Annotated in this window: 56 protein-coding genes (1 of these 56 only partly in view); 18 read left to right on the top strand and 38 right to left on the bottom strand. The window is 65.4% G+C overall.

All coding sequences use genetic code 11. The features are described 5' to 3' along the window. Positions 1-838, bottom strand: the 5' portion of a protein-coding gene (locus MST27_RS15560) for an AAA family ATPase (protein WP_243606851.1). The gene continues 1,136 nt to the left of window position 1, outside the view; only the first 838 of its 1,974 coding nucleotides appear in the window; its start codon is at positions 836-838; the stop codon falls past the left edge of the window. Positions 839-1,302: 464 nt separating this feature from the next. Here MST27_RS15560 and MST27_RS15555 point away from each other — a divergent pair, with 464 nt between their 5' ends. Continuing rightward, positions 1,303-2,061, top strand: coding sequence for a substrate-binding periplasmic protein (locus tag MST27_RS15555; RefSeq protein WP_243606850.1), 759 nt, complete (start codon positions 1,303-1,305; stop codon positions 2,059-2,061). A gap of 35 nt (positions 2,062-2,096) precedes the next feature. Here MST27_RS15555 and MST27_RS15550 read toward each other — a convergent pair whose 3' ends face one another. From MST27_RS15550 to MST27_RS15480, 15 genes are all read right to left on the bottom strand, one after another. After that, on the bottom strand, positions 2,097-3,326 hold the full coding sequence (locus MST27_RS15550) for a c-type cytochrome (RefSeq protein ID WP_243606849.1): 1,230 nt from the start codon (positions 3,324-3,326) through the stop codon (positions 2,097-2,099). A gap of 11 nt (positions 3,327-3,337) precedes the next feature. Next, positions 3,338-5,536 carry a xanthine dehydrogenase family protein molybdopterin-binding subunit gene (locus MST27_RS15545; protein WP_243606848.1) on the bottom strand — a complete coding sequence of 733 codons (2,199 nt, stop codon included), beginning with the start codon at positions 5,534-5,536 and terminating at the stop codon, positions 3,338-3,340. 11 nt (positions 5,537-5,547) lie between these two features. Beyond that, positions 5,548-6,000, bottom strand: coding sequence for a (2Fe-2S)-binding protein (locus MST27_RS15540; protein ID WP_243606847.1), 453 nt, complete (start codon positions 5,998-6,000; stop codon positions 5,548-5,550). Between the two features lie 177 nt (positions 6,001-6,177). After that, complete coding sequence (locus MST27_RS15535) at positions 6,178-6,954, bottom strand: ferredoxin--NADP reductase (RefSeq protein WP_243606846.1); 777 nt, start codon at positions 6,952-6,954, stop codon at positions 6,178-6,180. A gap of 30 nt (positions 6,955-6,984) precedes the next feature. Further along, entirely contained in the window at positions 6,985-7,983 is a 999-nt protein-coding gene (locus MST27_RS15530) for a YeiH family protein (RefSeq protein WP_243606845.1), read from the bottom strand. Then, entirely contained in the window at positions 7,980-8,333 is a 354-nt protein-coding gene (locus MST27_RS15525; protein ID WP_243606844.1) for a DUF971 domain-containing protein, read from the bottom strand. The genes MST27_RS15530 and MST27_RS15525 overlap by 4 nt, the downstream gene beginning before the upstream one ends. Before the next feature lie 23 nt (positions 8,334-8,356). Beyond that, positions 8,357-8,554, bottom strand: a complete 198-nt coding sequence (locus MST27_RS15520) for a hypothetical protein (protein WP_243606843.1) — start codon at positions 8,552-8,554, stop codon at positions 8,357-8,359. A gap of 3 nt (positions 8,555-8,557) precedes the next feature. Then, the gene (fdxA, locus tag MST27_RS15515) at positions 8,558-8,881 is read right to left on the bottom strand and encodes a ferredoxin FdxA (RefSeq protein ID WP_041014673.1); all 324 of its coding nucleotides are present in this window, start codon (positions 8,879-8,881) and stop codon (positions 8,558-8,560) included. Positions 8,882-9,062: 181 nt separating this feature from the next. After that, entirely contained in the window at positions 9,063-10,022 is a 960-nt protein-coding gene (locus MST27_RS15510; protein WP_243606842.1) for a HEAT repeat domain-containing protein, read from the bottom strand. A 10-nt stretch (positions 10,023-10,032) separates the two neighbouring features. Beyond that, positions 10,033-10,266 carry a 4Fe-4S dicluster domain-containing protein gene (locus tag MST27_RS15505; protein WP_014597289.1) on the bottom strand — a complete coding sequence of 78 codons (234 nt, stop codon included), beginning with the start codon at positions 10,264-10,266 and terminating at the stop codon, positions 10,033-10,035. 100 nt (positions 10,267-10,366) lie between these two features. Continuing rightward, complete coding sequence (locus MST27_RS15500) at positions 10,367-12,103, bottom strand: fumarate reductase/succinate dehydrogenase flavoprotein subunit (RefSeq protein ID WP_243606841.1); 1,737 nt, start codon at positions 12,101-12,103, stop codon at positions 10,367-10,369. Positions 12,104-12,114: 11 nt separating this feature from the next. Next, entirely contained in the window at positions 12,115-12,858 is a 744-nt protein-coding gene (locus MST27_RS15495; RefSeq protein ID WP_003301428.1) for a GntR family transcriptional regulator, read from the bottom strand. A 71-nt stretch (positions 12,859-12,929) separates the two neighbouring features. Next, complete coding sequence (locus MST27_RS15490; RefSeq protein WP_243606840.1) at positions 12,930-13,802, bottom strand: ABC transporter ATP-binding protein; 873 nt, start codon at positions 13,800-13,802, stop codon at positions 12,930-12,932. Then, positions 13,799-14,704, bottom strand: coding sequence for an ABC transporter permease (locus tag MST27_RS15485; RefSeq protein WP_243606839.1), 906 nt, complete (start codon positions 14,702-14,704; stop codon positions 13,799-13,801). Before MST27_RS15485 ends, MST27_RS15490 begins: the two co-directional genes overlap by 4 nt. A gap of 51 nt (positions 14,705-14,755) precedes the next feature. Beyond that, positions 14,756-16,126, bottom strand: coding sequence for an ABC transporter substrate-binding protein (locus MST27_RS15480; protein ID WP_243606838.1), 1,371 nt, complete (start codon positions 16,124-16,126; stop codon positions 14,756-14,758). A gap of 419 nt (positions 16,127-16,545) precedes the next feature. On the opposite strand from MST27_RS15480, the gene MST27_RS15475 reads away from it, so the two are divergent. Continuing rightward, positions 16,546-16,743 (top strand): hypothetical protein, encoded by a 198-nt coding sequence (locus MST27_RS15475; protein WP_243606837.1) that lies wholly within the window; start codon positions 16,546-16,548, stop codon positions 16,741-16,743. A gap of 16 nt (positions 16,744-16,759) precedes the next feature. On the opposite strand, the gene MST27_RS15470 is transcribed toward MST27_RS15475, so the two are convergent. Then, positions 16,760-18,853: an HD domain-containing phosphohydrolase gene (locus MST27_RS15470; RefSeq protein ID WP_243606836.1), complete on the bottom strand. Its 2,094-nt coding sequence runs from the start codon at positions 18,851-18,853 to the stop codon at positions 16,760-16,762. A gap of 116 nt (positions 18,854-18,969) precedes the next feature. On the opposite strand from MST27_RS15470, the gene MST27_RS15465 reads away from it, so the two are divergent. Then, positions 18,970-19,446: a FecR family protein gene (locus MST27_RS15465; protein ID WP_338052455.1), complete on the top strand. Its 477-nt coding sequence runs from the start codon at positions 18,970-18,972 to the stop codon at positions 19,444-19,446. A 5-nt stretch (positions 19,447-19,451) separates the two neighbouring features. Beyond that, positions 19,452-20,045, top strand: a complete 594-nt coding sequence (locus tag MST27_RS15460; protein ID WP_243606834.1) for an OmpA family protein — start codon at positions 19,452-19,454, stop codon at positions 20,043-20,045. A 6-nt stretch (positions 20,046-20,051) separates the two neighbouring features. Here the strand turns inward: MST27_RS15460 and MST27_RS15455 are convergent, their stop codons facing one another. The 6 genes from MST27_RS15455 to MST27_RS15430 all read right to left on the bottom strand — a co-directional run bounded on the left by MST27_RS15455 (position 20,052) and on the right by MST27_RS15430 (position 26,821). Further along, a complete protein-coding gene (locus MST27_RS15455; RefSeq protein ID WP_243606833.1) occupies positions 20,052-22,154 on the bottom strand; it encodes a CHASE2 domain-containing protein in 2,103 nt (700 codons plus the stop codon). Between the two features lie 47 nt (positions 22,155-22,201). Beyond that, positions 22,202-22,582, bottom strand: coding sequence for a RidA family protein (locus MST27_RS15450; RefSeq protein ID WP_243606832.1), 381 nt, complete (start codon positions 22,580-22,582; stop codon positions 22,202-22,204). Positions 22,583-22,681: 99 nt separating this feature from the next. Continuing rightward, the gene (spoT, locus tag MST27_RS15445; protein ID WP_243606831.1) at positions 22,682-24,790 is read right to left on the bottom strand and encodes a bifunctional GTP diphosphokinase/guanosine-3',5'-bis pyrophosphate 3'-pyrophosphohydrolase; all 2,109 of its coding nucleotides are present in this window, start codon (positions 24,788-24,790) and stop codon (positions 22,682-22,684) included. Between the two features lie 61 nt (positions 24,791-24,851). Then, the gene (rpoZ, locus tag MST27_RS15440) at positions 24,852-25,115 is read right to left on the bottom strand and encodes a DNA-directed RNA polymerase subunit omega (protein WP_243606830.1); all 264 of its coding nucleotides are present in this window, start codon (positions 25,113-25,115) and stop codon (positions 24,852-24,854) included. Positions 25,116-25,273: 158 nt separating this feature from the next. Then, a complete protein-coding gene (gmk, locus tag MST27_RS15435; RefSeq protein ID WP_243606829.1) occupies positions 25,274-25,894 on the bottom strand; it encodes a guanylate kinase in 621 nt (206 codons plus the stop codon). A gap of 63 nt (positions 25,895-25,957) precedes the next feature. Continuing rightward, entirely contained in the window at positions 25,958-26,821 is an 864-nt protein-coding gene (locus MST27_RS15430; RefSeq protein ID WP_243606828.1) for a YicC/YloC family endoribonuclease, read from the bottom strand. Positions 26,822-26,983: 162 nt separating this feature from the next. Between MST27_RS15430 and rph the strand changes: the two genes are divergently transcribed. Together rph and MST27_RS15420 are read left to right on the top strand one after the other, a co-directional pair. Next, on the top strand, positions 26,984-27,706 hold the full coding sequence (gene rph, locus MST27_RS15425) for a ribonuclease PH (RefSeq protein WP_243606827.1): 723 nt from the start codon (positions 26,984-26,986) through the stop codon (positions 27,704-27,706). A 16-nt stretch (positions 27,707-27,722) separates the two neighbouring features. Continuing rightward, positions 27,723-28,091: a DUF4870 domain-containing protein gene (locus MST27_RS15420; RefSeq protein ID WP_243606826.1), complete on the top strand. Its 369-nt coding sequence runs from the start codon at positions 27,723-27,725 to the stop codon at positions 28,089-28,091. A 45-nt stretch (positions 28,092-28,136) separates the two neighbouring features. On the opposite strand, the gene MST27_RS15415 is transcribed toward MST27_RS15420, so the two are convergent. Beyond that, the gene (locus tag MST27_RS15415; RefSeq protein WP_243606825.1) at positions 28,137-28,916 is read right to left on the bottom strand and encodes an exodeoxyribonuclease III; all 780 of its coding nucleotides are present in this window, start codon (positions 28,914-28,916) and stop codon (positions 28,137-28,139) included. Between the two features lie 84 nt (positions 28,917-29,000). On the opposite strand from MST27_RS15415, the gene pyrE reads away from it, so the two are divergent. Together pyrE and MST27_RS15405 are read left to right on the top strand one after the other, a co-directional pair. Next, on the top strand, positions 29,001-29,642 hold the full coding sequence (pyrE, locus tag MST27_RS15410; protein WP_243606824.1) for an orotate phosphoribosyltransferase: 642 nt from the start codon (positions 29,001-29,003) through the stop codon (positions 29,640-29,642). A gap of 315 nt (positions 29,643-29,957) precedes the next feature. Then, entirely contained in the window at positions 29,958-30,542 is a 585-nt protein-coding gene (locus tag MST27_RS15405) for a DUF4124 domain-containing protein (RefSeq protein WP_243606823.1), read from the top strand. A gap of 62 nt (positions 30,543-30,604) precedes the next feature. Here the strand turns inward: MST27_RS15405 and argB are convergent, their stop codons facing one another. The 4 genes from argB to coaBC form a co-directional block, all read right to left on the bottom strand. Continuing rightward, a complete protein-coding gene (gene argB, locus MST27_RS15400) occupies positions 30,605-31,516 on the bottom strand; it encodes an acetylglutamate kinase (protein ID WP_243606822.1) in 912 nt (303 codons plus the stop codon). Between the two features lie 15 nt (positions 31,517-31,531). Beyond that, positions 31,532-34,114, bottom strand: coding sequence for a phosphomannomutase/phosphoglucomutase (locus tag MST27_RS22655; protein ID WP_420864249.1), 2,583 nt, complete (start codon positions 34,112-34,114; stop codon positions 31,532-31,534). Positions 34,115-34,152: 38 nt separating this feature from the next. Then, complete coding sequence (dut, locus tag MST27_RS15390; RefSeq protein WP_243606821.1) at positions 34,153-34,608, bottom strand: dUTP diphosphatase; 456 nt, start codon at positions 34,606-34,608, stop codon at positions 34,153-34,155. Positions 34,609-34,679: 71 nt separating this feature from the next. Then, on the bottom strand, positions 34,680-35,888 hold the full coding sequence (coaBC, locus tag MST27_RS15385; protein ID WP_243606820.1) for a bifunctional phosphopantothenoylcysteine decarboxylase/phosphopantothenate--cysteine ligase CoaBC: 1,209 nt from the start codon (positions 35,886-35,888) through the stop codon (positions 34,680-34,682). 119 nt (positions 35,889-36,007) lie between these two features. On the opposite strand from coaBC, the gene radC reads away from it, so the two are divergent. Beyond that, a complete protein-coding gene (gene radC / locus MST27_RS15380) occupies positions 36,008-36,682 on the top strand; it encodes a RadC family protein (RefSeq protein ID WP_243606819.1) in 675 nt (224 codons plus the stop codon). A 3-nt stretch (positions 36,683-36,685) separates the two neighbouring features. On the opposite strand, the gene MST27_RS15375 is transcribed toward radC, so the two are convergent. Both MST27_RS15375 and MST27_RS15370 read right to left on the bottom strand, forming a co-directional pair. Continuing rightward, positions 36,686-38,026 carry a hypothetical protein gene (locus tag MST27_RS15375; protein WP_243606818.1) on the bottom strand — a complete coding sequence of 447 codons (1,341 nt, stop codon included), beginning with the start codon at positions 38,024-38,026 and terminating at the stop codon, positions 36,686-36,688. Then, positions 38,027-38,473, bottom strand: a complete 447-nt coding sequence (locus MST27_RS15370; protein ID WP_243606817.1) for a PaaI family thioesterase — start codon at positions 38,471-38,473, stop codon at positions 38,027-38,029. It abuts the gene before it with no gap. A gap of 111 nt (positions 38,474-38,584) precedes the next feature. On the opposite strand from MST27_RS15370, the gene MST27_RS15365 reads away from it, so the two are divergent. From MST27_RS15365 to MST27_RS15355, 3 genes are all read left to right on the top strand, one after another. After that, entirely contained in the window at positions 38,585-40,099 is a 1,515-nt protein-coding gene (locus MST27_RS15365; RefSeq protein WP_243606816.1) for a 3-hydroxyacyl-CoA dehydrogenase, read from the top strand. Between the two features lie 152 nt (positions 40,100-40,251). Further along, complete coding sequence (locus tag MST27_RS15360; RefSeq protein ID WP_243606815.1) at positions 40,252-41,820, top strand: methyl-accepting chemotaxis protein; 1,569 nt, start codon at positions 40,252-40,254, stop codon at positions 41,818-41,820. A gap of 93 nt (positions 41,821-41,913) precedes the next feature. Continuing rightward, positions 41,914-42,444 (top strand): Mpo1 family 2-hydroxy fatty acid dioxygenase, encoded by a 531-nt coding sequence (locus MST27_RS15355; RefSeq protein ID WP_243606814.1) that lies wholly within the window; start codon positions 41,914-41,916, stop codon positions 42,442-42,444. Here MST27_RS15355 and MST27_RS15350 read toward each other — a convergent pair whose 3' ends face one another. From MST27_RS15350 to MST27_RS15335, 4 genes are all read right to left on the bottom strand, one after another. Next, positions 42,445-43,191, bottom strand: a complete 747-nt coding sequence (locus MST27_RS15350; protein ID WP_243606813.1) for a hypothetical protein — start codon at positions 43,189-43,191, stop codon at positions 42,445-42,447. A 176-nt stretch (positions 43,192-43,367) separates the two neighbouring features. Then, positions 43,368-44,918, bottom strand: coding sequence for a phospholipase D family protein (locus MST27_RS15345; protein ID WP_243606812.1), 1,551 nt, complete (start codon positions 44,916-44,918; stop codon positions 43,368-43,370). 56 nt (positions 44,919-44,974) lie between these two features. After that, positions 44,975-46,282, bottom strand: a complete 1,308-nt coding sequence (locus MST27_RS15340; protein ID WP_243606811.1) for an NAD(P)/FAD-dependent oxidoreductase — start codon at positions 46,280-46,282, stop codon at positions 44,975-44,977. A 69-nt stretch (positions 46,283-46,351) separates the two neighbouring features. After that, on the bottom strand, positions 46,352-46,840 hold the full coding sequence (locus tag MST27_RS15335) for an Lrp/AsnC ligand binding domain-containing protein (protein WP_243606810.1): 489 nt from the start codon (positions 46,838-46,840) through the stop codon (positions 46,352-46,354). Positions 46,841-46,988: 148 nt separating this feature from the next. Between MST27_RS15335 and dadA the strand changes: the two genes are divergently transcribed. The 5 genes from dadA to MST27_RS15310 all read left to right on the top strand — a co-directional run bounded on the left by dadA (position 46,989) and on the right by MST27_RS15310 (position 50,495). Further along, complete coding sequence (gene dadA / locus MST27_RS15330; RefSeq protein ID WP_243606809.1) at positions 46,989-48,287, top strand: D-amino acid dehydrogenase; 1,299 nt, start codon at positions 46,989-46,991, stop codon at positions 48,285-48,287. Beyond that, positions 48,262-48,618, top strand: a complete 357-nt coding sequence (locus MST27_RS15325) for a RidA family protein (protein ID WP_243606808.1) — start codon at positions 48,262-48,264, stop codon at positions 48,616-48,618. The genes dadA and MST27_RS15325 overlap by 26 nt, the downstream gene beginning before the upstream one ends. Positions 48,619-48,719: 101 nt before the next feature. Beyond that, entirely contained in the window at positions 48,720-49,268 is a 549-nt protein-coding gene (locus MST27_RS15320; RefSeq protein ID WP_243606807.1) for a cupin domain-containing protein, read from the top strand. Positions 49,269-49,420: 152 nt separating this feature from the next. Continuing rightward, complete coding sequence (locus MST27_RS15315) at positions 49,421-49,846, top strand: c-type cytochrome (protein WP_338052453.1); 426 nt, start codon at positions 49,421-49,423, stop codon at positions 49,844-49,846. A gap of 130 nt (positions 49,847-49,976) precedes the next feature. Further along, entirely contained in the window at positions 49,977-50,495 is a 519-nt protein-coding gene (locus MST27_RS15310; RefSeq protein WP_243606806.1) for a cupin domain-containing protein, read from the top strand. 12 nt (positions 50,496-50,507) lie between these two features. Here the strand turns inward: MST27_RS15310 and MST27_RS15305 are convergent, their stop codons facing one another. The 3 genes from MST27_RS15305 to MST27_RS15295 form a co-directional block, all read right to left on the bottom strand. After that, on the bottom strand, positions 50,508-51,080 hold the full coding sequence (locus MST27_RS15305) for a xanthine phosphoribosyltransferase (RefSeq protein ID WP_243606805.1): 573 nt from the start codon (positions 51,078-51,080) through the stop codon (positions 50,508-50,510). A 192-nt stretch (positions 51,081-51,272) separates the two neighbouring features. After that, the gene (locus MST27_RS15300; RefSeq protein ID WP_243606804.1) at positions 51,273-51,863 is read right to left on the bottom strand and encodes a 3-keto-disaccharide hydrolase; all 591 of its coding nucleotides are present in this window, start codon (positions 51,861-51,863) and stop codon (positions 51,273-51,275) included. 43 nt (positions 51,864-51,906) lie between these two features. After that, positions 51,907-53,442, bottom strand: a complete 1,536-nt coding sequence (locus tag MST27_RS15295; RefSeq protein ID WP_243606803.1) for an alpha-amylase family glycosyl hydrolase — start codon at positions 53,440-53,442, stop codon at positions 51,907-51,909. Positions 53,443-53,611: 169 nt separating this feature from the next. On the opposite strand from MST27_RS15295, the gene gap reads away from it, so the two are divergent. Then, entirely contained in the window at positions 53,612-54,625 is a 1,014-nt protein-coding gene (gene gap / locus MST27_RS15290) for a type I glyceraldehyde-3-phosphate dehydrogenase (protein ID WP_243606802.1), read from the top strand. Positions 54,626-54,645: 20 nt separating this feature from the next. Here gap and MST27_RS15285 read toward each other — a convergent pair whose 3' ends face one another. After that, entirely contained in the window at positions 54,646-55,413 is a 768-nt protein-coding gene (locus MST27_RS15285) for an IclR family transcriptional regulator (protein ID WP_243606801.1), read from the bottom strand. Between the last annotated feature and the right edge of the window lie 6 nt (positions 55,414-55,419).

Below are 55,419 nucleotides of genomic sequence, written 5' to 3'. Positions count from 1 at the left end.
TGCCGTCGATCTCGTCGATGAAGATGATGCACGGCGCCTGCTTGCGCGCCGTGCGGAACAGCGCCTTGACCTTCTGGATACCCACGCCGAAATACATCGAGGAAAAATCGCTGCCGGTGACCTGGATGAAGCTGGCGTTGGATTCGGTGGCCAGCGCCTTGGCCAGCTGCGTCTTGCCGGTACCGGGCTCGCCGGTCAGCAGCACGCCTTTCGGCGGGCGGGCGCCGAGCGCGGTGTATGCAGCCGGATCGCGCAGGTAGGCGGTAACGTCGCTCAGTGCCTGCTTGGCCTCGCTCGCGCCGATCACGTCATTGAAACTGATGCCGCTGCCCTTGCGATGCACCTGGAACGCCTGGCTCTTGATCGCCAGGTAGGTGAGCGCGCCGACCAGCAGGAGGAAGAAGGGCGCGTACGGCAACACCGTCTTGTACCAGGGGGTCTCGCCATCGGTTTCAAAGAGCGTCAGCGGGAACAGCTGGCCTTCGCGGCTGGCGTAGTGGTCGAGCATCAGTTGGGCGACGCGCCCGGACTGGTCCGGCACCCAGTAGCGCAGGCCGTCGTGCAGGCTGATGTAGACCGCATCCTTGCCCAGCGCGGCGCTGGCGATGGTTCCGCCACGCAGGTCGGCCATCAGCACGGACAGGTCGCGGCGATTGGCTTCCCAGGGATCGGTCGAGATTTGCAGGGCCTCGAGCATGCTGGCCGCGGCGCCGGTGGCGGGCGTCGACGGAGCGGTGGGTCGCAGCTGCCAATAGGCGACGCAGGCGGCGATCAACAGCAGCAGGAAAACGGAGAGTACAGGGCCGCGGCGACCTTGTAGCAGGCGTGGTGTTTTCATTTCACATCCAATCGGGAAGCCCGATGTCTCGACAAACAACCGCCGGGGAGGCGGACCACAGTTGTTCACGGGAAAATCCCGCGGCGCCAATCGGATGGCGCAACACAGCTCGGACGTGTTGGATGCGATTTATATGCCGGACTGTGAATCGGGTCGTCGGACTCCGATAGCCGGCGAGGATACGGCAAGCGCCACCATCGGAGCGGTCGTGCGACGAATGGCGGGCCAGTTTGCGACGAATGACCCGTTGGTCGTGGAACGAAACGGCAGCCTCGAAACTGGCTGTCGCTTAAGTGACCCGCAGCAGAGTTTGCAAGGCGCGTGCCTGCTACCGTTCGGCACCGCGGTCGCTCCGTCAGGATCGACCCGCAGGCACAAGCGACAGCGGCGCTGCCGATCAAGCCGCCAGGTCGCGCCATGCCAGGAACGCGTACAACAATAACGTCCGACGACGAGACACGATCATGCCAACCAAGAACAACAACGTTCGCGGCGCCCTTCTGGGCGCGCTGATGACCCTTCTGCCGCTCGCTCCGGCCAACGCCGCCGGCGAGAAAATCAACCTTCTGACCCAGAATTTCCCTCCGTTCAGCATGGCCGTCGATGGCAAGAATTTCGCGAAGGAGGGCGCAATCAACGGCATCGACGCCGAGGTCGTCGCCGAGTTGTTCAAACGGGCCGGCGTGCCTTACGAGATGACCCTGCGCTTCCCCTGGAGCCGCTTGCAGGACCTGGCGGAGAAGACGCACGGCTTTGGCGTGTTTTCCCTCAGCCGCACGCCCCAGCGCGAGCCGAAGTACAAGTGGGTCGGCCCGCTGAGCGAAATCCAGATCGTCTTGCTCAAGAACCCGGACAGTCCGATCCAGCTATCCAGCCTTGAGGACGCCAAGCAGTACCGCATCGGCTCGAAGGACGGCAGCGTCGGCAGCCAGTACATGATTACCCGCGGTATCGAGGTGCAGAGCTCGCTGATCGACACCCCGGCCAAGTTGAAGGCCGGCCAGTTCGATCTCTGGGCGACCACCAACCCTTCCGGTGAATACGAAGCGAAGCAGGCCGGTGTCGGCCCGCTGGCGGTGGCCCTGACGCTGAGCCGGGTCGACCTCTACCTGGCGCTGAACAAGGACACCCCCGACGAGGTTGTCGACAAGCTGCAGCGCACCCTCGACCAGATGAAGCAGGAAGGCCTGTTGCAACAGGCTGCGCGCCGCTACGTGAACTGAAGACAGCCCGCGCCGCGGGAGCGGCGCGGCGGGCTTCAGCGCCGCTCGGAAATCGTCTCTGCGCTCAGCGCTCCGGGCTGCGCACCGAAATGCCCGAGCATGAAGTTGGCCAGCTCCGCCACTTCCCGATCGTTGAAGTGCCGGTTGAAGGCCGGCATCAGGTGATGCCCGCTGGGGCCGTGCAGGGCGTCACCGTCGAGGATGACCCTGACCAGATTCAGGCCCTGCGGGTCGTTCAGCGTGCGCAGGCCGCGCAACGCGGCGTAGTCGCTTTGGCGGCCGCTGCCGTCCCACTGGTGGCAGCTGGCGCAGGCGTCGGCGAAGAGCTTCTGCCCCAGCGGGTGCTCGCTTTCGGCGGGCGGCTGATTGGTCAGTGAGCGGGCTTCGGGGCGTTTCACGTCTGCCGGCTGGGCGGGCACCGATTTGAGATAAACGACCATGGCCTGGATATCCTCGGGTGTGAGGTGGCGCAGGCTGTGGTTGACCACTTCGGCCATCGGCCCGCCCGCCACGCCGTAGCCCGGCGCGACGCCAGTAGCCATGTAAGCCGCCAGGGCGTCGTCCGGCCAGCCGCCGATGCCGCTCTGCTCGTCGCCGGTGATGTTCCAGGCGGCCCAGCCCTGGATGGTCGCGCCACCGAGCGCCTTGGAGCTCTGCTTCGCCTGCATGAAGTTGCGTGGCGTATGGCATTCACCGCAGTGCCCCGGACCTTCCACCAGGTAGGCGCCGCGGTTCCATTGCTCGGACTGCTGCGGGTCCGGCTCGAAGCGTTCGTCGTCGAGAAACAGCAGGTTCCACAGGGCGATGCCCCAGCGCTGGTTGAACGGAAAGCCGATGTCGTTCTCCCGGTTCGGCTGGTTCACCGGTTCCAGGCTGAACAGGTAGGCCTTGATGGCGAGGATGTCTTCGCGCGGCATCAGGGTGTAGGAGGTGTAAGGGAAGGCCGGGTAGTAGTGGCGGCCATCCGGGCCAACGCCCTTCTGCATGGCTTCGACGAACTGATCGTCGGTCCAGTTGCCGATGCCGGTTTCCTTGTCCGGCGTGATGTTGGTCGAGTACAGCGTGCCGAACGGCATTTCCACCGGCAGGCCGCCGGCGTAGGGCTTGCCGCCTTCGGTGACGTGGCAGGCCAGGCAGTCCGCGGCGCGGGTCAGGTATTCGCCGCGTTCGAGCAAGGCGTCGTCCGCCTGCTGCGCCAAGGCCGCCGTGCCGAACAGGGCCAGGGCAGCGCCCAGCAGGCTGCCGGTTGTGAATCGATTGTTCATGCTGGGACTCCTCAGATCACGTAGTAGCCGGCGCGCGCCAGCGGCAGGCGGCGGATGCGCGTGCCGTTGGCGGCCGCCAGCGCGTTGACCAGCGCCGGGGCGATCATCGCCGTGCCGGCCTCGCCGACCCCGCCGGGCGCCTCGCGACTTTCGACGATGTAGGTTTCCACTGGCGGCGCATCACTGATGCGCAACTGCCGGTAGTCGTGGAAGTTGGTCTGCTCGACGCGGCCCTCGCGCACGGTGATTTCGTTGAACAGTGCGGCCGACAGACCGAACAGGGTGCCGCCCTCGATCTGCGACTTGACCGATACCGGGTTCATCACCTGCCCGCAGTCGATGGCCACCACCAGTCGCTTGAGCCTGATGCCCTTGTCCTCGCTGACCTGCAGCTCGACCACGGTGGCGAGAAAGCTGCCGAACACCTCCTGCACGGCCACGCCGCGACCGTGCCCGGCCTCGAGCGGTTCGCCCCAGCCGGCCTTTTCCGCCGCCAGACGCAGAACGCCCTGGGCACGGGGATGGCTGCCGAGCAGGGCCATGCGGTAGTCGACCGGATCCTGCTCGACGCTGCGGGCCACCTCGTCGATGAAGCTTTCCAGCATGTAGGTACTGCGCAGCGGGCCGACGCCGCGCCACCAGGACTGGTGCAGTGCCCGGGGTGGTACCGGCACGTAGTTCACCCGCAGGTTCGGCATCGCGTAGATCGGATGCATGGCGACTTCCACCGCATCGCCGTCCAGGCCGTTCTCCGGCACCGCCTCGGGCGCGAAACGGGCCAGCACCGAGGCGCCGGCGATGGTGTGGCGCCAGCCTTGCAGGCGGCCTTCGGCATCCAGCGCGGCGGCGAAGCGGTCGAGGTAGTGCGGGCGGTACATGTCGTGGGTGGTGTCTTCCTCGCGGGTCCAGGTCAGCTTGATCGGATAATCGACCTGGGCCGCGATCGCCACCGCCTGGCTGATGAAGTCCACCTCGAGCCGCCGGCCGAAGGCGCCGCCGATGAGCTGGTTGTTGACGATCACCTGCTCGGCCGGGCGCCGGGCGGCCTCGGCGGCGGCCGTCTGCGCGCGCACCGGCACCTGGGTGCCGACCCACAGCTCGACGGCGTCGGCGCGCACCTTGGCGACGCAGGTCATGGGCTCCAGCGCGGCGTGGGCGAGGAAGGGCATTTCGTATTCGGCTTCGAAGGTGTTGGCCGCGTCCTTGAGCGCCGCGTCGATGTCGCCCTGCTCGTTGGCGATGGCGCCGGGCTTGTCCAGCGCCGCCTTGATCTCGCGCTCCATCTGCGCCGAGTCGATGCCGGCGTTGTCGCCCAGCGCCCAGTCGATCTCCAGCGCGCGCACGCCGGCGAAGGCGGCCCAGGTGTGCTCGCCGATGACCGCCACGGCATTGTCCAGCCGCACCACCTCGATCACCCCCGGTATCTGCCGGGCCGCGCGTTCGTCGACCTCGCGCAGGGTGCCGCCGAGCACCGGGCAGGCGCGGATCGAGGCGTACTTCATGCCCGGCACCACCAGGTCGATGGTGAAGCGAGCGGTGCCGTCGACCTTGGCCGGTGTGTCCAGGCGCCGGGTCGGCTTGCCGATCAGCCTGAACTGATCGGCCGGCTTGAGCGGAATGTCTTCGGGGACGGGCAGTTTCGCGGCGTCCTCGACCAGCTCGCCATAGCCGAGGCTCTGGCCGTCCGGGCCCAGTACACGGCCATTCTCGGCGCGCAGCTGATCGGCGCCGAGCTGCCAGCGCTGAGCGGCGGCCTGGATCAGCAGCAGGCGCGCCGCCGCGCCGGCCTGGCGCAGCGGCTCCCAGTTGCTGCGGATCGAGGTCGAGCCGCCGGTGGCCTGGAAATTCAGCAGCTTGTCGTTGTAGATCTCCTCGTTCGGCGGGGCTTCCTTGAGGGTGATTTGGTCGAGGCCGATCTCCAGCTCCTCGGCGACCATCACCGCCAGGCCGCTCTGCGCGCCCTGGCCCATTTCGATTTTCGGCACGGTGAAGGTGACCTGGCCGTCGCGGTCGATGCTGATGAAGGCATCCAACGCCGTGGCGTTGGACATTGGCTGGTCTTCCGGGCCTTCGTTCAGGATCTGCTCGGCGAAGCTGCGCCCGGCGAACGGCAGGGTGAAACCGATCACCAGCCCGCCCAGGGCCAGGCTGCCGACTTTGAGCAAGGTGCGGCGCGAAGGGGATTGCAGCGTCGTGTCGGGTTGGCTCATCTCGCGCCTCCTCATGCCTGGGCGACGCGCTTGATGGCGCTGCGGATGCGGGTATAGGTGCAGCAGCGGCAGAGGTTGCCGGCCATGCCCTGGTCGATGGCGCGGTCGTCGGGCTGCGGATTTTGCTCCAGCAGGGCAACGGCGGACATGATCTGCCCGCACTGGCAGTAGCCGCACTGCACCACCTCATCTTCCAGCCAGGCCTGTTGCACCTTGCGGCCGAGTTCCGTGTTGCCAATGCGTTCGATGGTGACCACCTTGCGGCCCTTCACCTCGCCGACCGGCAAGACGCAGGCGCGCGCCGCCTGGCCGTCCAGGTGCACGGTGCAGGCGCCGCACTGGGCGATACCGCAGCCGTACTTGCTGCCGGTGAGCCCGAGCACGTCGCGCAGGACCCAGAGCAGGGGCATGTCTTCGGGCGCGTCGACCTGAAGGTCGGCGCCGTTGATGGAAAGTGTCAGCATGGAACAGGGACCTCACGTCAGGCTCGGAAACGGCGCGCTTATGTCTGGTTGGATGCGCGCCTTAGAACGAGACAACGGAAGAGGCGAAAGTTGCCCGTCCGGCGCGAATCAAGCGCCGGACGGGCCAAGGCTGAGCCAGGAGCGAGGCCTCCCCTGTAGAGCGACTGTTGTACGGCTCTACTTTTCCACGAACGCCCGCTCAATGACGTAATCACCCGGTACGCCCTGGCTGGGCGAGGCCTGGAAGCCCAGGGCATCGAGCTGGCCGGTGAGGGTGTCGAGCATCGTCGGGCTGCCACAGAGCATCACGCGGTCGGTCTCGGGGTTCAGCCGCGGCAGGCCGAGGTCGTCGGTGAGCTTGCCGGTCTCGATCAGTGTATTGATGCGCCCAGTGTGGCGGAACGCCTCGCGCGTCACCGTCGGGTAGTAGAGCAGCTTGGCCCGCACCGCTTCGCCAAGGAATTCGTGCGCCGGAAGTTCCTGGGTGAGGTAGTCGTGGTAGGCCAGCTCGCTGACCTCGCGCACCCCGTGCACGAGCACGATCTTGTCGAAACGCTCGTAGGCTTCCGGATCGCGGACGATGCTCATGAACGGCGCCAGCCCCGTGCCCGTGCCCAGCAGGTAGAGGTGCTTGCCGGGCCTGAGGTCATGCATCACCAGGGTGCCGACCGGCTTGCGGCTGACGATGAGCGAGTCGCCGACCTTCAGGTGCTGCAGGCGCGAGGTCAGCGGGCCGTCTGGCACCTTGATGCTGAGGAATTCCAGGTGCTCGTCGTGGTTGGCGCTGACGATGCTGTAGGCGCGCATCAGTGGTTTGCTGTCGACTTCCAGGCCGATCATCACGAAGTGGCCGTTCTCGAAGCGCAACGCCGGGTCGCGGGTGGTGCGAAAGCTGAACAGGGTGTCGTTCCAGTGATGCACGGATAGAACGCTTTCGGTGCCGAGTGCAGACATGGGGCCTTCCTCTCTCGTGGATTGAGTCGATCAGAACAGGATCAGCAGCAGGCTCGTCGCCAGCAGCAGCGCGGCGCTGAGCAGGGCCAGGTGGGCGAAGGGCTGCCAGCCCTGGGCAAACAGGTCGCCGACACGGGTGCGCATGCCGAGCGCGGCCATGGTCAGCAGCAGGCAGGCCTGCGAGCCGGCGACCAGCGCCTCGCGCAGCGCAGCCGGCAGCCAGCCGAGGCTGTTCAGCGTGAACAGGCCGAGAAAGCCGAGCAGAAACAGCGGAAAGTCCGGGCTGCCCGGTTCCTGCCGACGCAGCAGCAGGCCGATCACCAGCACCAGCGGCGCGAGCAGGGCGACGCGCAACAGCTTGGTCAGGGTCGCGACGTCGCCAGCGGTCTCCGAGACGAGGTACCCGGCACCGGCCGCTTGGGCGACGTCATGAATGCTGGCGCCGAGCAGCAGACCGCTGTCGAGCGCATCCAGCCCGAGCAGGCCGGTCAGCGGCGGGTAGAGCAGCATCGACAGCGTGCCGAGGGCCGTCACGCCGACCACCACGGCGAGCAGCCGGCGCTCTTCCAGGCGCCCCGCCGGGATCACCGCCGCCACCGCAATCGCTGCCGACACGCCGCAGATCGCCACCGCCGCGCCCGCCACCAGACTGTGCAGGGTCGGTAGCCGCAGCAGCCGGCCGAGCAGCAGCGCCAGGCCGAGCACCAGCGGCACCGTGACGAGCACCAGCATCAAAGGCCGCGCACCGACCGCTTCCAGCTGCGCGACGCCAATGCGCGCGCCGAGCAGCGCCACGCCGATGCGCAGCAGTTGCCGGCTGCACAACGCCACGCCCGGCTGCATGCGTGCCTCGCTGCCCTGGCTGGCGAAACCCAGGCCGAGCAGCAACACCATCAGCAGCGCGGGCGCGTCGTAGTGATCGGCGAGAAAGCTGCCGGCCAGCGCCAGCACCGCACACAGGGCCAGGCCCGGGTAGTGCTTGCGACACAGCGCGACGGGCGGGGCGAGCGCTTCGAGCCGGGCGTTCATGCCGGATCGCCCAGATCACGCAGGTAAGCCCAGGGGTACAGGCCGCGGAAATGACCGTCGCTGAAATACAGCTGCAGACCGCTGATGCCGGACATTTCCAGGCGGTTCACGCCGACCTCGGCGTCGATCAGCGTCAGCGCGCCGGTCTGCTGGAGGCGTTGGCAATTGGAGCAGGCGCAGGCCCGCCGCAGCGTCAGGCAGCTGATGCGGCTCTGCGCGCCATCCGGCCAGGTCAGTTCGAGCACGCGCTGCGCCTTGCGCAGGCGGATCTCTCGGGGTGGGTCGATCGGCCGTTGGGGCTGTGCGATGGGGAGCGTGGCGTCGTGATTCGATGCGGTGAAGGCGTTCATGAAACCCTCCGGGCCTGCGGCCTCTAGCGAATGAACGGTGTGACGAGGCCGCGCGGCAGGGGCGCCGGGCCGCTACTGATGAGCAGCGTGGGCGCTTCCGGGCTGCGCACGGAGCGTTCCGGCGTGTCCACCGGCCGGGCGCTGCCGAGCGTGGCGGCACTGACCGTGACCAGGGCCAGTACGCCGTGGCGCAACCCACTCGTCATGACAAGTTGGGGCATGCTTCAGCGCTCCAGAAAGGCCAGCTTGCCGCCCTGGTCCACCCAGGTTTCGGCCTCGGCCAGCGGCGAGGCGCTCTGGGTGATCACCGGCCAGACTTCGGCCAGCTCGGCGTTGAGTTCGAGAAAGTGCTGTTGGCCTTCGGGCAAGGCGTTGTCGGCGAAGATCGCATCGGCCGGGCATTCCGGCGCGCAGAGGCTGCAGTCGATGCAGGTCTCGGGGTTGATGACGAGAAAGTTCGGGCCTTCGTGGAAACAGTCGGCCGGGCAGACTTCCACGCAGTCGGTGTATTTGCAGCGGATGCAGTTCTCTGTAACGACATAGGTCATTTCGTTCTCCTCGAAACCACTGCGCTTGCGGATGCTGCGTTGAAGGCGGCGCGCGGGATGCTTATTTACGGCCTGTAAACTCCGCTCCCGCGCGCGACCTTCGCCTTGGCTGGGCGCCCCCGCCCCGCTGCGCTCGTGACGTTTCGGCTTCAAGTGCTGTGCAACAAAAAGCGCGTAAAAATCAGGCCGCGGCGTCGAGTTTCGACATGGCCCAGCGGGCGAGCTTGCGGACGTCCGGGTCGGGGTCGTCCATGGCCAGTTCGACGAAGGGGCGGCCATCGTTGTGTGCGATGGCGCCCAGTGCGCCAATGGCGGCCTTGCGCAGGTTGCTCATCGGGTCGCGGGCGCAGACGCCGAGCGCCGGGATCGCGCCCACCGCACCGAGCTTGCCGAGCGCATCGACGGCCTTTTCCCGGACCTGCCAGAAACTGTCGTGCGTGGCCTCGACCAGGGGCTGCAGTGCGGCCTGGTAGTCGAGCTTGCCGATGCTCACCGCGGCCTCGACGCGCACCTGCCAGTGTTCGTCGCGCAGGATGCCAATCAGCGCCGGGCCGACCTGTTCGGGCGCGGCATAGACCAGCGCGCCGGTGGCGGCGCGGCGGACGTCGGCGTCGGCGTCGTGCTGCGCCCGCTCGATCAGCGCCGGCAGATTGGCCGGCTGCTTGAGCCAGCCGATCACTGCCACCGCTTCGCGGCGCACGCCCGGGTCGGCGTGCTGCATCCGCGCCAGCGCCGGCGCCTGCGCCTGTGGATGGCGCAGCGGCTTGAGCGCACGGAGGATGCCGGCGACGACAAAGGGATCGTCGCTGCCAGCCAAGGCCTCGAGCAGCGGCAGCGCGGCGGCGGGATCCTTGAGGTCCGCCAGCGCATGGGCGGCAGCGTTGCGCACCACCTCGTCGCTGTCCTGCAGGGCGGCAATCAGGGCGTCGGCGATGTCGGCGGCGTCGAACTCGTCGACCACCTTGGCCGCCTCCTGACGCACCGACGGGTCCGGGTCGTTCAGCGCCAGGATCAGCAGCTCGGCGGCTTCCGGTTCGCCGCTGTCGACCAGCTCGAGCACGGCCACGCGGCGGATGCCGGGATCGCTCGAGGTCAGGTTGGTGGCGATGTCCTGCAGCAGTGGGTCGTCGTAGGTTTTCATCGGTCGGCCCTCAGCGCAGCAGGTAGGGAATGTTCACTGTCACCGCATCGGTCGGGCAGTCCGCCTCGCAGGGCATGCAGTACCAGCATTCGTCGTACTTCATGTGCGCCTTGCCGGTGTCCGGGTTGATCCACAGGACGTCCAGCGGGCAGACGTCGATGCAGACACGGCAACCCTTTTCGGCGATGCATTTTTCTTCGTCCACGATGACCGGGACGGCGGAACGGTGGGTGGCGACGGGCATGGTTGATCTCCTCGGTACGGTCGGCTGGGCTGCCGGCCTGTAGGGGCGAATTCATTCGCCCATGGCATCAGGTGTTGGGCGAACGAGTTCGCCCCCACGGTCAGGCATTGGCGGCCTTCTTCACGCGCAGGCGGTTGTAGGCGTCCTTCTCTTCGCCGAGCGGCACGATGTAGTCGGCGATGGGTCGCTTGCCGTGGGCCATCTGGCCGTTGGCGTCCTTGAACAGGCGGGTGTGGCAGAACCACTCGGCGCTGTTCTGCTCGGGGTGGTCGACGCGGTAGTGGTACAGCCCCCAGCGCGACTCGGTGCGGTACAGCGAGGCGCGGGCGGCCATCTCGGCACAGTCGATGATCGACTGCACTTCCAGCGCGCGGAGCAGTTCGTGCGGGTCTGCAGCGGCCAGCCGCGGGACGTCCTCGCGCACGGCGAGGATGCGTTCCAGGCCGATCTCCATCTTCTTGGTCACCTTCGGTGGCTGCAGGTAGTCGTTCACCAGGCGGCGGACCTTGTATTCCATCTGTTCCGGCGGGATGCCGTCGGTGACGTTCAGCGGCGCCTGGATGCGGGCGAGTTCCGCAGCGATGAAGGCTTCGTCCAGCTGGGGTTCGGCGCGGTCCTTGACGAAGGCCGCTGCGCTCTCGCCGCAGATCTGCCCGTAGACGAAGGCGCCGAGCATGTAGTTGTGCGGCACCGAAGCCATGTCGCCAGCGCAGAACAGCCCGGGCACGGTGGTCGCGCCGGTCTCGTCGGTCCACACGCCGGAGGCCGAGTGGCCCGAGCAGAAACCGATCTCGGAGATGTGCATTTCCACCATGCGCTGGCGGTAGTCGATGTGCCGGCCTTCGTGAAAGCGTCCGCGTGAGGGCCGCTCGTTGGTGTGCAGGACGGTCTCGATCTCTTGAATCGTTTCCTCGGCCAGGTGGTCGAGCTTGAGGAACACCGGGCCGGTGCCGGATTCGAGCTCTTTGAAGAACTCCAGCATCATCTGCCCGGACCAGTAGTCGCACTCGATGAAGCGCTCGCCGTAGGCGTTGGCGGTGAAGCCGCCGAGCGGGCCGGTGACATAGGCACAGGCCGGGCCGTTGTAGTCCTTGAGCAGCGGGTTGACCTGGAAGCACTCGAGGTTGGCCAGGTCCGCACCGGCGTGGTAGGCCATGGCGTGGCCGTCACCGCAGTTGGCCGGGTTCTCGTAGGTGCCGAAGAGATAACCCGAGTTCGGCAGGCCGATGCGCCCGGCGGCACCGGTGGCCATGATCACCGCCTTGGCGCGGATGATGATCGGCTCGGCGGTGCGGGTGTTCACCCCAATCATGCCGGCGATGTTGCCGTCCGGGTCCTTCAGCAGGCGGGTGGCGATGAAGCGGTTCTCGATGTCCACGCGCACCCGGCGCAGGCGGCGGTAGAGAATCTTCTTGACGTTGTGGCCCTCCGGCATCGGCAGCACGTAGGTGCCGAGGTGGTGGACCTTCTTCATGTCGTAGTCGCCGGTCTCGTCCTTCTGGAAATGCACGCCCCAGGCGTCGAGCTGCTCGATCATCGAGAACGAGCGCGTGGCGTAGGCCATCAGCGCCGGCTGGTGAACGATGCCGTCGTTGGCGATGGTGATTTCCTTGACGTACTGCTCGGGCGTGGCGTGGCCGGGCACGACCGCGTTGTTCAGGCCGTCCATGCCCATGGAGATCGCCCCGGAGCGCTTGACGTTGGCCTTCTCCAGCAGCAGCACCTTGAGCGTCGGGTCCTGCTCCTTGACGGTGACGGCGGCCATTGGGCCGGCGGTGCCACCGCCGATCACCAGCACGTCGGTTTCGATGACGGGAATGTCGTGAATCGTGGTCATGGTGGTCTCCTCTATTTCCGGTCGACCCGGAACTGGTACTTGAAGGCGTCGCCGCGGTAGCACAGGTATTCGAAATCGATCGGCCGACCGCTGCGGTCATGGGTCAGCCGCTCGACGCGCAGGATGGGTTCACCGGCCTTGAGGCCGAGGTAGGGCTGGTGTTCGTCGTCGGCCAGGGTGGCGTCGAGGCCGATGGCGGCATGGCCGAGGCCGATGCCGAAGCGGTTCTCCAGCAGCGGGAAGATGTCGCCGGACAGGTCCAGGCCGAACAGGCGCTGGCCGATGTCCAGGGGGAAGTAGCTGTGCTCCAGGCACACCGGGGCGCGGTTGAGAAAGCGCACGCGCTTGACCTCGACCACATCCGCGCCGGGCGCGAGGTTCAGCGCGGCGGCCGCCGGCTTGGGTGGCTTGCGCTCCTGAATCGACAGCAGCCGCGCGGTCGCTTCGTAGCCCTGGGCGGCCATGGCCTCGCCGAAGCCCTGCAGGCGCTGCACGTTCTGCACCGCCTTGGGCTTGCTGACGTAGGTGCCCTTGCCCTGGGCGCTGAACACCAATCCTTCGTTGTGCAGGTCGCGCAGCGCCTGGCGGATGGTGATGCGGCTGACGCCGAAGGCGGTCATCAGCTCGTTTTCCGAGGGCAGCCGTTCATGCACGGCATAGTCGCCTTCGAGGATCTTGCGTCTGAGGGTGTCGCGGATCTGCACGTACAGCGGCAGTGGCGACTGACCCGGGGCGAGTGGTTCGAGGCGGCTCATGGGCGTGGCTCCAGCCTGTCATGACAGGTCATGTCGAGCGTGGGCGCAGGCAAGGGAAGGGTATGCATGGCTCAGCCTCCGTTCTGCTGCTGAAAGGCGCGCAGGGTTTCCTGGCGGATCAGGTCCAGGCACTGGCGCTTGTAGTCGATGAAGGCAGGGTCGGTGAGCAGGCTCTGCTCGCGCGGTCGCGGCAGCTCGACGCGGATGTCGGCGATGATCCGCCCGGGGCTGGCGCTCATCACCACGATGCGGTCGGAGAGGAACACCGCCTCGTCGATGTCGTGGGTGACGAACACCACGGTGTTCCTGAACTCGCGCCAGATCTCTAGCAGGTTCTCCTGCATCATGATCCGGGTCTGCGCGTCCAGTGCGCCGAAGGGCTCGTCCATCAGCAGCACGCTGGGGTAGTTGGCCAGCGCGCGGGCGATGCCGACGCGCTGCTGCATGCCGCCGGACAGGGTCCCGGGGTAGGCATCCTCGAAGGCGGCGAGCCCCACCAGCGAAAGGAAGGTGCGCGCCACGCCGGTGGCCTCGTTACGCGAGGCACCGGCCATCAGCGGACCGAAGGCGACGTTTTCGCGCACCGTCTTCCAGGGGAACAGCGAGTGCTGCTGGAACACCATGCCGCGGTCCGGGCCGGGTCCGGCGATGGGCTGACCGTCGACGGTCAGCTCGCCGCGGGTGGGTTTGACGAAGCCGGCGATGGCGTTCATCAGGGTCGACTTGCCGCAACCCGAGGGGCCGAGCAGGCAGACGAACTCGCCGGGGCGAATCTCCAGGCTGGCCTGTTGCACCGCGGCGCGCTTGCCGCCTGCGTGGTCGAATTCGATGGACAGCGCACGCACGCTGACATGGCCGCGCCCTTCGCCCTTGGCCGCGGCCTTGGCGCGCAGCCGGCTGTGATCGAGCACGGCGAGGCGGTTGTCGGAGACGATCGCATTCATGACCGGCCCCCCTGCTGCTGCCAGCGCAGCAGCGGCACGCAGGCCTTGCGCACGAGCAGCGTGCAGAGCGTGCCGAGGCCGCCGATGGTGAGCATGCCGATGATGATTTCCGGGTACTTGACCAAGGTGTAGCTGGTCCAGGTGAAGTAGCCGATGCCGTACTGGCCGCTGATGATTTCGCCGGCCAGCAGCGAGAACCAGGCTACGCCCATGCCGATCGCCAGGCCGGCGACGATGCTTGGCATCGCACCGGGAATCACCACGTGCCAGAGGATCGCCCGGTCGCTGGCGCCCAGGCTGCGGGCGGCACGCACCAGCACGTCCGGCGTCTGCTCCACACCATGCACGGTGTTCAGCACGATGGGGAAGAAGGCGCCGAGAAAGGTGATGAAGACGATGCTCGACTGCTCGGTCGGTAGCATCAGGATCGCCAACGGAATCCAGGCCACCGCCGGAATCGGCCGGAACAGCTCGATGTAGGGCAGCAGGATGTCCTCGGCCCAGCGCGAACGGCCGATCAGCACGCCGCAAAGGACGCCGAGCACCACGGCGTAGGCATAGGCCAGCGCGATGCGTTCCAGGCTGTGGACGATGTGCAGGTAGAACTCGCTGCTGCCCAGCTGCTGGATCAGCGTCTGGCCCACCAGCAGCGGTGCCGGCACGTTCTCGAAATTGATGAACAGGTTGAAGCCCGTCGCGGTCGCCAGGTGCCAGATCAGCAAGGCTGCCAGCAGCGCCAGCACGCGCACCAGGTAACGCCCGGCCATCGGCGGCAGGCGACGCGGCGCGGAAGGGGTGGCAATCGGCGCTGCCTGGGGAGCCGGCGCAGCGGTCAGCAGTGGCCGGTCGGCTTCTGGCGTTGCCAGATCGCTATCGAACAGGGGGGTCGGTTTGACGCTCATGCGGTCACTCCTCGGCTTGAGGCGGGCCCGTGGCACGGGCCGCGCAGGGGCTCAGTCCAGCATCGCCACGGGTGCATCGGTCAGCAGGGCGCTGCCGCCGTGCTGGGCGATGTGCTGCTCCGAGTCGCTTTTCTTCATGAAGGCCAGCACCTCGCCGCTGGCGTCCTTGACCAGGTAGGCCGCCTTGCCGAACAGCTTCAAGCCGGTGAGGTTGTCGTAGACGTAGGTGGCGTTGATGGCTTTGCCGGCCGCCTTGGCGTCGGCTTCGGCGGCGAGCATGGCGGCGGTGCTGTCGTAGGCGACGATGCCCTGGTCCTGGAACCAGATCTCCGCCGGTTTGCGTCCCGGCGCGCGTGCGACCGGGCTGACCACGCTGGCGACCGCGGCGGCGTAGTCCAGCCCCATGTCGGCGTAGGCCTTCTTCAGGTAGCTGTCGTCGATCCAGCTGGCGAAATCCAGATCGGGGATCTGCATTTCCTGCTGCAGCAAGGCGTGGTCGTATTTCATCGCCTCGACCCACTGCGGCTTGATGCTCGCCTCCATGGTCGAAATGCCGCCCTGGCTGAAATAGAGGTACAGGACTTCCTTCTCCACGCCGGTCCATTCGGCGACCTTTTCCGCGGCGCGCCGTGGGTCTTCGCTGATCCATTGCTGCGCGGCCAGGGTGGCCTTGAGCACGCCCTCGACCACCTCGGGGTACTGCCGGGCGAAGTCGTCGCGCACCACGATGCCGTGGAAGGTGGGGATGCCGGCCTCGCTGCCGTCGTAGATCTTCCGCGCGGTGCCGCGAAATTCCATGATCTCGGACCATGGGCAGAAGTCGGCATGCGCGTCGATCTTGCCGGCGGCAATGTTCGCCGCGCCCACCGGGGGGCTCTGGTTGACCAGCGTCACCTTGTCGGACAGGCCGGCGTCGCGCAGCACCTTCAGCGTCATGCCCCAGGCCGCACTGCCGACCGGCGTGGACAGGCTCTTGCCGGCGAGGTCGGCAAGCGACTGCACAGGTGAGTCCTTGGGCACCACGATGCCGTTGCCGGTGCCCTTGAGGTTGTAGCCGGTCACCGCGATGAAGCGCGTCTGCTGTTTGCCGGTGGCCTGGAACTTGGCGCCATTGACGATCAGCGGGTAGTCGCCCATGACACCGAAGTCGAGCTTGCCGGCGAGCATCTGGTTGGTGATCGGCGGGCCGGAATCGTAGTCGCGAAACTCGATCTGGTAGTCGGCGTCCGCGTACTTGCCCGTGTGCGGCAGGTGCTTGTTCAGCAGGTCGAGTTTCTCCAGCACGATGCCGCCGGAAACGGTGTTGGTGACCATGCTCTGATGGCCGATACCGATGCGGATGGTTTCCGCTGCCAGCGGGCCGCTGAACAGCAGGACGGATCCGAGTAACGAGGTCGCAAGCAGGCTATTCCGGTTGTCCATTTGTCTTCACCTTGGCGGTTGAGCAACTTGTACTAACAGGGCATGACGCCTGCTTTTGAAGGTGCACCGGCTGTGCCAGAACGCCGCGGATCGGAACTATGTCCCTGTTTTGGGAATGGATTTCGGCCTGCGGTTGACTACTTGATCAGGCGGCTGCCCAGGGCTTCGGCGCCCGCCGATGGTGCGCACCGGGTCACGCCGTCCCAACGCGGCGCAGCCGGCAATGCCGCGGTTAGAACAAGTGGAACAAGTCGAGAGAGGTCGCCGCTGGGGGCGGATGAAGGGGTTTGTCGAGGGCGCTGACGAGGCCTGGCGAGGCGTTCCGATGAGCGGCCTGCTAGGCGTCGGCTGCCGCGCGCAATTGCTGCGATTCCATAGTAAATAGGCTGGCTTTTCGTACCCAGAGCAGTACCCGCCCCATGTCCACCCTCACCGAACTCGCGCAGCAGATCGCGGCGCTATATCCGTTGCACGACAAGACCGCCGGCAAGCGCTACCGCATCGTCAGTCAGCTGGCCGGAACCACCGAGCTGGAGGAGATCAGCGGCGTGCCGCGCTACGTCGACACCTGCCAGCTCGCCGACACCACCCTGTGGGAAAACCGCGTCGCCAGCTGAGCGACGCGGCGGGGGCTCACGCCACGGGCGACGCCGGAGGCTGCAGCAGCTCGGCGATGTCCACCTGGTCCATCTGCTCGGGCTTGAGATGGCGGGCGCCGTAGGTCAGGTGCAGCCCGGAGGTGAGGAACAGGGCGAACAGGTCGGCGTCGATGTGGCCGCTGTCGCGCAGGCCCGCCAGGATGCGAAGCGACTCGCTCAGCGGCTTGGCCTGCTTGTAGGGGCGATCACAGGCGGTCAATGCCTCGAAGATGTCGGCGATGGCCATGATCCGCGCCGGGATCGACAGCTGTTCCGGCCCCAGTTGGCGCGGGTAGCCGGTACCGAGCAGCGTCTCGTGATGCGTGCCGGCGTATTCGGGCACGCGTTGCAGGTTGCGGGGAAAGGGCAGGTTCTCCAGCATCACGATGGTCTGCACGATGTGTTCGTTGACCGTGAACCGCTCTTCGGCCGTCAGCGTGCCGCGACGCACGCTCAGGTTGTACAGCTCGCCCAGATTCGCCTGGTATTCGGGCACCGTCATCTTGAATCCGTAGCGAGGGTCCTGGGCTTTGGTCGGCGGGCGTGGGATGCGGTGTTCGGGTTTGTCCGCCAATAGCCGTTCGGTAGTTGGCAAAGGCGGACGCGGGACGTCTGCCAAGCGCGCCGCCTCTTCGTGCGAAATCCCCAGACGATCATCGAAATGGCGGGTCCAGCCCTGTTCGCCGATCCGCTGCAGGCGCTCGATGGTTTCCGGCGCCATCTGCTCGCCTCCGATGTTGCAGGCGGCAACGAAGGCGAATTCGTCATGCAGCCGAGCGACCGTCTCGGCGTGGCGGGCCTCCACGGTTTCGCTCGGTGCGCCGGCGGCCAGTGCCTGGAGGCGCTCGATCATGGCGTCACGCAGAAGCACTTCGAAACGCAGGCGAATCTCGTGGATGCGGTTGTAGAGCGTTTCCAGCTTGGTCGACTTGTCGACGAGGTGCTCGGGCGTGGTGATCTTGCCGCAGTCGTGCAGCCAGGCGCCGATGCGAAACTCCCGCCACTGCTCCTCGGTCTCGAACCGGAACGCCGCCAGCGGGCCCTGCTCGGCGGCGCTGGCCTGCTCGGCCAGCAACATGGCGAGCTCCGGCACGCGGGCGCAGTGCCCGCCAGTGTGTGCGCTCTTGGCGTCGATGGCGCCAGCGAGGATCTCGATCATGGCGTCGATCAGCGCCGTCTGTGAGTCGATGAGGTTCTGGTTTTCGAGGGCGACGGCCGACTGCGACGCCAGCGCTTCGACGAACCTCAGATTCTGGCGGGAGAAGCGGGTCGGTGTGCGAGTCGTGGGGTCCATGGCATTCATGAACTGCAGAACGCCCAGTACCTCGCCGCTGTGGCCAACCAGCGGCACGCAGAGCATCGATACCGTCCGATAGCCGGACTCCAGGTCGAAGTGCCGTGTACCGGAGAGGTCGAAGCGATCCTCGCGGTAGACGTCATCGATGACCACGGTTTCCTTGCGCAGCGCCACATAGGTGGACACGTGCTGCTCGTTGGGCTGTCCGGTGACCGGATCGTGCAGCGGCAACTCGAAGGCAGGCAGCGGGTCGGCCTTCGAGCGCTGGGCAAAGCGCAGGCTGTCGTGATCGGTCATCAGGTAAAGGGTGGCGGCATCGGCGTTACAGATGCGCTTGCCCTGCAGGAGGATGTGCTGGAGCAGCCGGTGCCTGTCACGCTCGGAGGACAGCAGCAAACCATTCTCGACCAGACCGGCGAGCTTTTCCTGAGCCTGTTCGAGGGCGTGGTTCTGTGCCTGCAGGGAGCGGCGCATGGCATCGTGCTGGTGGTGCAGATCGTCCAGTTCGCGGATCGGCGAGCCGGGGCGCTCGCGGCTGCTGAAGTCGAGCTCGCGGATGCGTCTGGCATCTTCGGCGAAGGCATGCAGTGAACGGCGCAGCGTCGCCAGGCCACCGAACAAGAGCGGCAGGCCAAAAAACATGATCAGCAATTCGGTGAGCAGCAGGCGGCGAAGATCGAACCATTCGAAGCCAACCAGCATCAGAGCCGGTACGGTCGGCAGGAGCACGAAGGTGGCAACGAGCACTGCGGCCCAGGTTTCGTAGCTGAGCTTGTATTTGCTGGAGGTCATACTGCATCCTGCGGCGGTTACTTGACGGATGTGCCAGAAATGATGGCGACCACACCACGCGGCGGCAGGTGCGCCATGTCGCAGGCCTTTGGCCGGCTAGGGAGAGTACATTGATCATGGTCTCGAAGATGGATGCAGTGTCGAAATTTGCCCGAACAGTACTCGTCCTTGGCCTGTTGGCCGTGCCGGCTTGGGCGACGGCGGAGGATGTCGTCGGCGAGCCGGTCGGCTACATCATGAAGGTGCAGGGTGAAGCCAGCGTCACCAGCCGAGGTCAGACCATCGAAGCGCGCGTCGGCCAGGCGATCATACCCGGCGCGACCCTGCGAACCGGCCCCGGCGGCGCGATGGGTGTGACGCTGAGCGACAATACGGTGATGTCGTTCGGGCCTAACAGCGAATTCATCCTCGACGACTACGCGTTCGAGCCGGCCCGCGAGGAGCTCAGGCTCAGCGCCCGTATCACCCAGGGCACGCTCAACTTCATCTCCGGGGTGATCGCCAAGCTCAAGCCCGAGGCGGTCGAGCTGAAGACGCCGACCGGCACCATCGGTGTGCGCGGCACGCATTTTCTGGTCAAGGTCGGCGAGTGAGGCGGATGCGACAAAACCTGCTGGGGCTGTGCGGCTTCGTCATGCTGGCTTCGGGTTGTGCCACCGGGGACTACGTTGTCCTCCTGGAGAGCCCCGACGGTACGACGGGTGCGGTGGTCATCGATGATGCACGCGGCCAGACGCGACTCGATCGTAAGCATCAGGGCGCGAAGATTGGCTCGCTGGGCATCGGTGCCGGGCCTTTCGAGGTCGGCGATCTGCGCATCGCCCGCGATTTCTCCGAGGCCCTTGCGGCGCAGCCGGTACTGCCGCAACGCTTCCAGCTGTACTTCGAGATCGGCAGTGCCGAGCTCACCGAGCCGTCCAAGCAGGCCATCGAGCATGTTGTCGAGGCGATCCGCCTGCGCGGTCCTTCGGCGGTGTCGGTGATCGGGCATACGGATACCCTCAGCGGGCCGCTGTGGAACGAGCAGCTTGGTCTGATCCGCGCGACGGCGGTTGCCGAGCTGCTGCGCAGCCGGCACATCGAGGTCATCGATCTCCGGGTCGCGTCCCACGGCGAGCGGAACCTGCTGATCCCGACACCAGACGGCGTGTCCGAGCCGCGTAACCGGCGGGTCGAGATCAGCGTGCGCTGAACGCGCCTACTTCGCCGTCATCACGATGCGTTCGCTGCACACCCCCGCCCGAAGTCGCTCCAGCTGGAATCTCACCAGACCATCGCCTGGCCGCTGTGCCTGCAACTGTTCGAACGCAGACCGTGCGCGGTCGCTGTCGGTCGCGATCAGGGCGAACGCCGCCTCGTAGGCTTCGTCGGGCGCTGACTCGCAGGGTTCGTAGAGGCGAATGGGCGCCGCCTTGCCTTTGAGCTGCACGTCGCCGATCGGCCGCATCGGCTGGGCCGGATTGGCGTCGCGGATCGCCTGCGAGACGCAGAGGTCGGTACCCAGATGCCGATTGAGATTCTCCAGGCGTGCGGCAACGTTGACCGCATCGCCCAGCGCGCGGTAGTCGAACAGCGTGGATCCCCCGAAATTACCGACGACCACCTCCCCGCTGTGGACCCCGATGCGGGTGCAGCCAAGGGCGACACCGGCCGCTTGCCTGGCGGCGGCGTGCTCGCGGGTGAAACGGCGGATCTCCAGGGCGCAGGCGAGGGCGCGGCGCTGATGATCGGGCTGGGCGAGGGGGGCGGAGAAGAGGATCGCCATGCCGTCGCCCATGATGCGCTCCAGCGTCCCCTCGTGACGAAAGGCAATCTGGATGATGCCGTCCAGGTAGTCGTTGAGCAGGCTGACCACGCGCTCAGGCGGCTGGCCATCCATCAGGCGGGTGGAATCCGTCAGGTCGGTGAAGACGAAGCTGCAATGTCGGCGTTCCCCGCCCAGGCGCAGTTGCTCGGGATGGCGCACCAGATACTCGACCAGGTTGGGCGAGATATAGCGGGAAAAGGCACCGCGGACCCAGCGTTGCTGGCGCTCGCTGGCGAGGTGGCGGGCAATGCTCGCACCCAGGTAGGCAAGCAGCAGGCCGATGGAGGGATTGAAGGCGTCGAGCAGCAGGCCGTGCCGTGAATAAGCCCACCAGGCGCCAAGGTTGAGCGTGGCGAGCAGGGTGGTGGCGGTGAGCGCACCGGTCAGCGCGCCAGTACCGAGCGTCAGCGCACAGAGCAGCAGGGCGGCGAGCAACAGGGTCGCGGCTTCCAGCGGCGCGGCCCAATGAGGGCGTTGCAGCGGGGTGCCCGACAAGGCCTGTTCGATCGCCTGGGCATGCACCTCCACACCGGGAATCATGCCCCCGAGGGGGCTGAAGCGCAGATCCTGCAGGCCCTGCGCCGAACTGCCGACGAGCACGACGGCACCCTTCATTTGCGAGGCGGCGTGCCCCTCGAGAACCTGCCAGGCGGGTAGGCGTTGCGCCGACATGTCCTCGCGGTAATGAATCCAGAGCTCGCCACGCCGGTTGGTCGGCAATCGAAGGTTGCCAATTCCCAGCTCGGACAATGCCCCGTGCCGGTTGGCGTCGACGCGATAGAGGGACTGCTGCAGATAGACGCGCAGCGCTTCAGCGGTCAACGACGGCCAGAGATGGTTACCGACTCGGATCATCAGTGGAACGCGGCGTACCACGCCGTCCTGGTCGGACTCGAACGTCATCGCGCCAGTGCCCAAGGCGTTGCGGCCCAGGGCCGACAAGGGGACGACGGCACCGGCATAGCCGGGCACGCTGGGCGCGCCGGCCTCGGCGGTCAGCCGAACCGCGAACCGGCTTTGCGGAAGGTTGGAGGTGGGGGTGCGAGTCGCAGCGAAACCGAGCACGGCGGGTTGCTGTGCCAGCGCGGTGGCGAAGATTTCGTCCGGGTCCGGCAACTGATCGAGCTGCGCCGCAACATCGGCGGGTAGCTGTGCATACAGGTGCGCCGCCGCGCTGCGGTCGGCTTCGGCGAAAAGCACGTCGAAGACCACGACGGCGGCGCCGGCCTGCCTCAGCCGTTCGAGCAGTTGCGCCATTCGGTCACGGGGCCAGGGCCACTGGCCCAGGCGGGCGAGGCTTTCCTCGTCGATATCCAGTACCCGCACTGGCGATTGAGCCGGTGGCGTACGCGGCTGCCAGCGTTGGTACTGATCGAACAGTGCGTTGCGCAGCGTCTGCAGCAGCGCGGGTTCGGCGAGATAGAGCGCGCAGGCTGTCAGCAGGCCGGCGCAAGCGAGCAGCAGGCGCGGCGTCAGACGGCCGGGTGGCGTCATCCGTCGCGCTCCCTGCAATCGGCCGTTCGATCAGGCGAAATGGGCCGTCACTCGAGCACCAGGATGGCGTCCATCTCGACCTGCGCAGCCTTCGGCAGCGCCGCGATGCCGATCGCGGCACGCGCGGGGTAGGGCTGCTGGAAGTAGCGGCTCATCACCTCGTTGACGGTGGCGAAATTGGCGAGGTCGGTCAGGAAGATGTTCAGCTTGACGATGTCTTTCAGCGAGCCTCCCGCAGCTTCGGCGACCGCCTTCAGGTTTTCGAACACCTGGACCGTCTGCGCTTCGAAGCCCTCCACCAGTTCCATGGTCTTCGGGTCCAGTGGGATCTGGCCGGACAGGTAGACGGTGTTGCCGGCCTTGATGGCCTGCGAATAGGTGCCGATGGCAGCGGGGGCTTTGTCGGTGGAGATGACGGTCTTGCTCACGGGTAGCTCCTGCGGGATTTGAACGAAAGGCCAAGGATAAAGGAAAAGCCGGCGCATGCGCTGGAGGCTGAACGAGGCATTCTTGGAGTTGAATGCCTGTCAGGCCTTGACTCGCGTGATACGCGTGACGCCCTTGATGGTACGCAGCTTCTTGATCACGCGTGCCAGATGAACCCGGTCATGCACGCTGACCACCAGCTGGACGATGCTGATGCGGCCGTCGCGCTCGTCCATGCCGATCTTCTCGATGTTGCCGTCGGCTGCGTTCACGCTGCCGGCGAGCAGGGCGATCAGGCCGCGCTGATGCTCCAACTCCACGCGCAACTCGACATTGAATTCGCCGGCGACGTCCTTCGACCAGGACAGCTGGATGCACTTGTCGGGGTTGTGGCGTACGTCGGCGATGTTGCGGCAGGTTTCCAGGTGCACCACCATGCCTTTGCCGGCCGATAGGTGACCGACGATGGGGTCGCCCGGAATCGGCGTGCAGCACTTGGCATAGTTGAGCACCAGGCCTTCGGTGCCGCGGATCGCCAGCGGCCCTTCGGCGCTCGGCGCCTGTTCACCTTCGCTGGCCACGAGGCGACGGGCGATGACGTACGCCATGCGATTGCCGAGGCCGATGTCTTCGAGCAGGTCTTCGACGTATTCCATGTGGTACTCGTTGAGTACCGTGCGGATGCGTTCCTGAGAGATGTTCTCGAGGCTGGTTTCGAAGCCGGTGAGCGCCTTGTTGAGCAGGCGCTCGCCCAGGTTGATCGACTCGGAACGGCGCTGCTGCTTGAGGGCATGACGGATGTGGGTTCTCGCCTTGCCGGTCACGACGAAGTTCAGCCAGGCGGGATTGGGCCGAGCCCCCGGCGCCGTGACGATTTCGACCGTGCTGCCGCTCTCGAGCGCTTGTGAAAGCGGCGCCAGACGACGGTTGACCCGGCAGGCGATGCAGGTGTTGCCGACGTCAGTGTGCACCGCATAGGCGAAATCCACCGCGGTCGAGCCTTTCGGCAGCTCCATGATGCTGCCCTTGGGCGTGAAGACGTAGACCTCGTCGGGAAACAGGTCGATCTTGACGCTCTCGATGAATTCCAGTGAATTGCCGGCGCGCTCCTGCAATTCGAGCACGCCCTTGACCCATTGGCGTGCGCGCGCATGCGTGCCTTTGGGCGCTTCTTCGCCGTTGGATTTGTAGAGCCAGTGGGCAGCAATCCCGTTGTTGGCCATTTCTTCCATCTCGCGGGTGCGAATCTGGATTTCGATGGGCACACCGTGCATGCCGAACAGCGTGGTGTGCAGGGACTGGTAGCCGTTGGCCTTGGGGATCGCGATGTAGTCCTTGAAGCGTCCGGGCAGAGGCTTGTAGAGGCTGTGCACGGCGCCGAGGACGCGATAGCAGGTGTCGACCTTGTCGACCACGATGCGGAAGGCGTAGACGTCCATGATCTCGTTGAACGCCTTGCGCTTGCCGCGCATCTTCTTGTAGATGCTGTAAAGGTGCTTTTCGCGACCCATCACCTCACCTTGCAGCCCTTCGCGCTCAAGGCAGTGGATCAGTGATTGCTCGATCTTTTCGACAATCTCGTTGCGGTTGCCACGTGCCCGCCGAACCGCTGCTCGAATGCGCTCCGAACGCATCGGGTGCATCGCCTTGAAGCCCAGGTCCTCGAACTCGACACGCATCGAATGCATGCCCAGTCGATTGGCAATGGGGGCATAGATCTCGAGGGTTTCCTTGGCGATGCGCCGGCGCTTCTCGCCAGCGAGCACTTCCAGGGTGCGCATGTTGTGCAAGCGATCGGCCAGCTTGACGAGGATGACTCGGATGTCTCGCGCCATGGCCATCGCCATCTTCTGGAAGTTCTCGGCCTGGGCTTCTGCCTTGGTTTCGAACTTCATCTGGGTAAGCTTGCTGACGCCGTCGACCAGCTCGGCGACGGTCTCGCCGAACTGGGCGGTCAAGGCTTCCTTGGCGATGCCGGTGTCCTCAATGACGTCGTGCAGCATGGCGGCCATCAGGCTCTGATGGTCCATGTGCATGTCGGCAAGGATGTTGGCTACCGCGAGGGGGTGGGTGACGTAGGCTTCACCGCTGCGCCGCCGCTGGCCGTCGTGGGCCTGCTCGGCGTAGAAATAGGCACGGCGGACCAGATTGACCTGGTCGGCACCGAGGTAGGTCGACAGGCGATCGGCAAGCGCGTCTATGGCTGGCAAGGCAGTGCTCCTTGCCGGCGCGGCACTTGGCGGACGATTCGACTTCGACCTGGCATTCGTATCAGAGGGCCTCGTTGGGCTCTTCCTCGTACTGGATGAACAGCGGTTCGTCATCGACCACGTCGTCCTGGGCGATCACGTCGTAATCCACCAGGCCCGATGCGATCTCGCGCAGCGCAACGACTGTGGGCTTGTCGTTTTCCCAGCCAACCTTGGGCTCCTTGCCGCCGGTGGCCAGTTGGCGCGCGCGCTTGGTGGCGAGCATGACCAGCTCGAAGCGGTTATCTACGTTGTCCAGGCAGTCTTCGACGGTAACGCGGGCCATGGTGTTCCTCATCAATTGCGGTAAAGCATGCCCGAATGGGCGAGCGGACGGGATAGTCTAAAAAATCACCAGCCAATAGGGAAGCGGTAAAAAGCCGAAACCCTGGCCGGTATCGCTGGGTGAACCAAGCGGGCGGCTGTTTTGAGTGGCCCTGTCGCTCAGGCCAGCAGCTGCTTGAGCAAACCCTCGAATCGCCGCTGTTGTGAAGATTGGCGCAGCTGGTTAGCTCTGAAGATGGCCTGCAGGTCGATCAGCGCGTGGGCAAAGTCGTCATTGATGACGAGGTAGTCGTATTCGACGTAATGCGTCATTTCGCTGACCGCTTCACGCATCCGCTTCTCGATGACCTCGTCGCTGTCCTGGCCGCGATTGGTCAGGCGTTGGCGAAGTGCCTCCTGGGTCGGCGGCAGGATGAAGATGGACTTCGCCTGCGGCATCAGCCGGCGCACCTGCTGCGCGCCCTGCCAGTCGATCTCCAAGATCAGGTCGTAACCTTCATCCAAGGTCTGCTCGACCCAGCGCTGCGAAGTCCCGTAGAGGTTGCCGAACACTTCGGCATGCTCGAGGAATTCGTTCTGCGCGAGGCGTTCGAGAAAGGCGTCGCGGCTGACGAAGTGGTAGTTGACGCCATCCACCTCGCCCGGGCGCATGGCACGCGTGGTGTGCGAGACCGATACCCTGACCTGCGGCTGGGCATCGAGCAGTGCCTTGACCAGGCTGGTCTTGCCCGCCCCGGAGGGCGCGGAAACGATGTAGAGCGTACCGGTGGAGGCTGACATGATTTTCTGACCTTTGACTTTGATATTGGCAGCGGCAGGTGATGCCTTCATCGACTGCGATCGCTACTCGATGTTCTGGACCTGTTCGCGCATCTGCTCGATCAGCACCTTCAGGTTCACCGCCGCCTGGGTGCTGCGTGTATCGATCGCTTTGGACCCCAGGGTATTGGCCTCTCGGTTGAGTTCCTGCATGAGGAAGTCCAGCCGGCGACCCGCCGCGCCGCCGGATTGCAGTACGCGGCGGACCTCGCCGACGTGGGTGGCGAGCCGATCGAGCTCCTCGGCCACGTCGCTCTTCTGTGCCAGCAGCACCAGCTCCTGCTCGAGCCGCTGCGGATCCAGCTCGACGCGCATTTCGGCACAGCGATCGAGCACCTTCTGACGCTGCGCGGCAAGCATTTGCGGCACCTGAGCCCGCAGTGTGGCGGTTTCCTGAGTGATGGCATCGAGGCGTTCGTTGATCAGGCGCGCCAGTCCTTCGCCCTCGCGTTGACGGCCTGCCTTCAACTCCGCCAATGCCTTGTCGAACAATTTCAGGGCGGCGTTGCCCAGCGCCTGCGGATCGGCTGCGTCACCGACAATCACACCCGGCCAGGCGAGCACGTCCAGCGGGTTGATCGGTGCGGGCTGCTTGAGCAGCGCGGCGACATCTTCCGCCGCCGCGATCAGTGTACGCGCCCGCGCTTCGTCGACTTGCATGGAGCGGCCGGCAGCATCTTCGGCGAAGCGCAGCGTGCATTCGACCTTGCCACGCGAGAGGCCCTTGCGCAGGGCGTCGCGAACCGCACCTTCCAAGTCGCGAAAGGCTTCCGGGAGCCGAAGATGCGGCTCCAGGTAACGATGGTTCACCGAGCGGATCTCCCAGCTGAGGGTGCCGTGGTCGCCGGCCATCTCGGCGCGGGCGAAGGCGGTCATGCTGTGGATCATGGGGGTACCCTCGGTGATGAAAGGCCGGAGATTGTAAAGGAAAATGCCCCGTTTGGTGCTCGACGGGCCCGTGTGCTACCACCGCTTGCCCCTGGTCGCCCCTAATTCATGCGCTGGCCCCTATAATGCGGCCACTCCCATCGCCAAAAGCAGGAACCCCACATGAAGCGTCCCAGTGGCCGCGCCGCCGATCAGCTGCGTCCGATTCGCATCACCCGCAACTACACCAAGCACGCCGAAGGCTCGGTGCTGGTCGAATTCGGTGATACCAAGGTGATCTGCACGGCGAGCATCGAAAACGGCGTGCCGCGCTTTCTCAAGGGTCAGGGGCAGGGTTGGCTCACCGCCGAATACGGCATGCTGCCGCGTGCCACGGGCGAGCGTAACCAGCGCGAGGCCAGTCGTGGCAAGCAGGGTGGCCGGACCCTTGAAATCCAGCGTTTGATCGGGCGCTCCTTGCGGGCCTCGCTGGACATGAGCAAGCTCGGAGAAAACACGCTGTATATCGATTGTGATGTGATCCAGGCCGACGGCGGTACGCGCACTGCCTCGATTACCGGCTCGATGGTCGCACTGGCCGATGCCTTGAAACTTCTGAAGAAGCGCGGCGGGTTGAAGAACGGCGACCCGCTCAAGCAGATGGTCGCTGCCGTTTCGGTAGGTATCTACCAGGGCGAGCCGGTGCTCGATCTGGATTATCTGGAGGATTCGGCTGCGGAAACCGACCTCAACGTCGTCATGACCAGCACGGGCGGCTTCATCGAGGTACAGGGAACGGCCGAAGGTGCGCCTTTCCAGCCATCCGAGCTCAACGCGATGCTCTCGTTGGCGCAGAGCGGCATGCAGGAGCTCTTCGCCCTGCAGCTTGCAGCACTAGCGGATTGATCCGAAGGAGGGTGCCATGTCCGGTCAGGAGTTGATGCCGCTGCCTTCGCCGAAAGCGCGACAGTGGGCCATGTTCTGTCATTACTCGGCGTTTTTTTGGTTCCTGGTGCCGATGATCGGTAACGTTCTCGGGCCACTGATCGTCTGGCAACTGAAAAAGGACATGGACCCGTTCGTCGACGAGCAGGGCAAGGAAGCGCTCAACTTCCAGATTACCTTCAGCATTCTGATGATGATCTGCGGTGTGCTCGCCTGGATACTGATCGGCTTCCCCTTGATGGCGCTGATCAGCGTCGTGACCTTGGTGCTCGTGGTAATCGCCGGCATTCGCGCGAACGAGGGCAAGCCCTATCGCTACCCGTTCTGCTGGCGGATCGTCAAATAGCCTGAATGCGGTCGGTGGGCCTGGCGCCCACCGTACATGATCGCGCTAGAGGCTCAGCGTCCAGTCGTAGTCGACGACCAGAGGTGCGTGCTGGGAAAAGCGCGGCTGGCGCGGAAGTCGCGCATTGCGTACGAAGCGGCGCATGCCGGAGGTCAGGATCTGGTAATCGAAGCGCCAGCCAAGGTTCAGCATCTGGGCTTGCTCGGTGTCGGGCCACCAGCTGTAAAGGTCGCCTTCGCGGGTTACTTCGCGCAATGCGTCGATGTAGCCCATGTTGCCGAAGATCTCATCGAGCCAGGCCCGCTCGGGTGCCAGGAAACCCGTCGCCTGCTGACAGTCGCGCCAGTTCTTGACGTCGAGCTTCTGGTGAGCGACATACAATGATCCGCAATAGATGTATTCGCGCCGTTTGCGTCGCTGCTTGTCGAGGTAATGGGCGAAATCGTCCATGAACTTGAATTTCTGGTTCAGATCTTCGTCGCCGCCGCGACCGGTTGGCAGTAGCAGGCTGGCGATGCTGACCTTGTCGAAGTCGGCTTGTAGATAACGGCCGTAGCGGTCGGCGGTTTCGAATCCGAGGCTCATGATCACGGCCTTCGGTTGCAGGCGTGAATAAAGCGCGACACCACCCTGTTCAGGAATTTCCGCATCGACGGCGTACAGAAAGTACCCGTCGAGTTGGTAGGCCGGGTCGTCAAGTTCGATTACGGAGGCGCGGGTATCCTGCAGACAGATGACATCGGCATTCTGCGCTTGCAGCCAGCTGAGCAAGCCCCGCTGTGCTGCTGCTTGAATACCATTCACATTGACGCTGATGATCCGCATAAATGGCCCCTAAAAACACGTGCGTGTATGATAACCCAAGCTCTTTGCAATTAGCTAAATCAGTGTCTTCCGGGAATATCCTTCATGCAGGCGTACCAGCGCGAATTCATTCGCTTCGCCATCGAGCGCGGTGTTCTGCGCTTCGGTGAATTCACCCTGAAATCCGGACGGACCAGTCCTTATTTCTTCAATGCCGGTCTGTTCAATACCGGTTCGGCGCTGGCGCAGTTGGGGCGGTTCTATGCCGCTGCGGTGGTCGATAGCGGGATCGAATTCGATGTCATCTTCGGTCCAGCCTACAAGGGCATCCCACTGGCAAGCGCGACGGCGGTTTCGCTGGCTGAGCATCATCAGCGGGACTTGCCTTGGTGCTTCAATCGAAAGGAAGCCAAGGATCATGGCGAAGGCGGTACGCTCGTCGGCGCGCCGCTCAATGGTCGGGTGTTGATCGTCGATGACGTCATCACGGCCGGTACGGCGATCCGTGAGGTGATGCAGATCATCGAGGGCCAGTCCGCTCAAGCGGCCGGTGTGTTGATCGCGCTCAATCGGCAGGAGCGGGGACAGGGGCAATTGTCCGCGATACAGGAAGTCGAGCGCGATTATGGGATGCCGGTTGTGAGCATCGTGTCGCTGGCTCAAGTATTGGAATTCCTTGCCGGCGACGCTCAGCTGAAACAGCACCTGCCCGCCGTGGAAGCCTACCGGGACGAGTACGGTATCTGAACCGTTCATCAGCTCAGGCGGGTTTTGTGATCGATGCCAAATCTGCTCGCTTCTTTGTGTCAGCAACTGACGTTTTTCGGCTATCACTCGGCTGGAATAGTGGCGAACTGATAGTATTTCTGTATCCCTACCGGGTCGGTTGAGCAGCTGATAGCGCAGAGCGCGCCGCGGCAGGCGTCTTGGCCCAAGTCGCCTGGCATGCGCCGAATGTCGGCATTGGTGCGTTTCTTGCTGATCACGGTGAAGGGCTTCTATAAGCTGAGCCCATCTACAAGAGCTGGCGTTCGCTGCGGCGGATACGGAAGAGGCTGGAGAATGCGATTAGGGAGTTGGGTGCTGGTGCTGTCGGGCGTGCTGTGCGCTGCTCAGGCTCAAGCCGACTTGTACCGCTATGTCGATGACAAGGGCGTCACCGTGCTCGATCGCCACGGCGTGCCGCCGCAGTTCATTGGCAAGGGCTATGAGATCCTGAATGACCAGGGGCGGGTAACCCGAGTGGTTCCGCCGGCACCGACCGCGGAGGAGCGCCAGCGCCTGCTCGAAGCCAAGGAGCGGGCAGGTTCGGATGCGCGGCTCCTGAGGCTCTATGCGAGCGTCGAGGACGTCGAGCGTGCCAAGACGCGCAAGCTGTCTGAGCTCGACAGCGTCATCGGAATCACACGAGGCAATCTGCAGTCGCTGCGCACCCAGCAGGCCAACCTGCAGAGCCAGGCCGCGAACCACGAGCGGGCCGGTCGGCCAGTGCCGGACCAGTTGCTGAAGCAGATCGACAACCTGAGCAGGGAGCAGGCCAGCCTGCAGCGGGACGTTGAACGCTATCGGCAAGCGCGCAAACAGGCTGAAGTGAGCTTCACTCAGGAGCGTGCCCGCGTTGCTGAGCTTCTCGGTGATGCGCGCTAGTTATCTCAGGCCATGAAAAAAGCCCGGCTTCTCGATGAGAGAGCCGGGCTTTTTAACGTCAGTCAGTGGCTGGTGTGCTTGCGGTTGGTGATCAGCGTACCGACGCCAATGTCAGTGAAGATTTCCAGCAGTACAGCGTTCGGCACGCGACCGTCAATGATGTGGGCGCTGTGAACGCCGCCTTGCACGGCTTCGAGCGCGCAGCGAATCTTCGGCAGCATGCCCCCATAAATGGTGCCGTCGGCAATCAGTTCGTCCACCTGTGTGGTTGTCAGGCCGGTCAGCACCTGTCCCTGCTTGTCCATCAGGCCGGCAATGTTGGTGAGCAACATCAGTTTTTCGGACTTGAGCGCTTCGGCGACCTTGCCCGCGACAAGGTCAGCGTTGATGTTGTACGACTCGCCGTCCGGACCGACGCCAATCGGTGCGATGACCGGAATGAAGTTGCCGCGCACCAGCATTTCCAGCAGCTCGGTGTTGACGCCGGTGACCTCGCCGACGTGGCCGATGTCGATGATTTCGGGTGAGGTCATCTCCGGCGTCTGCCGGGTCGCCTTGAGCTTCCTGGCACGGATGAGCTTTGCGTCCTTGCCGGTCAAGCCGATGGCGGCTCCGCCATGCTGGTTGATCAGGCTGACGATGCTCTTGTTGACCTGGCCGCCAAGGACCATCTCCACTACGTCCATGGTCTGGCTGTCGGTGACTCGCATGCCGTCGATGAAGTGACTCTCGATGTTCAGCCGCTTGAGCAGGTCGCCGATCTGCGGCCCGCCGCCGTGCACGACCACCGGATTGATGCCCACCGCCTTCATCAGCACGATGTCTCGCGCGAAACCGGTCTTCAGCTCTTCGCTTTCCATCGCATTGCCGCCGTACTTGATGACCAGCGTCTTGCCGACGAATCGGCGGATGTAGGGCAGTGCCTCGGACAGTACCTGGGCGAATTGGGTGGCGGCTTCACGGCTGAGGGTCATGCAGGGCTCCGCAGATCAGAACGGCAGGGTGAGGTCAGGCGCGACAGTATAAAGCTGTGCACGGAAGACTTCCTGTATGCGCTTGAGTTCTTCTTCGCTTTCGGCTTCGAAGCGCAACACCAGGACCGGCGTGGTGTTGGAGGCGCGCACCAGACCCCAGCCCTTCGGGTAGTCGACGCGAACGCCGTCGAGGGTGGTAACGCTTGCCTCGCCCCAGTGCGCATCGCGGTGCAGGGCTTCGATGATGGTGAACTTGCTCTCCTCGGTAACCTTGATATTGATCTCCGGGGTCGAGATGTCGTTCGGGAAGGAGGCGAACACCTGCTCCGCGTTGCGCTTTTCCTGGCTGAGGATTTCGAGCAGGCGCACGGCACTGTAGATGCCATCGTCGAAGCCGTACCAGCGCTCCTTGAAGAACACGTGGCCGCTCATCTCGCCAGCCAGCAGCGCACCGGTTTCCTTCATCTTCTTCTTGATCAGTGAGTGGCCGGTCTTCCACATCACAGGGCGGCCGCCATAACCGCTGATCAACGGCGTCAGGCGCCGTGTGCACTTGACGTCGAAGATGATGTCGGCACCGGGGTTGCGGGATACCACATCCTTGGCGAACAGCATCAGCAAGCGGTCGGGGAAGACCACGGTGCCAGCGTTGGTCACTACGCCGACGCGGTCGCCGTCGCCATCGAATGCCAGGCCAAGGTCGGCATTCTCCGACTTCACCTTGGCGATCAGGTCTTCGAGGTTTTCGAGCTTGCCCGGATCCGGATGATGGTTGGGGAAGTGGCCATCCACCTCGCAGAAAAGCGGGATGACCTTGCAGCCCAGCGCCTCGATCAGTTGCGGGGCGATCACGCCGGCAACGCCGTTGCCGCAATCGACGACGACCTTCATCGGCTTGGCCAGTGCGATGTCGTCGCGGATGCGCTTGAAATAGCTCTGCAGCACGTCGACCGGTTCGGCCTGGCCGACACCCTCGCTGAGGTTGCCGGTCTCGATGCGCTGGCGCAGCGCCTGGATCTGCTCGTTAGCGAGGGTGTCGCCGGCGATGACGATCTTGAAGCCGTTATAGTCTGGCGGATTGTGGCTACCCGTGAGCATGACGCCGGACTTGCCGGCCAGCACGTTGGCCGCGTAGTAGAGCACCGGGGTCGGCACCATGCCGACGTCGCTGACGGTGCAACCGCTATCCACCAGGCCCTGGATCAGATGCTTGACCAGTTCCGGCCCGGATAGACGACCGTCGCGGCCCACGGACACGTTCGGCTCACCCTGGGCGAGGCTCTCGGAGCCGACCGCGCGGCCGATCCAGTAGGCGGCTTCGGTGGTCAGGGTCTCGCCGACGACGCCACGGATGTCGTAGGCGCGAAAGATGCTCGCGGGCAATTGCGGGGCTTTGGGGGCGCTCATTGCGGTTTCTCGCTCCTTGGTGTCGAGGCCAAGCCAGTCCTGGTCCTCGTCGAGAATGTCGATGTCGAGAATATCGGTGTCCTGGAACAAGGGGTCGACATACTCGGTGGATGGGGCTTGCCGAACCGCGGGCTGGGGGGCTGCCGCGGCTTTGGCCGGCGCCATTCCGGCGGTGCGGAGCGGCAAACGGGCCAGACTCTTGGCCAGCGCATCGAGCGCCGGCAGGCTCAAGGTCGGTGTTTTGATGGCCTTGCCGTTGGAGAGTTCCTGCACCATCTGGCCGAGGTGGCGAACATCCTCTCGAAGCCTTTTCTGTTGCGCGTTGAGCACCAGCTGCAGGCCGAGCAGCAATCCACCCAGGGCCAGGATTACCGCTGCGAAGAGTAGCAAAGGAGCGGGCGCGGTCGCGCTCAACTGCGCGCTGGGGAGGAAGGTGAGCGTCCAGTTCGGATTGCCGCTGGGCAGTTCGATGGCCCGGTCCTCACGGCCTTCGCCGCCTCGCTGGCTGAGTTGCTGCGCAGGGCTATTGGCGAATCGCTGGGTGAGGCGCAATTGACCGGCTTCGGGAGGGAGGGCGGGTAGCGTGGCCAGCAGCCGATCGAGGGTGGTGACCAGCAGCAGCGAGCCGATCGCCGGCTGTTGAGGATCGGGCCGCAGCGCGACTGCACTGTAGAGCAACCAGTTATTGCCGACCTTGAAGGCCTCCGGCGCGGGAGACTGGCCACTCTCGGCGCGCTGCAGCAGGTCGAGCGCGGCGAAATTCAGAGGCCCTGGGCGCCCGGTGTCCTGACGAGCCTGGCCACGCAGGCTCAAATGGGCATCGACCACGCCATCGCGGTACACCAGGGCTTGCTCGGCTGCACGCATCTGGTCGCGGGAGTCGCTGCGCAAGGCCTGCAGGATTTCCGGAGCGTTCGCGGCGGCGCGGGTTTCGGCGGCCAACTGGCGCAGCGCCTGGGTGAGGCCCGATGCCTGGCTCTGCCCCCAGGCCTGGGCGAGCTGTACGTTGGCCTCTTGCTGGCTCGATTGCTGGGCGAACCAGAGCAGGGCCGAGGCGGCGACGAGGCCGATCAGTCCGGGGAGCAGGCCGGGGAGTAATGGGGCCAGGCCGGAGCTGCGGCGTGGGGACTGAGTGGCGTCGGCGGGGTTGAGTACGCCGGTTTCCTTGGCGGAGCGCTTGAATAGTTTCATGGAGCTTCTCGGTTCATCCTTAAAAGACGAGATCGGTCTCAGTGGCTGCCGGAGTGGCCGAAGCCTCCCGCGCCGCGGTCGCTGCTGTCGAATTCGCTCACCAGCTCGAACTGCGCCTGGATCACGGGCACCAGCATCAACTGCGCAATGCGCTCGCCGACCGCAATGGTGAAACTGCTCTGGCCGCGGTTCCAGCAGGACACCATCAGCTCGCCCTGGTAGTCCGAGTCGATCAAGCCGACCAGATTGCCGAGAACGATGCCGTGCTTATGCCCCAGCCCCGAGCGGGGCAGGATCAGCGCGGCGAGTGTTGGGTCACCAATATGAATGGAAAGCCCCGTCGGGAGCAGCACGGTCTGTCCGGGTTCGAGAACCAGGTCTTGCTGCAGCATGGCGCGAAGGTCCAATCCGGCTGAGCCAGCGGTCGCATAGGTGGGCAGGGGGAAATCCCGGCCAAGGCGTGGGTCGAGGACTTTCGCTTGGAGCTTGTGCATGTTCTGGCCTGTTCTGTGTCTGGTCGGGCGTCGTGTTGGAGCGCATGGCGTCTGAAGGCGTTCCGCTGCGTTCAACCCTGGCGATAACGGTCGGCAATATAGGCGATCAGCTGGCGCGCAATATGCCCTTTGCTGGCCTGGCTGAAACGTGTCTCGTGTTGCTGGCGGTCGATGACCGTGACGGCGTTTTCTTCGCTGTTGAAACCGATGCTGGGGTTGGCGACGTCGTTCGCCACGATCAGATCGAGGTTTTTGTCGCGTAGCTTGCGGGTCGCGTACTCGAGCAGGTTTTCCGTCTCCGCGGCGAAACCGACGCTGAAGGGACGATCCGGGCGACCGGCCAGCGTCGCCAGAATGTCCGGGTTGCGGACCATCTGCAGCAACAGGCCGTCGCCGTTGGTGGGGTCCTTCTTCAGTTTGTGTGGGGCGATGACCTCCGGCCGGTAATCGGCGACGGCCGCTGCGGCGATGAACAGGTCGCAGGGCATTGCGGCTTCACAGGCCGCGAGCATGTCGCGGGCACTGACCACATCGATGCGCTGCACCCGATCGGGCGTGGGCAGGAACACCGGCCCGGCGACCAGTGTCACGCGTGCGCCGGCTTCCGCAGCGGCCTCCGCCAGGGCGAAGCCCATCTTCCCGGAGCTGTGGTTGGTGATGTAGCGCACCGGGTCGATGTTTTCCTGGGTCGGCCCGGCGGTGATAAGCAGGTGCTTGCCGGTCAGCAGATGGCGCTCGAAGCAGTCGGCGGCGGCTTGTGCCAGGTCGTCAGGCTCGAGCATACGGCCAAGGCCGACATCCCCGCAGGCCTGGCTGCCAGAGGCCGGACCGAACAGGCGGATGCCGCGCTGCTGCAGGAGCGCGCAATTGGCTTGGGTCGCGGGGTCGGCCCACATGGCCTGGTTCATGGCCGGCGCCAGGGCGACCGGGGCATTGGTCGCCAGCACCAGGGTCGTGAGCAGGTCGTTGGCCACGCCCTGGGCCAGGCGCGCGATAAGGTCGGCGGTGGCCGGTGCGACCAGTACTAGATCGGCCCAGCGCGCCAGCTCGATATGCCCCATGGCCGCTTCGGCGGCAGGGTCGAGCAGGTCCAGGTGGACGGGATGGCCGGACAGCGCCTGGAGTGTCAGCGGGGTGATGAACTCCCGGCCCCCGCTGGTCATGACGACCCGCACCTCGGCGCCGTGGTCGCGGAGCCGGCGCACCAGCTCGGCACTCTTGTAGGCCGCAATACCGCCGCCGACGCCCAAGACGATGCGTTTCCGATAAAGCCGCTGCATAGGCCTGCCTTTTTACGGTGAGAACTGGTTCCGGCGCGTGCCGGTTGCCGTCGCTAAAAGGCCGCTAAGATAGCACAGCGCCCCTACAGGACGAGGGGCATGCTCGACAGGGAGGACACATGAGCATAAGGGACTGGCCTGCGGCGGAGCGCCCGCGGGAAAAGCTGTTGGAGCAGGGCGCGGCAATGCTGTCGGACGCGGAGTTGCTGGCGATATTCCTGCGCACTGGCGTCGCCGGCAAGAGCGCGGTGGACCTCGCCCGACACCTGCTTGCCGAATTCGGCAGCCTGCGCGCGCTACTGGAAAGCGATCTTGCCGCGTTCAGCTGTCACCTGGGCTTGGGGCCGGCGAAGTTCGCCCAGCTGCAGGCCGTACTGGAGATGGGCCGGCGCCACCTGGCCGAGCGTATCCGGCGTGATTCGGCGCTCGAAAGTCCGCAAGCGGTGCGGGACTACCTCAAGGCTCGCCTGCGCCATGAGCCACACGAGCTCTTTGCGTGCCTGTTTCTCGATTCCAAGCACCGGGTGCTGGCCTTCGAGGTGCTCTTCCACGGGACCATCGACGGCGCCAGCGTTTACCCGCGGCAGGTCGTCAAGCGAGCGCTGGCGCATAACGCGGCGGCCCTGATCCTGACGCATAACCACCCCTCGGGCGTCGCCGAGCCGAGCCAGGCGGACCGGCATCTGACCCGCCGACTGACCGATGCACTGGCGTTGGTCGATGTACGCGTACTCGATCATTTCATCGTCGGTGACGGCGAGCCGCTGTCGATGGCCGAGCACGGCTGGATGTAGCCCCTACGCCAGCAGCGGCAGGAGCAGCAAGGGTCCGAGCACGCCGAGGACGAAACGTCCGTTCCAGCCAAAGGCGATCCGCCAGGGCGACAACTGGGCATGGCGTGCCAGCAGCAAGGCCGACGGCCCATAGGGCGACAACAGCATTGCCAGCGAGAAGCCGAACAACAGGGCCACCGCAGGTTGCATCACATCGACGCCCTGGCTTGCGAGCTGGGCCAGCAGCGCCGCGCACAGGTTCAGCGAAATGATCGGGGCAACGCCAAGCAGGGCGAGGAGCATTACACCCAGCGCGCCAAGGCTACCGAGCCCGAACAGCGCCAACGGCGTCGCGCCGAGGTGCGCGGCCAGGTGGTGAACGGGTAGCAGCGCTGCGACCAGCCCGGCGAGCAGGGCGGAGCTGGCGAAAATGAAGGTTTCGTTGCGCATGCCCACGAGGGTGTCGCTGACCTCCCGCGCCACCTGACGCAGCCCGGTGCCTTGCCAGAGCAGTATCAGCACCACCGCAAGCGGCACCAGGAGCATGGCCGCCTGGGTCGCCGAGAGCCAGGTAGTCGCCGCCAGCACCGCGATCAGCAGGATGCCGATCAGGCTGCCGACCAGCAGCCCCCCGAATCCGGCCGGTGCTGCCGGGCCGTCGCTATGATCCGGCGGGGATCGATCGCACAACTGCTGGAGTCGACGGTTCTCGGCCGGCCAGCCGACCAGCAACAAGCACAGCCCGCCCAGGGCGCCGTACGGCAACAACATGCTCCAGCTCAGGCCGGGCAGCTCGCGGGTGAGAATTGCCACGGCGACGCTGGTCGGCGCGAGCAACGGCACCAGCGCGAAGCCCCGCAACGCCACGACCATGACACCGCGCTGGCCTTCGCGGCGCTGGGTGTCGCTGTAGTGGCCTCGGTTCAGATGTCGGTCCAGCGAGCCGCAGACCAGATTGAGCATGCCGAAGCTGACGATCGAACTGATGGCGAAGGTGCTCGCCAGGTACGCTGGGTAGAGCCAGGCGCGAGGTCCGGATAGCAGCAAGCGATGCAGTTCGCTGAGCTGGTGCAGCCGCCGGACCAGGCAATGCATGAGGCCGAGCGCCCCGATGAACGCCGCATAGTAGGCAGCGGAGGACAGCATCCGTGCTGCCTGCGCGGGCTCGGCCGCGCCGCTGGCCAGCCAGTAACCCAGCAACGCCAGGGTCACCAGGCCGAGCCGGCGCGGGTAGGGCATCAGCGAGCGCCAATGCCAGAGGAAGAACAGCATCAGCATCGAGCCGCTGGCCACGCTCAACGGCTGCCAGCGTGTCAGCAGGGCGAGCAACTCGAAAGCCAGCGCCAGCGGGAGCAGGGTGGTCATCTAGACGGGTAGCTCGGTGCGCAGCGCGCCGCGCTTGAACACGCCTTCGCCAAAGGCGATCAGGCGGTCGTCCTGGTCCAGCAGGTCGCAGCCGGCCATGAAGACCTTGTTGCCGGAGGACCGGCACCGTGCGACCGCACGTACGTGGCTGCCCACCCGCGCCGGGGCGCTGAAATTGAGGCTCATCGACAGCGTGATGGCGACCCGCCGTTGCGCCGGGTCCGCCTCCCAGGTACCGCACAGACCCATGGCGACATCCATCAGCGTGGCCATGACGCCACCGTGCAAGGTGCTGGCATTGTTCAGGTGCTGTGCCGTCAGGCTCAAACCGACGGTGGCGTGGTCGGCGCCATAGGCGAGCAGCTCGCAACCGACCTCCTGGAAGAAGCCGGTCACGGAGGCCTGGACCTGTTGCAGCGTGGCGGGACAATAATCCGATGCGGGCATGGCTTGGCGTCGCGGGTGGGTTGCGGACGAGACTGGCAGTCTTTAGGCTTCTGGTCAATTGGGTGGAATGATGTTCCGCTCTGCGGAATATGAAGTGTAACCGGAGGCGGCATGAACATTCGCATCGGCATCATCGGTTCTGGCGCCATGGGGCGCGGCATCGCACAGCTGTTCGCTAGCGCCGGCCATCAGGTCTGGCTGCATGATAGCCGCCCCGAAGCCATCGATCAGGCGTTGCAGTTCAACCGTGAGTTGCTCGAGCGCAGTGTCGCCAAGGGGCGGATGACCGCCGAGACGTTGGAAGCCGTGGTCGCGCGCATGCAGCCAGCCCACCGTCTTGACGAACTGGCCGGCTGCGACCTGCTGATCGAGGCGATCGTCGAGGACCTCGAGGCCAAGCAGCGGCTGTTTGCCGAGCTCGAGCGTCTGGTGTCCGTCGAGGCAATTCTGGCAACCAACACCTCGTCGCTGTCCGTCACCCGTATCGCCAGCGCCTGCGCACATCCAGAGCGCGTGGCCGGGTTCCACTTCTTCAACCCCGTCCCGCTGATGAAACTGGTCGAGGTCGTGCGCGGCGAGCGGACCGCGGCGATGGTGGTCGACCGTCTCGTGCAACTGGCCGAGCATGCCGGGCATTTCCCCGCCGTAACCCCCGACACGCCCGGCTTTATCGTCAATCATGCGGGTCGAGCCTACGGCACCGAAGCGCAGCGCATCCTCAGCGAAGGCATCGCGACGCCCGAGCAGATCGACCGGATCCTGCGCGACGGGCCAGGCTTTCGCATGGGCCCGTTCGAGCTGTTCGACCTGACCGGCCTGGACATTTCGCATGCCGTGATGGAGTCGGTGCACGACCAGTTCTACCAGGACCCGCGCTATACGCCTTCGTACCTGGCGGCGCAGCGTGTTGCGGCGGGGTTGCTCGGGCGCAAGACCGGCCAGGGTTACTACCGCTACGAGAGCGGCCAACAGCTGCGCAGCCCCGAGCCGCAGCACGAACCGGTTCGGCTGGACCGCCCGTTCTGGCTCGACAGCCTCGACCCCGAGCTGCGCGGGCGTATCGGTGCCGTGCTGCAGCAAGCCGGTGCAGTGCTGGAAAGCGGCGAAGCGCCTACCGAACGGGCGATTTGCCTGATCACGCCGCTGGGCGAGGATGCCAGCCAGCGCATTGCGCGCCTCGGGCTGCCGGGCCAGCGGACCCTGGCGCTCGATTGTTTCAGCGACCTCGACAAGCGCCGAGTGCTGATGCGTCAGCCGGCACTCGACCCGGCGCTGGAGGCACAGGCACGCCAGGCGTTGAGCTGCGATGGCGTGCCGGTGGAGGTCATCAACGACTCGCCCGGTTTCGTCAGCCAGCGGGTCATCGCCAGCATCGTCAACCTGGGGTGCGAAATCGCTCAGAAGGGCATCGCCAGCCTGCCGACACTCGACCGTGCCGTACAGGTCGCACTGGGGTATCCGAAGGGGCCGCTCGGGTTCGCCGAGCACTACGGCCCCGCGCGCATTCTTGGCGTCCTCGAAGGCCTGCAGCAGTGTTACGGGCAGGAACCGCGCTACCGGCCCAGCCCCTGGCTGCGCCGCCGGGTGCAGCTCGGATTGCCGTTGGCTACGCCGGACGCTCCTTAGGCCGATGCACGCCGCGGGGCATTAAAGGTTGGCGAGCGGCGGCCGCTAAGCTGTCATCCTGTCTTGTTCGCCCTGCGACCAAAGGATGGCTGCCGCTGTCCGGGCGAGGTGCTACAAGACGGTCCATACCGACACACAACAAGAGGCCATCCATGCGCCCTGCCTTCCGCCGTCATCGCTGGGCCTGCCTGCTTCATGCGGGTGCCCTGATCGCGCTGCTGCTGTTCCATACCTGGATGGCGCTGCCCTTCGCGCTCACCGCCGTGTCCGTTCTGCTGTTGGCCCTGTGGCCTTGGCTGGGGCCGTGGCGCGGTCAACTGGGGGAGACGCCGAACGCTGGAGCGAACGGCGACGGCTTTACCGATCTGAGCCGGACCTTGTCTCGACATACCTGCCACAACGCCCTGTCGGCGGCGCAGGTTTCCTTCAGCGCCGAACAACTCGCGGCGCGGCTGACATCCCAATTGGCGGCCATCGGCGAGATTGCCGACGGCGCCCAGGCGATGACCGAGACCGAGCAGCAGAGCGCAGACCGGGCGCGCCACGCGCTCGACGCCGCCCAGGCGGTGCGCAGCCGCAGCGACAGTGGGCGTGCCGACCTGCTGCAGGCCATCGAGCGGATGCAGCAGCTCAGTGCCCAGACGCAATCCAGCCGCGAGCTGCTGGACGGCCTGTCGGCGCGCACCGAGGAGATCCGCCAGATCACCGACGTGATCCAGTCCATTGCCAGTCAGACCAACCTGCTTGCGCTTAACGCTGCCATCGAGGCGGCGCGCGCCGGTGAGGCCGGGCGGGGCTTTGCCGTTGTCGCCGATGAAGTGCGCAACCTGGCGGGCCGCACCAGCAGCGCGACAGAAGAAGTGGGGCGGATGGTCGGTGACATTCGCGAGCAGAGCCAGGCGGTTGTCAGCCACATCCACCGCCAGGCACAAGCGCTCGATGAGGCGGCGCAGCAGATCGCGACCACCGGCAGTCAGCTGACCGGCATCGCTGAACTGGCCGTCGACGTCGAGACGCAAGTGGCCGAAATCACCGCTGGCACCGCCAGTAACCATGAACGACTGGCGCAGCTTTTCGTCGCGCTGGAACAGTTGCGCAGCGACGCGCTGGACAGCGAAACGCAGACCCGGCAGCTGGAAAAGGCGGCGGAGAATCTCGTCGGCCAGGCCGAGGCCGTCAGCGAACAGCTGGCCGAGGTCCAACTCGATGCCTATCACCAGCGTATCTTCGACCTGGCCCGCGAAGGCGCCGCCGCCATTGCCGCTCGATTCGAGGCGGACCTGGCCGCCGGCAGGCTGACCGTCGAGGACCTGTTCGATCGCAACTACCAGGCCCAGCCTGGTACCGACCCGGTGCGCTACCACACCCGTTTCGATCGCTACGCCGACCAGGTGCTGCCGGACATCCAGGAGCCGCTGCTGGGGCAGAACGAGGCGCTGATCTACGCCATTGCGACCACCCCGGACGGCTACGTGCCCACGCATAACCGCGCCTTCAGCCAGCCGCCGACGGGTGATCCGGCGGTCGATCGGGTGCGCAGCCGCAGCAAGCGGTTGTTCAACGACCGCACCGGCGGCCGATGCGGCAGTCACCAGCGCAAGGTGCTGCTGCAGACCTACAGCCGTGACACCGGCGAGTTGATGCACGACATTTCTGTTCCGATCACGGTCCTCGGTCGGCACTGGGGCGGCTTGCGCCTGGGCTATCGACCCGAGCCCTGAGATGGCACAAGCGCCCTGCTGTTTGGCGGGGCGCGGCGATGGCTGGCCGCGTGCGGCTGGCTACACTCGTAGGCAGGCCAACTGGAGTGCGCCATGAAGACCCTCACCGACCACCTTGCTCAATACGCGGCCTACCACCGCGACCCGCGCAATCTGCTCAGCCATTTCATCGGCATCCCCATGATCGTGCTGGCGGTGGCGATCCTGCTGTCCCGCCCAGGTGCCGAGCTCCTCGGCTTCTGGCTCAGCCCGGCCGTGTTGGCGGCGGCGGTGGCGATCCTCTTCTATCTGCGACTCGACCTGCGCTACGCCGTGCTGATGGCGCTGGTGCTGGCGCTATGCGTCTGGGTGGGCGCGGGGCTCGCGCAGCGGCCGACGGGTGTGTGGCTAGGCGCGGGACTCGGGCTGTTCGTGGTCGGTTGGGCGATTCAGTTCGTCGGACACTATTTCGAGGGCCGCAAGCCCGCATTCATCGACGACCTTAGCGGGCTGATCATCGGGCCGCTGTTCGTCGCGGCGGAGCTGGGGTTCATGCTGGGGCTGCGTGAACCCTTGCGGCAGGCCATCGAGGCGCGGGTCGGGCCCGTGCGGCCGCGTCCGCTTGGGCCGACTGCGCAGCGCTGATCAGCGGGACAGCGCCATCCACTGCTCGCTCAGGCCACGCGCATGGCGGTCAACCATGATCGGCGCGAAGGGGCGCCCCGAGGCGGTGTTGAAGCTGTTGTTGCCACTGTTCATGTCTTCCAGCGCGACCTTGAGAAAGCTCCAGCGCGCCTTCAGCTTGGCGATGGCCGGGTCGGACTTGCCATCCAACGCCGCGAGTTGCGTGTCGATCGCGGGCACCAGGCGCCGTTCATCCTGGCCGAGGTAGGTATCCGGTTGCTCGCGCGCCGTTTCGAACGAGCCGACATAGGCGCGGCTGAGGTATTGCACGGTGAGGTACTCGACCTTCGCCGGCAGCTCGGCATGCGCGTCGGCCCCTTGCTGGCTGCGCACGGCGGTTAGGAAGTCGCGTAGCGCCTTGCTCATCTCCAGCGGCCAGCCCCAGGGCATGTCGTCTTCTTCGCGACCAAAGGCGGCGCCCTCTCGCAGAAGCGTCTGCAGCGCCTGGTGGCGCTCGAGCAGTTCAGGGCTCGCATCGGGGAACGCGCTGACCGTCGCGGCGAGTGTCTGCAGATCCTGCTCCATCCGTGCCAGATGACTTTTCTGAAAGCCTTCGCCGCGATACAGCAGCAGGCTGCTGGTGGCGCGGTTGGCGTGGATCTGCATCCCTTCGAGGGCGGCGAACGACTGGGCCTGGGCCGGGTTGATCAGGGCCGAAAAGCAGCCGATCAGGAAGGTCACCATCCATATCCATTTGCGATGATGCATGTCGCGCTCCTTTTTATTCTTATAGAGCCAGGTGCCGGTGGCCGGCATCACCACTCCAGCCTAGCCAGCGCCGAGGCGCGAGCTATCACACCAAAGAATGAAAACAAGCGAAACGGCGTATCACCGGTCTATCTTGGCCGAAGCGTCGTGAAACCGGGGCTGAGCGCCGGTGTCGCCTAGAGCATGCGCTCCAGGCCGATGACCCGGCTGATCCAGGCATTGAAGCGGCGCCAGGCGCCGCCGGGTTCGCGGGTCAGCACGCGCTGCTGCCCCTCGTCTTCGGCTATCCAGACCAGGCGCTGCGCACCGCTCCGCTCGGCCAGACGAACCTCGTAGCTGACGGCCGGCGAGGTACCCTCCAGTGTCAGCCGCTGGACTTCGCTGGCCAGTTCCGGGCTGTCGACGAGAATGCCGACTTCCGTGTTCCAGAGAATCGAGCGCGGGTCGAAATTCAGCGAGCCAAGGAATACCTGTTGCTGGTCGAATACGGCCGCCTTGCTGTGCAGGCTCGATTCCGAGCTACCGCTCAGGTTGTAGGAGGTTTCCTGATCCGGCTGCCGGCGCAGCTCGAACAGCCGGACGCCTGCCTCGAGCAACGGCTTGCGGTAGGGCGCATAACCGCCGTGAACTACTGGAACGTCGGTCGCTTCGAGGGAGTTGGTCAGCACGCGGATGGCGACGCCTTTCTCGGCATGGCCGGTCAGGTAGTCGACGCCCGTGTCGGTCGGGACGAAATAGGCGGAGATCAGCGTCATCTCGTGTTCCACGGCGTCCATGTGGGGCTGCAGCCGTGTGGTCAGGAGTAATTCTTCGTCAGGCACGCCCGGTGAGGTGACTTTGCCCGGATGGTCCCAGAGGGCTTCGGCTGGGGCCCAGATCAGGGCATCGAACCAGTCGTCGAGATCCAGGTGCTGCGGCTCGGCCATCAACTGCCGATACCGCGTCGTGTCACGCCGGCGCTGGTCGTCGAGGTAGATGGCGACCTGACGACGCACCTCGTCGAGATCCGCCTCGGTCGGTGGCCGGCGCAGGAACGCCTGGATCGGCACGCTGAGCTCATGGTTCCAGTATTCGTCGAAACTGGTGGCCAGCTGCTGGGCAACCGGCCCTGCCGCGAGCAGGTCGATGTCGGTGAAATTAAGCCCGGGCTTGGCATCGAAGTACTCGTCGCCGAGGTTGCGGCCACCGACGATTGCCAGGCTGCTGTCGGCCAGCATCAGCTTGTTGTGCATCCGCCGGTGCTGCAGCGACAGGTGCAGCAGGCGGCCCAGGGAGCGGGTCAGGATGTTGCTCCGTCCGACCCGTAGCGGGTTGAACACCCGCACCAGGATGTTGGGGTGCGCGGCGAGCGTCGCGATCTGGTAGTCGTTGCCGTCGCTGGTGGTGTCATCCAGCAGCAGCCGCACGCGGACACCGCGGTCGGCCGCCTGGATCAGCTCGTCCACCAGGGCGCGGGTGCTGAGACCGTCGTGCACGATGTAGTACTGCACGTCGAGGCTCGTCTGGGCTCGACGGATCATCTTCATGCGTGCGGCAAAGGCGTCGGCGCTGGATGGCAATAGGCGAAACCCGGAATGGTCGTCCGGTTGTCGCGCGGCGAGGGCGGTGAGCTGGTGATGCAGGTCGGAGGCGGTCGCGGGCAGCGCGTAGGATGGCTGGGGTGGGGGAAGTTGCCCGGCGCAGCCCGACAGCAACAGTACTGCGACAAGCAGCAGACGCATGCGCAAGGTCACTCCGTTTCAGGTCTGGTACTTGCGATTGGACGCCAACGCAGCGGCGGAATTCAGAACAGGTCCTTGAAGCGATACCAGAGCATGCCCAGCGCCAACAGTGGCGAACGCAGCCGCTGCCCCCCCGGGAAGGTCGGGTGCGGCACCTGCGCGAAGAGGTCGAAGCGCCCTTGAGCTTGGCCGCAGATCGCTTCAGCCAGTAGCCGTGCGGCCAGGTGCGTGGCGTTCAGCCCATGGCCGGAATAGGCCTGGGCGTAGTAGATGTTCGGCTGCCCGGCGAGGCGGCCAATCTGCGGCAGGCGGTTGGCACCGATGCCGATCATCCCGCCCCATTGGTAGTCGATGCGGGTGCCCCGCAATTGCGGGAAGACCTTGAGCATCTTCGGCTGCATGTAGGCCGCGATGTCTTGCGGATCGCGCCCGGAATAGTGGCAGGCACCACCGAACAGCAGCCGGCCATCGGCGGACAGGCGGAAATAGTCCAGTGCCACGCGCTGGTCGCAGACCGCGGCATGGGTCGGCAGCAGATCCTGGCGCAGCGATTCGGACAGGGGTTCGGTGGCGATGATGTAGCTGCCGGCCGGCAACACCTTGCCCGCCAGCGTCGGGTTGAGGTTGCCCAGGTAGGCGTTGCACGCCAGCACCAGATGCCGGGCGCGGACGACACCTTGCGGGGTATGGACGCGCACCTCGCTGCCCTGATCGATACGCACGGCAGGGGATTGTTCGAACAGCTGCACACCGAGCGCCTGGGCCGCTGCCGCTTCGCCAAGGGCGAGGTTGAGCGGGTGCAGGTGCCCTGAACCCATGTCCAGCAGGCCGCCGAGGTAACGGTCGGAGTGGATGATCTCGCCCAGCCCGGCGCGGTCGAGGCGACGCAGTGGGTAGCGGTAGCCCAGGCGCTGCAGGTCGGCGTGGTCTTCATCGAACGCCTCGAGATGACGTGGCTTGGTGGCGAGATCGCAATAGCCCCAGGTGAGGTCGCACTCGATCGCATGGCGCGCTATCCGCTCGCGGACGATCTCCACGGCTTCGAAGCCCATGCGCTTGAGCTCGTCGACGCCGGACTCGCCCAGGATCGGCGCGAACTGCTCGACGTCGTGGCCCACCCCGCGGATCAGTTGCCCGCCGTTACGCCCGCTGGCGCCCCAGCCGATCCGACGGGCTTCGAGCAAGGCCACCGTGAACCCTCGTTCGGCCAGTTCGATCGCCGTGTTGATCCCCGTGAACCCGCCTCCGACGACGCAGACATCCACCTGCCGCTCGCCTTCGAGCCGCGGCAGGTCGAGCGAGCGGTTGGTGGTTGCGGCGTAGTAGGAGGGCGCATGGGCGTCGAGAGGGGTGGCGGGTTGCCGGGTCATGGTCGGGCCTTGGAATGCGATCGATCGGGCAAGAGTAGTGCGAGCGGCGTCAGCGTGGCAAAACGAGGCTCAGTCGGGCACGGGCAGCTCGAGCGATTCCTTGACCTCCTCCATCACGATGTAGCTCTTGGATTCGCGCACGTGCGGCAGCTTGAGCAGGATGTCGCCGAGCAGCTTGCGATACGACGCCATTTCCGAAATGCGCGCTTTGATCAGGTAATCGAAGTCGCCGGACACCAGGTGGCATTCCAGCACGTGGGGCAGCTTGAGCACCGCGCGGCGGAACTCCTCGAAGATGTCCCCGGATTTGTAGGCCAGGCTGATTTCGACGAATACCAGCAACCCGCCCTTGAGATGTTGCGGATTCAACCGCGCGGTATAGCCCATGATGATGCCTTCGCGCTCCAGCCGCCGGACCCGCTCGGTGCAGGGGGTCGTCGACAGGCCGATGCGCTCGCCGAGCTCGGTGAAAGGCATGCGTCCCTCGGCCTGCAGCAGGCGGAGGATCTGGCGGTCGATCTTGTCCAGCTCACGGCGCGATTGATGCTTGGTTCTCACAGGGGTATCGACTCCACAAAAGCCGTTCCAGGCGTGAATAAATCGCAAATATAGCCGGTTATATAGCGAGAACCACTGTCTAGCTCTTTCTATACTCCGCTCAACAGTGACTCTGAAAAGCCCGGTGGCGAGCGGGCAGGAGGCGGCGATGCGTGTTCTGGTGATGGGAAGCGGTGTGATCGGCACGACCAGTGCCTACTACCTGGCGCGGGCCGGTTTCGAGGTGGTGGTCGTGGATCGTCAGCCCGCCGTCGCCATGGAGACCAGCTTTGCCAATGCCGGGCAGGTTTCGCCTGGCTACGCCTCACCCTGGGCCGCGCCCGGTGTGCCGCTCAAGGCCATGAAGTGGTTGATGCAGCGTCATGCCCCGCTGGCGATCAAGCTGACCGGCGATGCGCAACAGTACCTGTGGATGGCGCAGATGCTGCGCAATTGCACGGCGGCGCGCTATGCCGTGAACAAGGAGCGCATGGTGCGCCTGTCCGAGTACAGCCGCGATTGCCTCGACCAACTGCGCGCCGAGACCGGCATCGAATACGAAGGCCGCCAACGCGGCACCACTCAGCTGTTCCGCACCCAGGCGCAGCTGGACAACGCCGCCAAGGACATCGCCGTGCTGGAAGCATCCGGCGTGCCCTACGAACTGCTCGATCGCGCCGGGATCGCACGTGCCGAGCCGGCGCTGGCGCAGGTCTCGGACAAGCTCAGCGGTGCGCTGCGCCTGCCCAACGACCAGACCGGCGACTGCCAGATGTTCACCACCCGCCTGGCCGAGATGGCGCGTGCCCTGGGCGTCGAGTTCCGCTTCAACCAGGATATTCAGCGCCTCGAGTTCGCCGGGGATCGACTCGAAGGTGTCTGGATCAACGGCACGCTCGAGCGGGCCGACCGCTACGTGCTCGCGCTCGGCAGCTACAGCCCACAGATGCTCAAGCCGCTCGGTATTCGTGTACCGGTCTACCCGCTCAAGGGCTATTCACTCACCGTACCGATCGGCAATCCGGCCATGGCGCCGGTTTCCACCGTGCTCGACGAAACCTACAAGGTCGCCATCACCCGCTTCGACCAGCGCATTCGCGTCGGCGGCATGGCCGAGATCGCCGGGCATGACCTGTCGCTCAACCCGCGCCGCCGGGAGACCCTGGAGATGGTCGTCGGTGATCTGTTCCCCCTGGGTGGCGACCCTCGCCAGGCTGAGCTGTGGACCGGGCTGCGCCCCGCCACGCCGGACGGCACGCCCATCATCGGCGCCACGGCCTATCGCAACCTGTTTTTGAACACCGGCCACGGTACCCTGGGTTGGACCATGGCCTGCGGGTCAGGGCGTCTGCTCGCCGACCTGCTGGCGAAAAAGCGCACCCAGATCAGCACCGATGGCCTGGATATCTTCCGCTACGGCAAACCCAAGGAGCCTCATAAGCATGCCCATACAGCGCCTGCACACTAATGCCCGGATGAGCCAGATCGTCATCCACGGCGACACCGTATACCTGGCTGGCCAAGTGGGCGAGGACATGAGTGCCGGGATCGAGCAGCAGACCCGCGAGACCTTGGAAAACATCGAGCGTCTGCTCGCCGAGGCCGGCACCGACAAGCAGCACCTTCTGTCGGTGACCATCTACCTGAAGGACATCGATGCCGATTTCGCCGGTATGAACGCGGTCTGGGATCGATGGTTGCCGGAGGGCGTTGCGCCGGCCCGCGCCACGGTCGAAGCCAAGCTCTGCGAGCCGGAAATCCTCGTCGAGCTGTCGGTCGTCGCGGCGCTGCCGCGGTGATGCGCCACCGCCGGGGCATTTCGTTCCGGCGTGTTGAAAATACTGAACGCCCTCGCCATCATAGCGGCCTCCGTTATTGCTCTTGATTGGGGGCTCCCGTATTGGACGTCGGCGTTCGACTGCAAACCATCCGCAAGCTCAAGGGCCTGTCCCAGCGTGAACTCGCCAAACGTGCAGGCGTAACCAACAGCACGATATCCATGATCGAGAAGAACAGTGTCAGCCCTTCCATCAGCTCGCTGAAAAAGGTGCTGAGCGGCATCCCCATGTCGTTGGTGGAGTTCTTTTCGCCCGATTTCGATCAAGACAGCGACACCCAGGTCGTCTACAAGGCGGGTGAGCTGATCGATATTTCCGACGGTGCGGTGAGCATGAAACTGGTGGGCAAGGCGCATCCTGGGCGCGCCATCGCGTTTCTCGCCGAGACCTACCCGCCCGGGGCCGACACCGGCACCGATATGCTCTCGCATCAGGGCGAAGAGGCCGGCATGCTCGTCGAAGGTCGTCTGGAACTCACCGTCAGCGGCCAGACCTACATTCTCGAAAGCGGCGACAGCTACTATTTCGAAAGCAGCAAACCGCATCGTTTCCGCAACCCGTTCGATACCCCCGCGCGCCTGATCAGCGCCACCACGCCAGCCAATTTCTAGACCCGTTCGGACAGGCTGCCGCGCTGCGACAAAGCGTCGCCTTGGCGAGCGCCGGGGCATGGGTTGTTTTCGGCGGACGCGGCTTGCCGCTATACTGTCGGCCGCTCGCGTTACCGTGGCCGCGGGCGTGTCTAGCCACATGAGGGTGTAAGGTGAACCTGATTAAGAAGATCCTGGTAGCACAGACTGCCGTAGTGGCCCTGTGGGCAGTGAGCGCTCAGGCTGCGACCAACGAAGACGCCATCGCCGAGCGACTCAAGCCGGTGGGCGAAGTATGTATCCAAGGTGAAGAGTGTGCAGCTGCAGGCGCTGCGACCGCTTCCGCTGGCGGCGGTGCCCGCAGTGGCGAGGACGTGGTCGGCAAGTTCTGCAACGCCTGCCATGGCACCGGTCTGCTGGATTCGCCGAAGGTCGGTGACTCCGCCGCCTGGCAAGCCCGCGCAGACAAGGAAGGTGGCCTGGACGGCCTGCTGGCCAAGGCTATCTCCGGCATCAACGCCATGCCGCCGAAAGGCACCTGCGGGGACTGCTCGGATGACGAGCTGATGGCCGCCATCAAGCATATGTCCGGTCTGTAATCCAGCCGGTCTGTCAAAGCCGCCTTCGGGCGGCTTTGTCGTTTCCAGGGGAGCAAAGCCGGTCAGCGGCGGGTCGAACGACCATGGTTCATCGCCCGGGCCACGGCCCAGGCCCCGCAACGAGGTGCTCATGCCCAGTTCCGCTCCGCAACCCGAGCAGCTGCACTTTTCCAGTGACGGCCGCACACCCAACAGTCCGCATCCGGTGCTCGTCTATCGTCAGTTGCCGCTGGCCGGCAGCGATTACGCCAGCGCGTTCGAAAACCTGTTCAACAGCCACCTGTGGCCGGCGCAATGGCGCGCCGGGGTCTATGACTACCATCACTTCCACTCCACGGCGCACGAGGTGCTCGGTGTCTCGCGCGGCTCGGCGCGCCTGATGCTCGGCGGCGAGCAGGGGCAGGAGGTGGACGTGGCGGCGGGTGATGCGCTGGTCCTGCCGGCCGGAACCGGGCATTGCCAGCTCAGCGCCAGTGCGGATTTCGAAGTGGTGGGCGGCTACCCCGTCGACCAGCAGTACGATCTGCTGCGGCCCGACGAAGGGCGCCATGACGAGGCGAGAGCGAGGGCCGAGCAGGTCGGCGTGCCGGTCAGCGACCCGGTCGCCGGCACCCAGGGCGCACTGGTCGCTCTGTGGCGCCGGGAGTGAACCGGCGGCGGGTTAATCGACGAAGACGACCTGCCCGTCGCTGAGGGCGGCGACGCGGGCCAGCGATTCGACACGAAAGCCCGCTTCTTCGAGCTCTCGGCGCCCGGCCTGGAAGGACTTCTCGATGACGATGCCCAGTCCGGCGACGCTGGCGCCCGCCTGCTGGATGATCGAGATCAGGCCCTTGGCGGCTTTGCCGTTGGCGAGGAAGTCGTCGATGACCAGTACCCGATCAGCGGGCGACAGATGGTTGGTCGAGATGGCGATGGTGCTCTCGACCTGCTTGGTGAACGAATACACCGAAGCTGTGAGCAGGTGATCGGTCAGGGTCAGCGACTGATGCTTGCGAGCGAAGATCACCGGTACCCCGAGTTCCAGCCCCGCCATGATCGCCGGCGCAATGCCGGACGCCTCGATGGTGACGATCTTGGTGATGCCCTCATCGCGGTAACGACGGGCGAATTCCTGGCCGATCTGCTGCATCAGCAGCGGGTCGATCTGGTGGTTCAAAAAGGCATCGACTTTCAGGACGCGGTCGGAGAGTACGATGCCTTCATTGCGAATCTTCTGTTTCAGCTGTTCCACGAACGCGCTACCTCGAGCTTGGGTGGCCGGGTTCGCTTGACGAATCGCGGTGCCGAAAGCCAGCTGGGCGCTGCGCCTTGTTCAGGCGAGCGCCCAGCTCGATTCGATCCGGCATCCATTCGTCACTGCCTTCCGCAGCCTGGAAAGCCGCGCATTCTCGCTTAATTTCGCGCCCGGTTCCAAGGGGCCGCTTCAGTCAGGCGTTTCGATCGACAAACGGCGAAAGCGTGCCGCCTCCCCGTGATGCTGCAGCACGATGTGGCCCTCAGCGGCCTGGGCGAAGCGGGGATGGGTGCTGAATTTGCTGCGGGCGATTCGTTCGCGCAGGGCCGGATCATCAAGGCGATAGCGAAGCACGCAACGGCCGGCCAGCCAGTGCTCGACCTCCGCACCGCATACGTTCAAGGCGCCTTCGATGAACTGATCGGGCACGAGCGGGGTTTCCGGCTCCGGCCGCAGCAGTGCATACAGGGCGCCGTTGCGCGTGCTGGGCTCGCGACCGTCCGGATGGCCGGCGTCGTCCAGTAACTGCAGCTCCGGGCCGCTGTGCCAGCTGAGCTCGACATCTTCCTCGACGCGACAGAACACGCCGGAGTTGCCGGCCTCCGGCAGCGCGAATTCGAAGCGCAGCCGGAAATCGCGGTAGCGGCGCCGCGATATGAGATCGATACGCCGTGGTCCGGCGATCGCGCAGAGCGTGTCGTCTTCGACATGCCAGCAGTCATGCGGAAAGTCGGCGCCGTGCCAGGCGCGCCATTGGTCGGCATCGAGTGTCTGGATCATCGCTGAGTCATCCGAACGGGAGGTGAGATGGTCGGAGCCACGTTCAAGGCTCCGTCGGGCGCAGGATCAGGGCCTGGCTTGCGGCGAGGTGGCCCCTGTAGAGATCGCCCTCGCCAAGACCATCGCTGGCGACCTCGATGGTCCAGCGCCCGCTTCGCTCGAAGGGTTGCGCACGGGCAGCAAAGTTGATGCAGACCAGCCGGCGGTCATCGCCGAGCGCCCTGCGATAGGCCAGCACCTCGGGCGGCGAGGGCAGCTCCGTGAAGTCGCCCCGTTGCAGTGCCGGGCTGGTCCTGCGCGCGGCCAGCAGGCGCTGGTAGAGCGTGAACATGGCACTCGCCGCACCGACCTGGCGCTCGGCCGAACGGTTATCGGCCTCGGGCGGAAACGGCAACCAGGGCGCAGCACCTTCCCAGCCATGGGGCGGTTCGAACAGCCAGGGCATGGGCGCGCGGCATCCATCGCGGCCGCCCGGATCGACGCGGGTGTCGGTGCTGATCGGTGCGTCTTCCAGACCCAGCTCGTCGCCCTGGTAGATGAAGGGCGTGCCGCGCAGCGTCAACAGCAGCACCGCGGCGGCTCGAGCAGCCTCTTCGGAGCCGCCATAGCGGCTGCGATGGCGAATGTTGTCGTGATTCGACAGCACCCAGGTCGGCCAGGCGCCGGCTGGTTTGAGCCAGTGCTCGATTTCGCCAATGCACGCGCGAAATCGCGCCGGGTCCCAGGGCACGTCGAGCGGCGTGAAGTTGAAGGCCAGGTGCAGCTCGTCTCCGGCGCCGTAGTACTGCAGCACACGTTCGGTGGAGCGGATGTTCACCTCGCCGACCAGCACGCGCTCGCCTGGATAGCTGTCGACCAGCCGTCGCAGGCCACGCATGACCTCGTGGCTATAGGGCTGGTCATTGAAGTCCGACAGCGGTTGGCCAGCCTGGCAGCGCGGGTCATCGGCGAGGGCCGGGTCCTTGCCGATGCAGTGGGCGACGTCGATGCGAAAGCCGTCGACGCCGCGGTCGAGCCAGAAGCGCAGCACCCCATGCATCGCCTCGACCACCTCGGGGTTGCGCCAGTTGAGGTCCGGCTGCTTGGCGAGGAAGAGGTGCAGGTAGTACTGCCGGGTGGATTCGTCCCAGGTCCAGGCACTGCCGGCACCCAGCGCGGCGCGCCAGTTGTTCGGCTGGTCGCGCCAGATGTACCAGTCGCGCCTGGGGTTGTCCCGCGAGCGGCGCGACTCGACGAACCAGGGGTGTTCGTCCGAGGTGTGGTTGGGCACGAAATCCAGCAGCAGGCGGATACCGCGAGCGTGGGCTTCGGCGATCAGTTGGTCGACGTCGTCCAGCGAGCCGAACAGCGGGTCGATGTCGCAGTAATCGCTGACGTCGTAGCCGGCATCGGCCATTGGCGAGCGGAAGATCGGCGACAGCCAGAGCGCATCCACGCCGAGGCGTTGCAGGTAGTCGAGGTGGCGCCGCACGCCGTTGAGGTCGCCAATGCCATCGCCATTGCTGTCCGCGAAAGACCGCGGATAGATCTGATAGACGGTCGCGCCTTTCCACCAGGGTGGCTCGTTCGATTCGCTCATGCGCATCCCCTTGCGATTCGCAGGGCCGGGGTAGAGGGTCTGTGAGGTTACGACTGACGAGCGGTGTGCGGGTTTCGCCCGTTCATTGATCTCCGTCGGGTGGTACTGAACGCGACCCCGGATACTCCACCTAACCTTGCACCAGCCTCAACCTCACCAGGAGACCGCCATGTTGCGTATTGCCATCAATGGCTATGGCCGTATCGGCCGAGCTGTACTGCGTGCCCTGTTCGAGCGGAACCTCGAGAGCCAGATCCAGATCGTCGCCATCAACGACCTCAGCGAGCGGGCGGCGATGGTTCACCTGACGCGCTTCGACACGACATTCGGCCGCTTTCAGGAGCCCATCGAGCTGGACGGCGAGACGATGCGCGTGCGCGGCCAGTCGATTCGCCTGCTGGCCGAGCGCGATGCCACCCAGTTGCCGTGGAAGGCGCTGGGGGTGGACGTGGTGCTGGAGTGCACCGGCAAATTCAAGAAGCGCGACATGATCGAGCAGCATCTGCGGGCCGGTGCCGGCCGGGTATTCGCCTCGCACCCATTGGATGGCGCAGACCTGACCGTCGTCTACGGCGTCAATCACCAGCTGCTGGGCGAGCAGAAGGTCATTTCCAATGCCTCCTGCACCACCAATTGCCTGGCGCCGCTGGCCAAGGTGCTCCATGACGCGGTCGGCATTCGTCAGGGACTGCTCAACACGGTGCATTCCTACACCAATGACCAGAGCCTGCTGGACAAGGCGCACAAGGACCTTTACCGCGCCCGCGCGGCGGCGGAGTCGATGATCCCCTCGACCACCGGGGCGGCCAAGGCCATCGGTCTGGTGCTGCCGGAACTGGCGGGGCGCCTCGATGGCCTGGCGGTGCGGGTGCCAACGCCGAATGTATCGCTGGTCGACCTGACGTTCACGGCCGAGCGCCCACCCGCAGACGCGGCGGCGGTGAACCAGATCCTGCGCGAAGGTGCGCAACGTCTGGACCCGGGGGTGATGGAGTGCAATGAGCAGCCGCTGGTTTCGCGCGATTTCATCGGCTACGCGCCCTCCTGCGTGGCCGACCTCAGCCACACGCGGGTGCAGGGCGAACTGGTGAAAGTGCTGGCTTGGTACGACAACGAGTGGGCCTTTTCCAACCGTATGCTCGACGTGCTGCTGGCGTGGAAAGGGCCGGCCGCTGGCGCCTGAGCAGTGCGCTCGGCGGATCGCTACAACCCGCAGCTTCGCTCGATCGCTTGTCTGCACTCGAGCAGCGCCTCGCGCAATCGCTCCAGCGCGGGCTCGAAGCGGAAGGTTGGCGCGAGGATGCACACCGAATAAGCCGCGCCGCCCGCATAGAGGGCGGTGCCGATGGCGCACACGCCCTGGACGTGTTCCTGCCAGTCATAGGCGAAGCCCTCCTCGCGAACCTTGGCCAGTTCGCGATGCAAGGCCGCACGGCTGCTGAGGGTGTGAGCCGTCAGCCGGGGCAGGGGGTCGGGCAGCAGGTTGTCGATGGTTTCATCCGGCAGGCCGGCGAGCAGGGCCTTGCCCGCGCTGGTGGCATGCATCTGCAGCAGGTGATCCGGTAGCGGCGCGACGCGTAACTCCTGGTTCGAGATCACGGCATGGACAATGCCCAGCGTCGTGCCCTTGGCCTGGATGAGACAGACGGTCTCGTCGCACGCTTCTGCCAAGCGTTGCAGATGCGGCCGAGCCAGCGTCACCAGATCGCTGTTGACGCCGGAGGCCAGCCGCAGGATGGCCGGGCCCAGCCGCACGCCGCCAGGCCCGGCTTCGAGCATGCCCTCGACTTCCAGCGCGCCGACCAGGCGCTGCACGGTGGAGCGGGGCAGGTCGATCGCCTTGGCGATGGCTCCGAGGCTCAACCCGTCTTTTTGCCCCTCCAGCGCGCGCAACACCGCGGCGGCGCGGGCGATGACCTGCATGGCGCCGCGGCCCGTATCGTTCTGGCTGTTCGTCGAAATGGAATTCAATGGGTT

The organism is Stutzerimonas marianensis, assembly GCF_022810315.1.
In the GTDB taxonomy this organism is placed as follows: Bacteria; Pseudomonadota; Gammaproteobacteria; order Pseudomonadales; family Pseudomonadaceae; genus Stutzerimonas; species Stutzerimonas marianensis.
This window is presented reverse-complemented; position numbering and strand designations above follow the sequence as displayed.

What these genes read in the sequence shown, in the direction of transcription:
- MST27_RS15555 (WP_243606850.1), top strand. Translation starts at nt 1,303, where the DNA reads ATGCCAACCAAGAACAACAACGTTCGCGGCGCCCTTCTGGGCGCGCTG.
- MST27_RS15550 (WP_243606849.1), bottom strand. Translation starts at nt 3,326, where the DNA reads ATGAACAATCGATTCACAACCGGCAGCCTGCTGGGCGCTGCCCTGGCC.
- MST27_RS15545 (WP_243606848.1), bottom strand. Translation starts at nt 5,536, where the DNA reads ATGAGCCAACCCGACACGACGCTGCAATCCCCTTCGCGCCGCACCTTG.
- MST27_RS15540 (WP_243606847.1), bottom strand. Translation starts at nt 6,000, where the DNA reads ATGCTGACACTTTCCATCAACGGCGCCGACCTTCAGGTCGACGCGCCC.
- MST27_RS15535 (WP_243606846.1), bottom strand. Translation starts at nt 6,954, where the DNA reads ATGTCTGCACTCGGCACCGAAAGCGTTCTATCCGTGCATCACTGGAAC.
- MST27_RS15530 (WP_243606845.1), bottom strand. Translation starts at nt 7,983, where the DNA reads ATGAACGCCCGGCTCGAAGCGCTCGCCCCGCCCGTCGCGCTGTGTCGC.
- MST27_RS15525 (WP_243606844.1), bottom strand. Translation starts at nt 8,333, where the DNA reads ATGAACGCCTTCACCGCATCGAATCACGACGCCACGCTCCCCATCGCA.
- MST27_RS15520 (WP_243606843.1), bottom strand. Translation starts at nt 8,554, where the DNA reads ATGCCCCAACTTGTCATGACGAGTGGGTTGCGCCACGGCGTACTGGCC.
- fdxA (WP_041014673.1), bottom strand. Translation starts at nt 8,881, where the DNA reads ATGACCTATGTCGTTACAGAGAACTGCATCCGCTGCAAATACACCGAC.
- MST27_RS15510 (WP_243606842.1), bottom strand. Translation starts at nt 10,022, where the DNA reads ATGAAAACCTACGACGACCCACTGCTGCAGGACATCGCCACCAACCTG.
- MST27_RS15505 (WP_014597289.1), bottom strand. Translation starts at nt 10,266, where the DNA reads ATGCCCGTCGCCACCCACCGTTCCGCCGTCCCGGTCATCGTGGACGAA.
- MST27_RS15500 (WP_243606841.1), bottom strand. Translation starts at nt 12,103, where the DNA reads ATGACCACGATTCACGACATTCCCGTCATCGAAACCGACGTGCTGGTG.
- MST27_RS15495 (WP_003301428.1), bottom strand. Translation starts at nt 12,858, where the DNA reads ATGAGCCGCCTCGAACCACTCGCCCCGGGTCAGTCGCCACTGCCGCTG.
- MST27_RS15490 (WP_243606840.1), bottom strand. Translation starts at nt 13,802, where the DNA reads ATGAATGCGATCGTCTCCGACAACCGCCTCGCCGTGCTCGATCACAGC.
- MST27_RS15485 (WP_243606839.1), bottom strand. Translation starts at nt 14,704, where the DNA reads ATGAGCGTCAAACCGACCCCCCTGTTCGATAGCGATCTGGCAACGCCA.
- MST27_RS15480 (WP_243606838.1), bottom strand. Translation starts at nt 16,126, where the DNA reads ATGGACAACCGGAATAGCCTGCTTGCGACCTCGTTACTCGGATCCGTC.
- MST27_RS15475 (WP_243606837.1), top strand. Translation starts at nt 16,546, where the DNA reads ATGTCCACCCTCACCGAACTCGCGCAGCAGATCGCGGCGCTATATCCG.
- MST27_RS15470 (WP_243606836.1), bottom strand. Translation starts at nt 18,853, where the DNA reads ATGACCTCCAGCAAATACAAGCTCAGCTACGAAACCTGGGCCGCAGTG.
- MST27_RS15465 (WP_338052455.1), top strand. Translation starts at nt 18,970, where the DNA reads ATGGTCTCGAAGATGGATGCAGTGTCGAAATTTGCCCGAACAGTACTC.
- MST27_RS15460 (WP_243606834.1), top strand. Translation starts at nt 19,452, where the DNA reads ATGCGACAAAACCTGCTGGGGCTGTGCGGCTTCGTCATGCTGGCTTCG.
- MST27_RS15455 (WP_243606833.1), bottom strand. Translation starts at nt 22,154, where the DNA reads ATGACGCCACCCGGCCGTCTGACGCCGCGCCTGCTGCTCGCTTGCGCC.
- rpoZ (WP_243606830.1), bottom strand. Translation starts at nt 25,115, where the DNA reads ATGGCCCGCGTTACCGTCGAAGACTGCCTGGACAACGTAGATAACCGC.
- gmk (WP_243606829.1), bottom strand. Translation starts at nt 25,894, where the DNA reads ATGTCAGCCTCCACCGGTACGCTCTACATCGTTTCCGCGCCCTCCGGG.
- MST27_RS15430 (WP_243606828.1), bottom strand. Translation starts at nt 26,821, where the DNA reads ATGATCCACAGCATGACCGCCTTCGCCCGCGCCGAGATGGCCGGCGAC.
- rph (WP_243606827.1), top strand. Translation starts at nt 26,984, where the DNA reads ATGAAGCGTCCCAGTGGCCGCGCCGCCGATCAGCTGCGTCCGATTCGC.
- MST27_RS15420 (WP_243606826.1), top strand. Translation starts at nt 27,723, where the DNA reads ATGTCCGGTCAGGAGTTGATGCCGCTGCCTTCGCCGAAAGCGCGACAG.
- MST27_RS15415 (WP_243606825.1), bottom strand. Translation starts at nt 28,916, where the DNA reads ATGCGGATCATCAGCGTCAATGTGAATGGTATTCAAGCAGCAGCACAG.
- pyrE (WP_243606824.1), top strand. Translation starts at nt 29,001, where the DNA reads ATGCAGGCGTACCAGCGCGAATTCATTCGCTTCGCCATCGAGCGCGGT.
- MST27_RS15405 (WP_243606823.1), top strand. Translation starts at nt 29,958, where the DNA reads ATGCGATTAGGGAGTTGGGTGCTGGTGCTGTCGGGCGTGCTGTGCGCT.
- argB (WP_243606822.1), bottom strand. Translation starts at nt 31,516, where the DNA reads ATGACCCTCAGCCGTGAAGCCGCCACCCAATTCGCCCAGGTACTGTCC.
- MST27_RS22655 (WP_420864249.1), bottom strand. Translation starts at nt 34,114, where the DNA reads ATGAAACTATTCAAGCGCTCCGCCAAGGAAACCGGCGTACTCAACCCC.
- dut (WP_243606821.1), bottom strand. Translation starts at nt 34,608, where the DNA reads ATGCACAAGCTCCAAGCGAAAGTCCTCGACCCACGCCTTGGCCGGGAT.
- coaBC (WP_243606820.1), bottom strand. Translation starts at nt 35,888, where the DNA reads ATGCAGCGGCTTTATCGGAAACGCATCGTCTTGGGCGTCGGCGGCGGT.
- radC (WP_243606819.1), top strand. Translation starts at nt 36,008, where the DNA reads ATGAGCATAAGGGACTGGCCTGCGGCGGAGCGCCCGCGGGAAAAGCTG.
- MST27_RS15375 (WP_243606818.1), bottom strand. Translation starts at nt 38,026, where the DNA reads ATGACCACCCTGCTCCCGCTGGCGCTGGCTTTCGAGTTGCTCGCCCTG.
- MST27_RS15370 (WP_243606817.1), bottom strand. Translation starts at nt 38,473, where the DNA reads ATGCCCGCATCGGATTATTGTCCCGCCACGCTGCAACAGGTCCAGGCC.
- MST27_RS15365 (WP_243606816.1), top strand. Translation starts at nt 38,585, where the DNA reads ATGAACATTCGCATCGGCATCATCGGTTCTGGCGCCATGGGGCGCGGC.
- MST27_RS15360 (WP_243606815.1), top strand. Translation starts at nt 40,252, where the DNA reads ATGCGCCCTGCCTTCCGCCGTCATCGCTGGGCCTGCCTGCTTCATGCG.
- MST27_RS15355 (WP_243606814.1), top strand. Translation starts at nt 41,914, where the DNA reads ATGAAGACCCTCACCGACCACCTTGCTCAATACGCGGCCTACCACCGC.
- MST27_RS15350 (WP_243606813.1), bottom strand. Translation starts at nt 43,191, where the DNA reads ATGCATCATCGCAAATGGATATGGATGGTGACCTTCCTGATCGGCTGC.
- MST27_RS15340 (WP_243606811.1), bottom strand. Translation starts at nt 46,282, where the DNA reads ATGACCCGGCAACCCGCCACCCCTCTCGACGCCCATGCGCCCTCCTAC.
- dadA (WP_243606809.1), top strand. Translation starts at nt 46,989, where the DNA reads ATGCGTGTTCTGGTGATGGGAAGCGGTGTGATCGGCACGACCAGTGCC.
- MST27_RS15325 (WP_243606808.1), top strand. Translation starts at nt 48,262, where the DNA reads ATGCCCATACAGCGCCTGCACACTAATGCCCGGATGAGCCAGATCGTC.
- MST27_RS15310 (WP_243606806.1), top strand. Translation starts at nt 49,977, where the DNA reads ATGCCCAGTTCCGCTCCGCAACCCGAGCAGCTGCACTTTTCCAGTGAC.
- MST27_RS15300 (WP_243606804.1), bottom strand. Translation starts at nt 51,863, where the DNA reads ATGATCCAGACACTCGATGCCGACCAATGGCGCGCCTGGCACGGCGCC.
- MST27_RS15295 (WP_243606803.1), bottom strand. Translation starts at nt 53,442, where the DNA reads ATGAGCGAATCGAACGAGCCACCCTGGTGGAAAGGCGCGACCGTCTAT.
- gap (WP_243606802.1), top strand. Translation starts at nt 53,612, where the DNA reads ATGTTGCGTATTGCCATCAATGGCTATGGCCGTATCGGCCGAGCTGTA.